Annotated in this window: 47 protein-coding genes and 3 tRNA genes; 21 read left to right on the forward strand and 29 right to left on the reverse strand. The window is 47.5% G+C overall.

Features of this window, described 5'->3' with window-relative positions:
* Window positions 1-775: 775 nt before the first annotated feature.
* Entirely contained in the window at window positions 776-3,745 is a 2,970-nt protein-coding gene (gene infB, locus DXZ20_RS31830) for a translation initiation factor IF-2 (RefSeq protein WP_163702829.1), read from the reverse strand.
* An 89-nt stretch (window positions 3,746-3,834) separates the two neighbouring features.
* Between infB and DXZ20_RS31835 the strand changes: the two genes are divergently transcribed.
* Window positions 3,835-4,038, forward strand: coding sequence for a hypothetical protein (locus DXZ20_RS31835; protein WP_163668143.1), 204 nt, complete (start codon window positions 3,835-3,837; stop codon window positions 4,036-4,038).
* A gap of 75 nt (window positions 4,039-4,113) precedes the next feature.
* Here the strand turns inward: DXZ20_RS31835 and DXZ20_RS31840 are convergent, their stop codons facing one another.
* The 5 genes from DXZ20_RS31840 to hemE form a co-directional block, all read right to left on the reverse strand.
* Complete coding sequence (locus DXZ20_RS31840) at window positions 4,114-4,380, reverse strand: YlxR family protein (protein WP_163668145.1); 267 nt, start codon at window positions 4,378-4,380, stop codon at window positions 4,114-4,116.
* A 9-nt stretch (window positions 4,381-4,389) separates the two neighbouring features.
* Window positions 4,390-5,757 (reverse strand): transcription termination factor NusA, encoded by a 1,368-nt coding sequence (gene nusA / locus DXZ20_RS31845; RefSeq protein ID WP_163668147.1) that lies wholly within the window; start codon window positions 5,755-5,757, stop codon window positions 4,390-4,392.
* A 144-nt stretch (window positions 5,758-5,901) separates the two neighbouring features.
* The gene (gene rimP / locus DXZ20_RS31850; protein WP_163702830.1) at window positions 5,902-6,372 is read right to left on the reverse strand and encodes a ribosome maturation factor RimP; all 471 of its coding nucleotides are present in this window, start codon (window positions 6,370-6,372) and stop codon (window positions 5,902-5,904) included.
* Window positions 6,373-6,519: 147 nt separating this feature from the next.
* Window positions 6,520-7,518: an NAD-dependent epimerase/dehydratase family protein gene (locus DXZ20_RS31855; RefSeq protein WP_163702831.1), complete on the reverse strand. Its 999-nt coding sequence runs from the start codon at window positions 7,516-7,518 to the stop codon at window positions 6,520-6,522.
* Between the two features lie 147 nt (window positions 7,519-7,665).
* Complete coding sequence (gene hemE, locus DXZ20_RS31860; RefSeq protein ID WP_163702832.1) at window positions 7,666-8,730, reverse strand: uroporphyrinogen decarboxylase; 1,065 nt, start codon at window positions 8,728-8,730, stop codon at window positions 7,666-7,668.
* 176 nt (window positions 8,731-8,906) lie between these two features.
* On the opposite strand from hemE, the gene DXZ20_RS31865 reads away from it, so the two are divergent.
* On the forward strand, window positions 8,907-9,440 hold the full coding sequence (locus tag DXZ20_RS31865; RefSeq protein ID WP_250565998.1) for a phycobiliprotein lyase: 534 nt from the start codon (window positions 8,907-8,909) through the stop codon (window positions 9,438-9,440).
* On the opposite strand, the gene DXZ20_RS31870 is transcribed toward DXZ20_RS31865, so the two are convergent.
* From DXZ20_RS31870 to DXZ20_RS31890, 5 genes are all read right to left on the reverse strand, one after another.
* Window positions 9,430-10,113: a hypothetical protein gene (locus DXZ20_RS31870; RefSeq protein WP_163668155.1), complete on the reverse strand. Its 684-nt coding sequence runs from the start codon at window positions 10,111-10,113 to the stop codon at window positions 9,430-9,432. The genes DXZ20_RS31865 and DXZ20_RS31870 overlap by 11 nt on opposite strands.
* 203 nt (window positions 10,114-10,316) lie before the next feature.
* On the reverse strand, window positions 10,317-12,743 hold the full coding sequence (locus tag DXZ20_RS31875; RefSeq protein WP_163702834.1) for a DUF3769 domain-containing protein: 2,427 nt from the start codon (window positions 12,741-12,743) through the stop codon (window positions 10,317-10,319).
* A gap of 174 nt (window positions 12,744-12,917) precedes the next feature.
* The gene (locus tag DXZ20_RS31880; RefSeq protein ID WP_006516789.1) at window positions 12,918-13,034 is read right to left on the reverse strand and encodes a photosystem II reaction center protein I; all 117 of its coding nucleotides are present in this window, start codon (window positions 13,032-13,034) and stop codon (window positions 12,918-12,920) included.
* A gap of 107 nt (window positions 13,035-13,141) precedes the next feature.
* A complete protein-coding gene (locus tag DXZ20_RS31885; RefSeq protein WP_163702835.1) occupies window positions 13,142-14,023 on the reverse strand; it encodes an EamA family transporter in 882 nt (293 codons plus the stop codon).
* Between the two features lie 3 nt (window positions 14,024-14,026).
* Window positions 14,027-14,356, reverse strand: a complete 330-nt coding sequence (locus DXZ20_RS31890) for a DUF8822 family protein (protein ID WP_163668161.1) — start codon at window positions 14,354-14,356, stop codon at window positions 14,027-14,029.
* A gap of 124 nt (window positions 14,357-14,480) precedes the next feature.
* Between DXZ20_RS31890 and aat the strand changes: the two genes are divergently transcribed.
* Complete coding sequence (gene aat, locus DXZ20_RS31895) at window positions 14,481-15,125, forward strand: leucyl/phenylalanyl-tRNA--protein transferase (RefSeq protein WP_163668163.1); 645 nt, start codon at window positions 14,481-14,483, stop codon at window positions 15,123-15,125.
* A gap of 89 nt (window positions 15,126-15,214) precedes the next feature.
* Here aat and DXZ20_RS31900 read toward each other — a convergent pair whose 3' ends face one another.
* Entirely contained in the window at window positions 15,215-15,367 is a 153-nt protein-coding gene (locus DXZ20_RS31900; protein WP_163668165.1) for a hypothetical protein, read from the reverse strand.
* Window positions 15,368-15,570: 203 nt separating this feature from the next.
* Between DXZ20_RS31900 and DXZ20_RS31905 the strand changes: the two genes are divergently transcribed.
* The 5 genes from DXZ20_RS31905 to DXZ20_RS31925 all read left to right on the forward strand — a co-directional run bounded on the left by DXZ20_RS31905 (window position 15,571) and on the right by DXZ20_RS31925 (window position 25,110).
* A complete protein-coding gene (locus DXZ20_RS31905; protein WP_163703684.1) occupies window positions 15,571-18,249 on the forward strand; it encodes an MGH1-like glycoside hydrolase domain-containing protein in 2,679 nt (892 codons plus the stop codon).
* A gap of 257 nt (window positions 18,250-18,506) precedes the next feature.
* On the forward strand, window positions 18,507-22,055 hold the full coding sequence (locus DXZ20_RS31910) for a DNA polymerase III subunit alpha (RefSeq protein ID WP_163668167.1): 3,549 nt from the start codon (window positions 18,507-18,509) through the stop codon (window positions 22,053-22,055).
* 201 nt (window positions 22,056-22,256) lie between these two features.
* Window positions 22,257-23,018 carry a lipase family protein gene (locus DXZ20_RS31915; RefSeq protein WP_163668169.1) on the forward strand — a complete coding sequence of 254 codons (762 nt, stop codon included), beginning with the start codon at window positions 22,257-22,259 and terminating at the stop codon, window positions 23,016-23,018.
* Between the two features lie 137 nt (window positions 23,019-23,155).
* Entirely contained in the window at window positions 23,156-24,001 is an 846-nt protein-coding gene (gene ypfJ, locus DXZ20_RS31920; protein WP_163702836.1) for a KPN_02809 family neutral zinc metallopeptidase, read from the forward strand.
* Between the two features lie 230 nt (window positions 24,002-24,231).
* Complete coding sequence (locus tag DXZ20_RS31925) at window positions 24,232-25,110, forward strand: hypothetical protein (RefSeq protein ID WP_163702837.1); 879 nt, start codon at window positions 24,232-24,234, stop codon at window positions 25,108-25,110.
* Between the two features lie 2 nt (window positions 25,111-25,112).
* On the opposite strand, the gene DXZ20_RS31930 is transcribed toward DXZ20_RS31925, so the two are convergent.
* From DXZ20_RS31930 to psbH, 6 genes are all read right to left on the reverse strand, one after another.
* A complete protein-coding gene (locus tag DXZ20_RS31930) occupies window positions 25,113-26,225 on the reverse strand; it encodes an S-(hydroxymethyl)glutathione dehydrogenase/class III alcohol dehydrogenase (RefSeq protein ID WP_163668177.1) in 1,113 nt (370 codons plus the stop codon).
* 117 nt (window positions 26,226-26,342) lie between these two features.
* Window positions 26,343-27,008, reverse strand: coding sequence for a hypothetical protein (locus DXZ20_RS31935; RefSeq protein ID WP_163702838.1), 666 nt, complete (start codon window positions 27,006-27,008; stop codon window positions 26,343-26,345).
* The gene (locus DXZ20_RS31940; RefSeq protein ID WP_163668181.1) at window positions 27,005-27,661 is read right to left on the reverse strand and encodes an AAA family ATPase; all 657 of its coding nucleotides are present in this window, start codon (window positions 27,659-27,661) and stop codon (window positions 27,005-27,007) included. Before DXZ20_RS31940 ends, DXZ20_RS31935 begins: the two co-directional genes overlap by 4 nt.
* 66 nt (window positions 27,662-27,727) lie before the next feature.
* Window positions 27,728-28,357, reverse strand: coding sequence for an aminoacyl-tRNA hydrolase (gene pth / locus DXZ20_RS31945; RefSeq protein ID WP_163702839.1), 630 nt, complete (start codon window positions 28,355-28,357; stop codon window positions 27,728-27,730).
* 115 nt (window positions 28,358-28,472) lie between these two features.
* Entirely contained in the window at window positions 28,473-28,790 is a 318-nt protein-coding gene (locus DXZ20_RS31950) for a TatA/E family twin arginine-targeting protein translocase (RefSeq protein WP_163668185.1), read from the reverse strand.
* A gap of 215 nt (window positions 28,791-29,005) precedes the next feature.
* On the reverse strand, window positions 29,006-29,209 hold the full coding sequence (gene psbH, locus DXZ20_RS31955) for a photosystem II reaction center phosphoprotein PsbH (RefSeq protein ID WP_006516771.1): 204 nt from the start codon (window positions 29,207-29,209) through the stop codon (window positions 29,006-29,008).
* 76 nt (window positions 29,210-29,285) lie between these two features.
* Here psbH and psbN point away from each other — a divergent pair, with 76 nt between their 5' ends.
* The 7 genes from psbN (at window position 29,286) to DXZ20_RS31990 (ending at window position 39,555) form a co-directional block, all read left to right on the forward strand.
* On the forward strand, window positions 29,286-29,417 hold the full coding sequence (psbN, locus tag DXZ20_RS31960) for a photosystem II reaction center protein PsbN (RefSeq protein WP_006516770.1): 132 nt from the start codon (window positions 29,286-29,288) through the stop codon (window positions 29,415-29,417).
* Window positions 29,418-29,732: 315 nt separating this feature from the next.
* A complete protein-coding gene (gene rpsP, locus DXZ20_RS31965) occupies window positions 29,733-29,981 on the forward strand; it encodes a 30S ribosomal protein S16 (RefSeq protein ID WP_006516769.1) in 249 nt (82 codons plus the stop codon).
* Between the two features lie 125 nt (window positions 29,982-30,106).
* Window positions 30,107-30,496, forward strand: a complete 390-nt coding sequence (locus DXZ20_RS31970; protein WP_348918743.1) for a KH domain-containing protein — start codon at window positions 30,107-30,109, stop codon at window positions 30,494-30,496.
* 125 nt (window positions 30,497-30,621) lie between these two features.
* On the forward strand, window positions 30,622-31,575 hold the full coding sequence (locus DXZ20_RS31975) for a PhoH family protein (RefSeq protein WP_163668201.1): 954 nt from the start codon (window positions 30,622-30,624) through the stop codon (window positions 31,573-31,575).
* 82 nt (window positions 31,576-31,657) lie between these two features.
* Entirely contained in the window at window positions 31,658-34,858 is a 3,201-nt protein-coding gene (locus DXZ20_RS31980) for a DEAD/DEAH box helicase (protein WP_163668203.1), read from the forward strand.
* 536 nt (window positions 34,859-35,394) lie between these two features.
* Window positions 35,395-36,666: an RNA polymerase sigma factor SigC gene (sigC, locus tag DXZ20_RS31985; protein ID WP_163671771.1), complete on the forward strand. Its 1,272-nt coding sequence runs from the start codon at window positions 35,395-35,397 to the stop codon at window positions 36,664-36,666.
* Between the two features lie 264 nt (window positions 36,667-36,930).
* Window positions 36,931-39,555 (forward strand): choice-of-anchor Q domain-containing protein, encoded by a 2,625-nt coding sequence (locus DXZ20_RS31990; protein WP_163668205.1) that lies wholly within the window; start codon window positions 36,931-36,933, stop codon window positions 39,553-39,555.
* Between the two features lie 103 nt (window positions 39,556-39,658).
* On the opposite strand, the gene DXZ20_RS31995 is transcribed toward DXZ20_RS31990, so the two are convergent.
* Window positions 39,659-39,823, reverse strand: a complete 165-nt coding sequence (locus DXZ20_RS31995) for a hypothetical protein (protein WP_006516763.1) — start codon at window positions 39,821-39,823, stop codon at window positions 39,659-39,661.
* A gap of 134 nt (window positions 39,824-39,957) precedes the next feature.
* On the reverse strand, window positions 39,958-40,590 hold the full coding sequence (locus DXZ20_RS32000) for a phosphoribosylanthranilate isomerase (protein ID WP_163668207.1): 633 nt from the start codon (window positions 40,588-40,590) through the stop codon (window positions 39,958-39,960).
* Between the two features lie 162 nt (window positions 40,591-40,752).
* On the opposite strand from DXZ20_RS32000, the gene DXZ20_RS32005 reads away from it, so the two are divergent.
* Together DXZ20_RS32005 and DXZ20_RS32010 are read left to right on the forward strand one after the other, a co-directional pair.
* Window positions 40,753-41,952 carry a site-2 protease family protein gene (locus DXZ20_RS32005; protein ID WP_163668209.1) on the forward strand — a complete coding sequence of 400 codons (1,200 nt, stop codon included), beginning with the start codon at window positions 40,753-40,755 and terminating at the stop codon, window positions 41,950-41,952.
* A gap of 300 nt (window positions 41,953-42,252) precedes the next feature.
* Window positions 42,253-43,374, forward strand: coding sequence for a CHASE2 domain-containing protein (locus DXZ20_RS32010; RefSeq protein ID WP_163668212.1), 1,122 nt, complete (start codon window positions 42,253-42,255; stop codon window positions 43,372-43,374).
* A 51-nt stretch (window positions 43,375-43,425) separates the two neighbouring features.
* On the opposite strand, the gene DXZ20_RS32015 is transcribed toward DXZ20_RS32010, so the two are convergent.
* From DXZ20_RS32015 to DXZ20_RS32055, 9 genes are all read right to left on the reverse strand, one after another.
* Window positions 43,426-44,163, reverse strand: coding sequence for a lipoyl protein ligase domain-containing protein (locus DXZ20_RS32015; protein WP_163668214.1), 738 nt, complete (start codon window positions 44,161-44,163; stop codon window positions 43,426-43,428).
* A gap of 4 nt (window positions 44,164-44,167) precedes the next feature.
* On the reverse strand, window positions 44,168-44,641 hold the full coding sequence (locus tag DXZ20_RS32020) for a YbjN domain-containing protein (protein ID WP_163668217.1): 474 nt from the start codon (window positions 44,639-44,641) through the stop codon (window positions 44,168-44,170).
* Window positions 44,642-44,824: 183 nt separating this feature from the next.
* On the reverse strand, window positions 44,825-45,538 hold the full coding sequence (gene folE, locus DXZ20_RS32025) for a GTP cyclohydrolase I FolE (protein ID WP_163668219.1): 714 nt from the start codon (window positions 45,536-45,538) through the stop codon (window positions 44,825-44,827).
* A 104-nt stretch (window positions 45,539-45,642) separates the two neighbouring features.
* The gene (locus DXZ20_RS32030; protein WP_163668222.1) at window positions 45,643-46,371 is read right to left on the reverse strand and encodes an SDR family oxidoreductase; all 729 of its coding nucleotides are present in this window, start codon (window positions 46,369-46,371) and stop codon (window positions 45,643-45,645) included.
* 319 nt (window positions 46,372-46,690) lie between these two features.
* Window positions 46,691-47,671, reverse strand: a complete 981-nt coding sequence (locus tag DXZ20_RS32035; RefSeq protein WP_006516754.1) for an acetyl-CoA carboxylase carboxyltransferase subunit alpha — start codon at window positions 47,669-47,671, stop codon at window positions 46,691-46,693.
* Between the two features lie 107 nt (window positions 47,672-47,778).
* Window positions 47,779-48,801, reverse strand: a complete 1,023-nt coding sequence (locus tag DXZ20_RS32040; RefSeq protein ID WP_163668224.1) for a long-chain acyl-[acyl-carrier-protein] reductase — start codon at window positions 48,799-48,801, stop codon at window positions 47,779-47,781.
* Between the two features lie 165 nt (window positions 48,802-48,966).
* The gene (locus tag DXZ20_RS32045) at window positions 48,967-49,662 is read right to left on the reverse strand and encodes an aldehyde oxygenase (deformylating) (protein ID WP_163668226.1); all 696 of its coding nucleotides are present in this window, start codon (window positions 49,660-49,662) and stop codon (window positions 48,967-48,969) included.
* Window positions 49,663-50,003: 341 nt separating this feature from the next.
* On the reverse strand, window positions 50,004-51,053 hold the full coding sequence (locus DXZ20_RS32050) for a hypothetical protein (protein WP_250565097.1): 1,050 nt from the start codon (window positions 51,051-51,053) through the stop codon (window positions 50,004-50,006).
* 43 nt (window positions 51,054-51,096) lie between these two features.
* The gene (locus tag DXZ20_RS32055; RefSeq protein WP_163702841.1) at window positions 51,097-51,588 is read right to left on the reverse strand and encodes a DUF4112 domain-containing protein; all 492 of its coding nucleotides are present in this window, start codon (window positions 51,586-51,588) and stop codon (window positions 51,097-51,099) included.
* A gap of 220 nt (window positions 51,589-51,808) precedes the next feature.
* Between DXZ20_RS32055 and DXZ20_RS32060 the strand changes: the two genes are divergently transcribed.
* The 4 genes from DXZ20_RS32060 to DXZ20_RS32075 all read left to right on the forward strand — a co-directional run bounded on the left by DXZ20_RS32060 (window position 51,809) and on the right by DXZ20_RS32075 (window position 52,713).
* The gene (locus tag DXZ20_RS32060) at window positions 51,809-52,261 is read left to right on the forward strand and encodes a PPC domain-containing protein (RefSeq protein WP_006516749.1); all 453 of its coding nucleotides are present in this window, start codon (window positions 51,809-51,811) and stop codon (window positions 52,259-52,261) included.
* Window positions 52,262-52,439: 178 nt separating this feature from the next.
* A tRNA-Phe gene (locus tag DXZ20_RS32065) sits at window positions 52,440-52,512 on the forward strand.
* Window positions 52,513-52,544: 32 nt separating this feature from the next.
* A tRNA-Tyr gene (locus DXZ20_RS32070) sits at window positions 52,545-52,629 on the forward strand.
* Between the two features lie 12 nt (window positions 52,630-52,641).
* A tRNA-Thr gene (locus DXZ20_RS32075) sits at window positions 52,642-52,713 on the forward strand.
* The last annotated feature ends 1 nt before the right edge of the window (window position 52,714 follow it).

The raw sequence follows: 52,714 nt of genomic DNA on the forward strand, positions 1-52,714 counted from the left end.
GTTTTGTAACCTAGTCTAGTCAAAAGGGCCTCTATCTTCGGATGGGGGCCTTTGATTTTTTAAGGGGATAGATACGCAATTCTTGTTTTGTTTGAGACTGACAACTTGGCAAGCCTATTTCATTAGGCTATAAGTGATTGCTGAAACGTTAGCTGGAAACAGACAGCTATGGTCAAAGCAAAGTGCTGTTGGCGTCGCTTCTCATTTGGAGATATGCATTCATCGATGTTCGATAAGTAGATATGCTTGTTACTAAAAAAGGGAGGTTACTAAACCTCCCTTTATGGCTAATGTTTAATCAGTGCTGGTCAAAGCGTTTAGATTGAAAATACATCAAGAGACGCTCTGTAAATTCACTAAGCTTTTGTCTTTAGCTTAATAAGCAAGAGTTTCTAAGGTCTCTCGCAGATATCGTCTTACCAATTGCTCTAGTGGAGTTTTATCCAAGGTGTCAGCTGGTAGTTCGGACTTCCATCTCTGGAACCCGGTACTACTACATATAGCTCGCTGCAAGCTTAACCATACATTCGTATCTTCAGAGCTAAATAGAGTGGAGGATATACTAGCCATAGGTTTCCTGTGTAAGCTGATTTGATAGGATATTTCAGCATCTTCTACTCATACGATAACGCAGGACCAATGGACGTGTTGTGCCTATAATCACGGTTTGTATCGACTTGTTGCTAGTCGATACAAGAAATGGAGGCAATCTGGTAATATCACCGGTTTTTCTTGTATCGACTAGCTTTATACAGCGGATTGCTGACGATAAGTCCTATTGAGAACGCCCGGCTAGGGTCCGTCGCTTCGTGACCATCTTGAAGGCCTCAATGCGATCTCCTTCTTGCCAGTTACTGAACTTATCAACACCGATACCACACTCAAAGCCAGAGGCAACTTCTTTCACGTCATCCCGCATACGCTTGAGTGAATCTAGATTACCTTCATATACCTGAGTGCCATTACGCATGACTCGAATCTTACAATTTCGAGTTACCTTACCGGATAGAACATAGCAGCCTGCAACAGCCCCTTTACGTACTGGGAAGACAGCACGGACTTCGACTTCACCCAGATCTTCTGCCACCAGTTCAGGCTCAAGCAGACCTTCCATAGCGCCTTCAATATCTTCTAGGAGCTTATAGATAATGTCGTAGTCTCGAATATCAACACCTAGACGGTCAGAAGCTTGCTGTGCTCCCGGCGCTAGAGTGGTGTTGAAGCCAATGATGACTGCGCCACTGGCAGCAGCTAGGTCAACATCAGTTTCACTAATCTCCCCTGGAGCAGCCATCAGCACACGAATTTGAACTTCGTCCTGGGGCAGCTGTTGTAGAGATGCCAGAATTGCTTCAACAGAACCTTGAACGTCTGCTTTCAGCAAGATGTTGAGTTCCTTCAGTTCGCCTTCCTGAGCTTGGGCAGACAGGGTATTGAGGGTTACCCGTCGAGATGCCATCGCTTGCTGCAACCTAGACTGACGCTGATCGATTGCTCGGCTATCAGCTATAGCACGAGCTTCTTTTTCAGACTTGAAGACTTCAAACTCATCACCTGCTTGAGGTACGTCATTGAGACCTAGAACCTCAACGGCAAAGGATGGTGAAGCTGCCTCAACACGGTTTAAGCGATCGTCTAACATTGCCCTCACCTTACCGAAGACAGAGCCGACGACCATTGAATCGCCAATCTTCAGAGTGCCATTTTGTACAAGTAAGGTAGCCACAGGGCCTCGTGCTTTATCCAGGTTGGCCTCAATAACGGTTCCCTTTGCTAATCTGTCAGGATTAGCGTGTAGATCCTCAACTTCAGCCTGTAGCAATAGCATTTCTAGCAACAGATCAAGGTTCTCACCAGTTATGGCACTCACAGGCACCATGATGCTATCGCCACCCCATTCCTCAGGAACCAGACCTTGCTCCATAAGTTCTTGCTTGACGCGATCAGGGTTAGCTGTTTCTTTATCAACCTTGTTTATAGCAGTAACAATGGGTACCTGAGCTGCTTTGGCGTGGCTAATTGCCTCAATCGTCTGAGGACGCACACCATCATCTGCCGCAACCACTAACACTGCAATGTCAGTAACACGAGTACCTCGAGCACGCATTGCTGTAAATGCTTCGTGGCCAGGGGTATCTAGGAAGACAACCTGGCGATTGTCGCCCTCATGTTCGACATCAACGTGGTAGGCACCAATGTGCTGGGTGATACCCCCGGCTTCCCCACTGGCAACTTTAGCTTCACGGATAGCATCCAGAAGCGAGGTTTTACCATGGTCAACGTGACCCATGATGGTGACCACTGGTGGACGCTGCTTCAGATTTTCGAGGTCGCCCTCATCAATCATTTCGGTGGTTTTCTTTGCTTCAGACTCGGCTTCAGCAGTTTCTACCTGGATATCAAAGGCTTCAGCTACCATCCTGGCCGTGGGAATGTCCAAGGTTTGATTGATATTAGTAGCGATGCCTTTAAAGAACAAGAACTTAATAACTTCAGTTTCAGGTTCTTTAATCTCTTGAGCTAATTCGTGTACGGTCAGACCGTTGGTTAGAATTATTAGTTCGGGCTTGTCTTCGACGACTTCGACTTTGCGATCGCGCCGATTATTGCGTGATGAACCACCCCGAGTTGGCATAGAACGGCTTTTCACAGCAGCTGGCTTGGCCTGACTCTGATGAGACTTAGGCTTAGGTGGCCGCATCAACGAAATACTGATTGGCGTTGCTGAAGAATCACCAGACAGACCTGCCTCTAGTTCTTCAATGTCATCATCATCATCTAAACGTTGAGCACGTCGCTTCTTCGTTGCGTTCTTGCTAGCGCGCTGCCGCATTTCCTCTTCTTCACTCTCACCACGAGGCTTCCCTCGTTTGGGTGGACGTGCTGGAGCTGAAGGTCGGCGTACGTCAGGACGTCGAGGTGCGCCAACTAAAACGGGGCCACCACTGCTGGTATCGTCTGTATCTGTATCTGTAGCACCTGTCTCATCAGCCGTTGGACTAGACGGTTTTGGTCGGCGGACCTCAATAACTGGTTTTGGTTTTAAGCTTGGTTTCGCCTTAAGTGCAGCTGGCTTATCCTGAGCCTCGACCGATCTACCGACCTCAGTCACCGGGATCTTGGCATCTGGATCATCACTTCGCCTCGCTACTTTAGGACGTGGTGCTTGGGTACGAGATGGAGGAGAGACTAGCTTAGGTTGAACAATCTGTGGTTTGGATACCGGTACAGCCTGGTCGGATGGCTCACTGGACGTAGCCCCAGAAGAACTGGCACCATTTGTATTCCCAGTAGGACGAGGTACTGGCTTCTGAGGAGGACGCACAGATGGCTTGTTTGGTCGTCCAGGGCGATTTGGTGGCTGTCGTAAGTCATCCGAGGATGGCGACTTGGCTGGAGAAGCATCTTTGGGAGCCTGAGGAGGAGATACTTTTTTCTCAGGAGAGTTAGGTTCTGATGACTGATGACGCCTAACTTCTAAAATTTGCTGTTTTCGAACGGGACGATTTGGGGCTTTAGGCTTGGTCAGGTTCGGTTTTTGCTTTGGTTTCGGAGGCGGCTTTTGTAATGAGCGCTTTGGCGCTCCTGATGCAGCTGCACGAATCCGTTCCGCATCCGATTCAGTAATAGTGCTGCTATGGCTCTTTACTGCTATGCTCAAACGTTCACAGATGGCCAGAATATCTTTATTGTCTAAATCCAACTCCCGAGATAACTCATATATCCTGACTTTGCCATTGTTCATCCAAATATTCCTCGCAAATTTTCAAAGAAAGGTGTCACATAGACTTACTGCCCTTATCGAAACGACATGACATTTTACCCTTGGGCACTATGGGCAATATCTTATTCTATCGACTCTTAGCACTAATGTGGCCATTGTGGGTACTGATGAAAATGGATGTATCCCCATCCCCGCTCAATAATATTCTGACAGTATCAGGAATTCCCGACCAAAAATTAGCACAGGTCTTAAATTCTACCTTAGCATCAGCCCTAAAAAGTATTCGCAGCCAGGCAAAAGCTCAAAAGCTTTAACTGAACTACTTAGGTCATTTGCATGTAAGCCTTTGTGGACATTTCAGAAGCTGTTAATGATCAAGCTTGAATCTGTTATCGGGGTGATGCCAGTTTTTGCTTAATGAGTTGGTGCAAGTGTTGATAAATTTCCTCTGGCACAGGTGCCTTAAGGGAACGACCAAGCCGATTTTTCTTGTGTGCTGAGTTTAAGCAATCTATCTGAGGACATAAATAGGCGGAACGTCCCATGCCATAGTTCAGCTGGATTGTGCCTGTTGGATAAGTGCGAACGACCCTCAGGAATTGATCTCGATGGGCTGCCTTACGGCAGCTCACACAGCGTCGATAATTCGGTCGCATCAAACTAACTTATTCCTCCTCATAAGCGGGTCCCTCATTTTCCCCCTCATAGGCAGGTCCCTCATTCTCAAGGACTTCAGGCTCTTCTACAGCCGCTGCTTCTGCGGCAGCTTGTTGAGCGGCCGCCGCTGCTAGATTTGCTGCTTTAATGGCTTCCATTTGTGCCGCTAAGGCCGCCGCTGCTTCTTCCTCTTGCTTACGTTTAGCTTCCAGTTGAGCCCGTACCTTCTCATCTTCGGCCTCATAGTCGTACTTAGCTGAGTCCTTGATGTCAATTTTCCATCCGGTTAAACGTGCTGCTAGCCTTACATTTTGACCTTCTTTCCCAATGGCTAAACTAAGCTGATCTTCAGGGACCAACACATGGGCTTGACGATCTTCTGGATTCATCAATCGCACCTCGTCAACCCGTGCAGGGCTGAGGGCGTTGGCAATATAGGTGGCTGGGTCTGGGGACCAGCGAATAACGTCTATCTTTTCACCTCGCAGTTCATTGACAACAACCTGAATGCGAGAACCACGAGCACCAATGCAGGCACCTACGGGATCAACATCCCGTTCTAGGGTATCAACAGCAATTTTGGTTCTAGGGCCTACTGAACGAGATGGGGGATTAGCCTCACGGGCCACGGCAACGATGCGGACTACTTCGTCCTCAATTTCAGGTACCTCATTGGAAAATAGCTCAACAACAAGGCTGGCATCTGCACGGGACACTAGTAATTGTGGCCCACGGTGAGATCCTTCTGAGACTTTTTTCAGTGCTACACGGAATGTGGCATTGGCTCGATAGTTATCATTGGGTAATTGATCCCGTTTGAGTAACTCTGCTTCTACGTCTGGTTGGCCAACGCCGCTGCTAACGGCCATAATCACGGACTGACGCTCAAATCGCAGTACGCGTGCTTGGAGGATGGTACCTTCCAAGTCCTGAAATTCTTCCTGGATTAACCGCCGCTGCTGATCACGTAGTTTTTGAGCCAGCACTTGTTTGGTCTGAATCGCGGCCATGCGGCCAAAGTCGCGTTGCTCTGGCGTAACATCAAGCACCACCTCGTCTCCTATCTGAGCCTCGGGGGCAACTTCGACTACTTCTGCTAAAGAAATTTGATGGTCAGGGTTTTCAACAGCCTCGACAATTGTTTTGCTCGATAAGACCCTAAAGCCTTCTTCCTCTGGATCTAACTCCACAGCAAAGTTGTCAAAATAGTCTTCATCAAATTGAGCGCTATCCATGCGGCGAGTACGACGATAGCGCTCATAACCTTTGAGTAAAGCTTCTCTGAGGGCCTGTTCTACAGCGGAACGAGGTAAGTTACGCTCTCGACTGATGCCTTCAATCATTTCTTGTAGGCTGGGCAGACTGACCATTGACATGGGCTTTCTCCTCCTTAAATAACTAGACTTCGATGCGAATAGATGTGAATAAAAGTAAGAATGATGCTGGTTTAGCCCTGATATCCTGGCGCGTTACGCTGAGGTGATAGGCGTTTTGTAGCGATGAAGTGGTGCAATGAGCGGCTATGCTTCAACTTGATTGCTCAGTTGTACTGCTTCTACTAACTCATTGGGTATGGCAACGCGACGACCTCGTTGACTAATAGCTAGTTTGCTTTCCGTTCGTTCTAGTAGTGTACCTATCCATACTTTTTTGCCTTTGTGAGGTGTATGGAGAGTGATTTCAATGGCAAACCCCTTGAAAACGATAAAATCGCGGTCAGTTTGCAGCTGATCAGAAACGCCAGGACTGGAAACTTCTAGAACATACGCATCAGGTAGTGTATTAGAGGTTTCTAATGCTTCACCTAAGGCGATACTCATTTTTTCACAGTCGTTTAGGCTAGTGTCGTCCTGGGTGAGGTTACGGACGTCAACCCGTAAAACCGGTGGGTTATGGTTGGTTTGAAAAACCGCGCCCACTACCTCTAATCCCAAGTCAGTGGCAATGGGGGCAGCTATTTCAAGTACCTGTGGAATAACAGGGTGAGCCATGGACACGTAGTAAATTAAACAAAATAAAAAGTGGGCCTTGAGGTCCCACTTCTTAACACAATCATTTTTGAACTGGGGCAGTAAATAACCAGTTATTAACTGATCCAAGTAGCATTACTGCTACATGACTTTACTGCGTTACACAGTTTAGCGTGTTTTTCTTTGCTTTGATGCAATACCCGTTGCTTGAAAAAGATCGGCAACAGTTGTGCAGTAGTTGTCTAGGCCAAGACTAGAAGGGGTCAGAGGATTTTGATAAGTAAAATGACGATACTTTAAACAAAAGTGGTCCCAATCTTCCAGACGCACCTTAAATAGTTTGATAAAAAAGTCGATGAGTCTCTGGGATAGAGGGATACGGAAGTAAATGGATCGACCTAAATAATGGCTGACTGCGGTTACAGCCTCATCCACGGCAAGGGCAGAGTTGCCTAATACCAACTCCCTACAGTCGTCTTGCGTAGGCGGATGGGCAATTAGATAGGTAACCATCGTGGCAACGTCTTGAGCATGGATAAAATGTAACGTACCCTCAGCACTAAAAAAGCGAATTAAATCGATCCACTTAGTGACTTCGGTTAGTCCACTGGAAATATGCGAGTAAGGTTTGTTGGTATCACCCCCAAAAACGAGTGTGGGAAATAGGGTAGTGATTTTGGGATATATGGCTAGGTCTTTTAACTTTTGATGACACTGATATTTACTGCGAATATAGTCAAAGGAGACGTTGCCGGCTTCTTTGAGGGGCTGATTTTGACGGTCTAAAATACTCGCGGTTGAAAAGTAGAGCACCTGTTTAATCCGATCAGGATCTAACAGTTCCATCAACTTCAAATTAGCTGTGACATTGATGTCGTAGATTGCAGGTGCGCCTCCCCAGGATGTGGCGATGAGGATTGCAGTGTCTATGGTGCCAAGTAGGTTGGCAAACTGATCAATTTCACGAATATCGCCCTGTAATATGTGAACCCTCGGCTGCTGAGAAATATCTAGTTGGAGCTTATCTGGATGACGCAATAGTAGAAAAAGCTCATGATGACTATGCTCAAGCAAGTTCTCAAGGACATAATGGCCTATACACCCACTGGCACCAGTGATAAAAATTCTCTGCGGTGACGATTGAAGGGATTGTGCCAGTTGACTCACGGTTTAAGCAGGCGCGATATTTAAGTATCCATAGTATTACCTTGCGTAGCAGTTATAACAGCTGGTGTGACGCCTGGTTGAGTGCATGATTGCAGCTACAGCCCATCAATCAGCTATGGGCTGTAGCTGTGGCGGTGGCTTTGCGTTTTAAGCAGGAACTGCTAGCAAATCTTCAAGCTGCTTGGCGGTTTCGAAGAAGTGAGCTGCATTTTCTTCTGGAGTGCCAGGAAGAATGCCATGGCCCAAATTCAAGATGTGCCCACCACGACCGGCTTTGCGTACGGTATCGAGGATGCGATCGCGAATGAAATCCTTCGATCCAAACAAAACGCCAGGGTCAACATTACCCTGTACCTTCATGTTAGGACCGAGACGACGACGGGCATCGGCCATATCAACTGTCCAGTCGACGCTGATGATATCTACACCAGACTCGCCCATCAGTTCCAGTACGCCAGCACTGCCGCTGATGTAAAGGATGAGAGGGGTATCAGGATGAGCTTCTTTAACCTGGCGTACGACCTGCTGTTGATAAGGCAGAGCAAAAGTACGATAGTCTTCAGGACTTAGCTGCCCGGCCCAAGAGTCGAATAGCTGGACAACCTGAGCACCGCAGTCAATTTGATAGCGTACATACTTGGCAATGCCATCTGCCAGGTGGCTCAGCAGCTGATGCAGCATCTTGGGCTCCGAGAAGGCCATGCCTTTAATCACAGAGTAGTTCTTAGAGCTCTTGCCTTCCACTGCATACGCCGCCAACGTCCAAGGAGACCCCACAAACCCAAGCACTGTTGATGCATTGCCTACTTCTTGTCTGAGGGTAGTCAAAATCTGTCGAATAAAGGGTAAATCCTCTTCAGGATTCAACGGGCGCAGGGCATCGATTTGAGCTTGAGTGCGGATTGCAGGCTCAATGATGGGGCCTTTGCTCTCTACGATATCGAAGGGGATGCCCATGCCTGGCAATGGGGTCAAAATGTCTGAAAACATGATGACGCCATCGGGGCGAAATGCCCGCCAGGGCTGTAGTGAAATCTCAATAGCAAGTTCTGGGTTCTCAGAACGCTCACGAAAAGAGGGATACTTCTCTCGTAAATCGCGATATATCTTCATGTACCGACCTGCCTGACGCATCATCCAGACCGGTGGTCGATCCAAGATTTCGCCCTTGGCGGCTCTTAAAAGGTAGGGCGTTTGATCGGGTTGGGTCATTGAAATTTCACCACAGACTAAAAGAGTTTTTAATTCGCATTTGTAAGCTTATCATCGTGAATTGCCCTCAATGACTGGAGATGTTTGGCTTGCCTAGGGTTTAGCCAGTGAACTGATGAATTTGACACGACCGTCACAGCGTAAACTTAAAGGCAGATAACGAATTGTGGCTATGTATGTCACTCCAGTCAGACCTATTCATGCAGAATGTGAACTTTTTTAAAAAGCAAGAAGGACGGTGGTTTTCGCAGCGCACTACACACTACCTGAAGGCAGGAAACTCAAAGGCGGGTAAATCAGATTTAGAAGTTACCTACATGGACGCTGGTACGGATGCTGTGATTCAGCTCTGTAATGAAGCGAGCTGTTCTGCCACGGATGCCGTAGGCGGGTTACGGATTGCCCAGAAGAGTACCGTAGATGGCCAAACGCGAACCCTGGTAACGTTGTTGGCTGCGATCGCAACCGATGACGATAACGGTAAGTTAATCAGCAAACCTGAGGGTAAAGCCCGATCTCAAGTCAGTCAGTATCGGTTTGAGAATGAAGTTCTAACGATTGTTACGGCAGCTGATGGTTTGCGAGCTGAAGAGCGTTGGTGGTTTATCACTGACAAATTACGGATGCGCACCAATGTTCTCAGTGGCGACCAGGGGCAAACGATGGCTTCATTTTGTTCAGAAATTCGTCTGGGTGATATCAAACCCTAGAAATACGCTTAAGTTGAAGTGTTGGTCGAAACGGTTGGATCGGAGCTGACCTAACCATAGGAATATAGTCTGAATAGGCCGCCTCAGTCTTATGGGGAGATGCCTTGGGCCTAGCTTCTGCTTTGGATGCCATCGTTTGATGAGGCTGATGCGATGGATCAGCTTGATAAACTTCAACCAGCGTATCCTCGGGCTGCACTGGAAATGCTTCGATGGATAACCCAGGGTAATGGCCGTAGTCCACATCAGATGATCTACTGTGGATGCCTTTGGCGGTTGAGACGGTTTCTGTAAACCCTGATGAGGACATAGTCTTGCGCTGACCCAGCTCGTTCATCGTGTGACTGGGGCATGTGATCTCAGGCTGTGGTGCTGTGGTCAAATGTAGCGGAGTCCCAAGATGGTCAGCAATGACTTGCCCAAAGCCAGACGTAAAGTGACGAATAGGCTGTCCACGCCGTTGCCATAGGCTAAGGATATGCTGAACCGAAATAACTTTGTAGCGCCCTTGATATACTGCCTCGATAATGGCATCTCGAATCCAGTTAGCACGATAGTGGTTAAGCCAATACAAGACTTGGCTTTCAGGACTATATTGAGCCAACTCCAGGCTAAAGGACTTGAGCAGAGTAATGGCCTGTTGTGCTTCTCGCTCTAGATCAGATGCCATCATGGTTAATACCTCTAGCCCAACGTATTATTTGATTCATTGTTGAAGTAACAATTTCCTAATACGCTTGGGAAATAATATTTATAGGTTTATTGAACCCATATAAGTCTTAACTTTACCCTTGGACATCAGTCCTTGATGCAGTCCTTAAACTTTGTTTGATTCCCGTATTCCTACGATGTGGTGAACGCTGATTAAGTAAAGGCCTAACGTTCTTCTACCACACCACTATCTACCTGGCGAATATTGGGCTCATCAAAGGGGCTGCCACTGCCAAGCCAGTTGAAATCACTAAGTCTGAATCCAATGGAACCTGTTTCTCTAGTTGGGCTGTAGCGAAAAACCAAACCGTAGGTGCGGCGAGTGTATTCGAAAATAAAGTCGGTGTTAACGGTTTCCCCAGTATTAATGTTTATTGATGTTTGAAAGCCTAGCAAAATAGGCCCAAAAATCTGCTGGAGCACACCAAAACTAACCACGCGTCGATCTACATTTCGATCAAACAAAAAAGGAGAGTTATCGCTTGAAAGGATGTCTTGGGAATAGCCCAGGTTGAAGCGAGTGTAGTCAAAAAAATTTTTAGACAGATGTCCAATCTGCCCGTCTAAACGTACATCTGCAGAGAGTTCCTCTTGAAAGTCGCCACTCGTATAGTAAGACGCCACTCCCAGCAAGTTAACGTTGAGGTTTAGAAAAGGGACCACTGGGGCTGGGGTGTAACGTAAGCCTTCTGTGGGGGTAGCAGGCAGGGGGGTGCCGCGCCAGAGGTTAAATCCTTTGCGCAAGCGTGCGCTGGCTTGCATCCGGCCTAATGTGATCAGATCTTCGCCACCCCGTGGCCTACCCAGAAGATCGATACGATCGGTTCTAGAGGTGACTAACTGTGCGCCAGCTTGGTAGGTCAGGATAAGGCCACGCTTATCTAAATTAATGGGTGGAGACAGCAGGACTGCACCGAGACTGGAGCGGACATTTTGAAAGCCTAGACTGCCATTAAAAAGGCGATCGCGATAGCTATATTCTGCGGACAGTAGATGATCGCCGATAAGGTAGCGATTACGAATACTGCCGCGGAGGTTATCTTCAGCTTCTCTTAAATCTAAGCTGGTCAATCTGACTCGTGCAGAAAGGTTGGAGCTTGGGCTTAGACGCGTGTCAAAGTCAGCTTCCACACCAAATACATCTGAATTAGCCAGGCCTTGATTTGTAGCGCGTTCTAAAAAGTACTGGGGAGTAATGCTAAAGGATGTGGATTCATTCTCGACAATAGGGACTTCGCTTTCTAAAAAAACGCCACCACGATCCTCAGAGTCGCTACCAATACTGATCAAAAAAGGGTTGATTTGATTCTGCTCGCGTTCTCCACGATTCAGAATATATCTGGACTTTAATAGGGGTAGGGAAAACCCTTGATCAAAAACCAAGCGAGGGTTTTCTGTCGTGAGCAAATCGGCGGTTGGTGAGAGTGTCACTAACGTCAGTCGGTCAGTGCGAAATTCGAGCTCCGGTGGAGAAAAAGGATCGTTTGTTAATCGCACCTCCTCTGCTACCCAAGCTTCAGCATCAAAGGTGACTCGTGCGGCTTCAAAGCGGATGCGTCTGATGCCGCCTTCTGCGTCTGGTAAGGATCCGGGGTTACTGCCTTGAAGCCGAGAACTCAACTCAACCCCCCCGACTCTTCGGACGGCAGTGACGTCCTCGTCTGGGTTGAGGGGGTCGAATACTGTCCGGCTAGTGACAGGTCTCTCCGTTGGGGCTGCAAAGTCGTCTTCGAGTTCTGGTAAAAAAAGTTCACCCCGTGTTTCAAAAATGGTGCCTGCTTCCTGCAGAAGGCTATATTCAGCTCGTTCACCTCGAACTTCTTGCTCGCCACGAGTCAAAATTACGTTGCCTTCTGCCAGGACATAGCGATTAACTAAGTTGATCCACATCTCATCGGCTAATAAAAAGGCATCGTTGAGCTTGAACACGACGTTGCCTCGGGCAATCACCACTTGCCTATCAGAGTCAAAGATTTGGGTGTCGGCTGTAATTTCTAATTTTGAGGGATCTAATGCTTCAGTAGGTGCTGTGGTAGAAGGAGGTTCTGCTGATTCCGATGTTTCAGTCTCGTTGCCCTCATCAGAGCCCTCATCAGAGCCCTCCGCTGCTGCTGGCTGAGGGACTAAGCTATCGTCCGCTACTCCCTCAATCTCTCGCTCCTCGAAAGCGTTGGGATTAGGATTCTCTAAATCGACTGCTTCGGCGTCTTCTAAATCGATTGCTTCGGTGTCTTCTAAATCGACTGCCTCGGCGTCCTCTAAATCGACTACTTCATTGACGGTATCCCCAGCTGCTTCGTCACTTGCAGCTGGTGCCACTTCCGTTTGAGGCGGTAGGGAAGGTAATTGGGCCAGATTGGGCTTAGAGAAATCATCCGCATTGGGCTCTGACAGTTGTCCGACAGGAATCAGGCTTCTAGGGGAAAAAGAAGGCTCTAGAAGGCCATCGGTCGATTGCCAAGGCGTGGGGTGGTGATGGGTGAGTAGGTGTTGAGCCCCGCTGTTGTGCTTAGTTTTGGGTGAAACTGTGCTGATTGAGACTGTTGATAGCTGATTTTGGGAAGGTTCAGGAGGTAAATCGATTAGGGCCATGGAAATTGTTAAAAACGGCCAATGGTTAGCGTAATACTAACCCTCATGAACACAAGCGTTGAAACAGTCCCTCAGGGTGAAAACTGACTTGCATTAAAAACTCCTTAGCTGGACTAGCCAAGGAGCCTAATCAAAATTCATTGGAACTCTTTCGAAACTAGCGCTTAGCAGGAATTATTCCATATCTTGGCGGCCAGGATTCCGAGAGGGGTCGCCATTGAGGAAGCCAAAGACGAATAGACCTACAAAAAATGCAACAGTCAGATATACAACGATCTTTAGAGTCAGCATCGGGGATCTCCAGCACAGACACTTAAATTTATAAAAGCTATTCTATCGCAACATTGAATTCATCGAGTGTTGATACTCAGAGTTTGCGTAAAGATGGAACCCATGGTTTAGTCCATTGCCATGATGGCAACGCCACTGACCATAATGGCTGCTCCTAATAGGCGCTCTTTCAGGCCTGTTTCGCCAAATAGGGCGTAGCCAAAGCCAACTGAAATTAAGGCACTCATGCGCTTGACTGCGATTACCTGTGCTACTGGGGCCAGGGTGAGGGCGATGAACTGGAGGCTAACGCCGATAGCGTTGAAGACACCTGCGAGCACAACGAATAGGGCTTGCGATCGCAATTCCCCAATCACCAAACCTGCCCCCTTTTGCCAGGCCCGCTGCACAACAAAGGGCATCATACCCATCGCAATTGTCCCAAACAGCGACATGCCCCAAAAAAGGGAGGATGAATTTAGGGTGCCAACCTTATCAAAATTGGACGTGATGCTCCATAAAAACGCCACACCCATCATCATGCGGCTACCTGGATTGGTCATGAGTGCCCGTAAGGGGGCCAACGTCAAGCCCTCACTAGGCTTCAGGTTCAGTATGTAGGAACCCACAATGAGAAACAGCACACCCATCACGTCTAAGCCAGTGGGCCATTCGCCAACGATGATGGGGGATGTGACCAGCAAAAACAATGGCGTTAAGGTGACCAATGGCACCGTCAGCGATAGGTCCGCAATTTTAATGGCGCGTGTATAGAGAGTGAAGGCCAAAATATTTAAGCTGCCCCCCACCAGAATTGCTAACCCAAAATCAGGTCCCAGAGTCGGTGGACCTTCGGTTGCCAGCATCAACATGGCCATCAATAAGGCTCCAGCGCTGGTAAAGCCTAATAAAACCGAATATTCATCTAACGATTTCAGCGCCTGTTTCCCCGTGGCATCTTTGAGGGCTTCACAAAGGGCGGTGCCGCTGGCAAGGGCTAACCAGAGCATCCCCTAAGCTCCGCAGCAACGATCGATGCCCAGGCTTTCTAGCAATAAGTCGCCGACAGCATTGGCGACAGAAAACTCGCTGTAGAAGCTTTTGGAAAAATCGAAGGACTGCAATTCAGTTAAAATGGCCATCACCAAGGGAATCAGCTCATTTTCCCCTTCCATCCGCTGGCGTACGAAGACCTGAGATGCACGTTGGGCAATGTCCTGATTGACCGCTTCTGGCAAAAACTCTGTATCTAACCAGTTTTGCAGCGATGCTCTGAGCCATTCGCCTTCTTGCTGTGGATCTTGAGGAGATGGTAACGTGACGGATTGAATTGGTTCAGTCATAGCAGATGCTGCGGCGATACCTGTATTTTTTCGGTTCTAGATTCTTTTAGGGTAAGTTTTTTTAGGCTACGGTAGGAGAAGGGTTTGAAGAATGTAACGGGATAGTCCCCCTGTCACAGCTGCTATGGCTTACTCGATTCCCCATATTTTGCAGTGTTATGCCCAGGGTTATTTTTTAATGGCAGATAGCGATTACCAAACGCTCAATTGGTATTCCAGCCGTAAACGAGCACTGATTCCATTGGATGAGCGATTTCGTTACCCAAAATCGCTACGTCGGGTACTCAATCAAAATCGGTTTGAAATTGCGTTTAATCGGGATTTTGATGGCGTGGTTGAAGGCTGTGCCAATCGTGAGACTACCTGGATCTCAGATGAATTGAAGGCAATTTATCGCATGCTGCACCGGGCAGGCCATGCCCATAGCTTTGAAGCCTGGCAGGGGGATCAGCTGGCAGGCGCTATTTTGGGCATTGTGCTAGGGGGAGCTTTTATCGGCGAGTCGATGTTTTTTACGGTTCCCGACGGTTCGAAGGTGGCGATGGTGAAGCTTGTGGAGTGGCTGCGATCGCAAAACTTTCTACTTTTCGATGCTCAAATGATGAACCCCCATCTAGCCCGTTTTGGGGCATACGTCGTGGAAAGTGAGATCTACGAAGACATCCTTTATCAGGCAATACAGCGTTCCTGTCAATTTTTGCCGCCGTCAGCGAATGTGCGAACCATCTCCATGGGATCGCAATACTTAAATCGCAGGAAGTACGAATAGGGTAAATGCTGTTGTAAGTTCTTCCGAGTTCTCAGGGGGAATGAGGCATCCCATGGTCATCCACAAGGGATACCCTTACGGTTTGATAACTATTCTTCTTGAGATTGGATGGGTACCCACTGGCAGACTAACTTGCCATTGACTCTGGTCCAATGGGCAACCAGGCTTGATCGCTTCTGAGGCCGAGAATCTTTAGGAGGAACCGCGCGATAAGTAGTCGCTAGATCCGCATAAGTAATCATATAGTGACCCTCCAGTGATTTATCTATAGCGGCAGCAATGTTGCTTTACATTTCTTGGGACGTTTGGTCAGGAACTCATTTATCTCCCTCAACAAGACGTCCCTATCCAGCAAATTCGCTACCTAATGACCTCTGGCATTGGGACATCATTATGGTAGTTGCTGATGCAACGGCTACCGCTGTCCATTGCCCCTAAACCCGCCATGACCGCCGAATACGATCGCCTGCACACCAATCCAGACACCTGGAAAATCTGGGGACCTTACCTCAGCGAACGTCAGTGGGGCACCGTTCGCGAGGACTATAGCGCAACGGGGGAAGCTTGGGATTATTTCTCCCATGACCAGTCCCATAAACGGACTTATCGGTGGGGTGAGGATGGTTTGCTGGGGATTTCTGATGCAAAACAAAGCCTTTGTTTTGCCCTGGCACTTTGGAATGGGGAGGATCCAGTTCTCAAAGAGCGATTATTTGGGCTGACGGGTAGTCAGGGCAACCATGGTGAAGATGTGAAGGAGTATTACTTCTATTTGGATAGTACGCCGACACATTCTTATATGAAGGCACTCTATAAGTATCCGCAGGCAGCCTATCCTTACGGTGAGCTGGTGAAGGAAAATCAGTGGCGCGATCGCAACTCCCTAGAATATGAACTCCTGGACACAGGCGTCTTTGATGAAAATCGCTACTTCGATGTCTTTATCGAATACGCTAAGGCAGCGCCCGAAGATATTCTCATTCAAATTACTGTTGCAAATCGAGGCCCAGAAGCCACAACATTAACAGTGTTGCCCACCCTCTGGTTTCGCAACACCTGGAGCTGGGAAGAAAACGCAGAAAAACCAAGTCTCAAACTGGCAGATACTCAATCAGGCTTCAGTACTCTGGAGGCTTTCCATAATGACTTGGGGGTTCGTTGGCTCTACTGTCAAAGCAAGGGGTTGGTGCAGAATTCTCCTATTCTTTTTACGGAAAATGAGACCAACTACCAAGCAGTTTTTGGATCTGCCAATCCAATTCCCTACGTTAAAGATGCCTTTCATCGCTATGTGGTTCAAGGTGAGACAGGGGCGGTTAATCCTGGGCTGACAGGAACGAAGGCAGCGGCTCATTACACATTAACGATTCCTCCTGGAGAGAGTCAGGTGATTTGTTTACGGTTGAGCGATCAGTCTCAACTTTCAAATCCCTTTGGAGAGTCTTTTGTAACTACCCTGACCACTCGACAACAAGATGCGGATGACTTCTATCGAAAAGTCTCTCCTTTCCCGATGAAATATGAGGAAAAAGCCGTTCAGCGTCAGGCTTTTGCTGGCCTGCTATGGAGCAAACAATATTTTGGTTTTGATGTGAACCGTTGGCTCAAGGGCGATCCGACAACACCGACACCGCCAGAAAATCGGCAGCGCAATAATCAGTGGACTCACCTGAATGCTGAGGATATTATCTCGATGCCCGACAAGTGGGAATATCCCTGGTTTGCGGCCTGGGATTTGGCGTTCCACTGTATTCCCATTGCCATGGTGGATCCGGAGTTTGCCAAGTACCAGTTAGATATCATGACGCGGGAGTGGTACATGCACCCCAATGGTCAGATTCCAGCCTATGAGTGGGCATTTGGGGATGTGAACCCGCCGGTTCATGCCTGGGCGACGTGGCGAGTTTATAAGATTGAGCAGAAGGTGACTGGAAAGTGCGATCGCACTTTCCTAGAACGCATCTTCCAAAAACTCCTACTCAACTTCACCTGGTGGGTAAACCGCAAAGACGCCAAAGGCAGCAACGTTTTTGAAGGGGGTTTCCTTGGCCTAGATAATATCGGTGTTTTTGACCGTAGCTCTGCCCTGCCCACCGGCGGACATTTAGAACAGTCCGATGGCACCAGCTGGATGGCCATGTACTGCTTGAATATGCTCACCATTGCCCTAGAGCTAGCCAAGGAAAACCCAGTCTATGAAGACATGGCCACCAAGTTTTTCGAGCATTTTCTCTACATTGCCGATGCCATGAACCACATCGGCCAGGACCGCTCTCAGTTATGGGATGCTGAAGATGGCTTTTTCTACGATGTGCTGCAGTTTCCCAACGGCGATCGTCAGCGGCTCAAGGTCCGCTCTATGGTGGGTCTAATTCCGCTTTTTGCTGTGATGACACTAGAACCTGATTTGTTAGAGCAAGTACCTGGCTTTAAAGAACGGCTAGAGTGGTTTATCGAAAATCGTACCGATCTGAAGAAGAATGTGGCCTGTATGGAAACAGAAGGTGTGGGTGCTCGCCGCATGCTGGCCCTTTGCTACGCCACCCTGGGTGAGGTGGAACCCACCGATAAGCTACGCTGCATCCTAAACAAGCTGCTAGATGAAAACGAATTTCTCAGCCCCTATGGCATCCGTGCCCTATCTCGCTATCACGCTGAGAATCCCTATTGTTTCAATGCCAATGGTGAAGAGTTTTGCGTAAATTACGAACCAGCAGAATCCAGTAGTGGGTTGTTTGGTGGTAATTCCAACTGGCGTGGCCCAATCTGGTTCCCAGTAAACTATCTGTTAATTGAGTCTCTCCAAAAATTCCACCACTACTTAGGTGATGATTTCAAAATTGAATGTCCTACGGGGTCAGGTCATTGGATGAATCTATGGGAGGTGGCAGCAGAACTTTCCCAACGATTGACATGTATCTTCCTACCAGATGAGCAAGGCAATCGCCCTGTTTACGGCAGTGACTCATCTCCGTTTCAGCAAGACCCCCACTGGCAGAACTATATTCTTTTCCATGAATATTTTCATGGCGATAATGGAGCCGGTATCGGTGCCAACCATCAAACGGGCTGGACTGGCCTAGTAGCTAAGTTGATTCAGCAGCAAAGCAAACATGGTCAATAGGCATCCTGTTGCTTATGGTTCAAGAACTTTTTCCTTAATCTATCCAAAATCTATCCAAATCCAAATTCAGTAACCTAATTCAAAATAGATAACCCTGTAGGGGCAATCATCACCTAGAAATCCTTTGTTAAATTAACTAGATGTAGCGCTATAAATCGGCTAATCTTAGAATCCAGACTCTATAGCTAGTGGCTAACCCAAACGCTTCAAGCCACAAGGTCTATATAGTATAATTGTACTAAATACAGGCGAGCGCTATGTCCTTTGTCGGTCTGCACATCCACAGTGATTACAGCTTGCTCGACGGAGCCAGCCAGCTAGAACCACTGGCGGCCAAAGCTGTCGAAATGGGGATGCCCGCCATTGCCCTCACCGATCACGGTGTCATGTACGGGGCTATCGAACTGCTAAAAACCTGTAAAAAAGCAGGTATTAAGCCCATCATCGGCAACGAGATGTACCTGATTAATGGCGACATCACTAAGCAAGAAAAGCGCCCCCGCTACCACCAGGTCATCCTTGCCAAAAACACCCAGGGCTATAAAAACCTGGTGAAACTCACCACCAAGTCCCACCTGGACGGTGTCCAAGGTCGCGGTATCTTTTCCCGTCCCTGCATCAATAAAGACCTGCTGGAGCAATATCACGAAGGTCTGATCGTCACCAGCGCCTGCCTCGGTGGTGAAGTCCCCCAGGCCATTATGCAAAATCGCCTGGATGTCGCCTACCGCGTTGCCAAGTGGTACAAGGACCTTTTTGGCGAAGACTACTATCTAGAAATCCAAGACCACGGCTCGCCCGAAGACCGCATTGTAAATGTGGAAATCATCCGTATTGCCCGCGAGCTAGATATCAAAATTATTGCCACTAACGATTCCCACTTTATTTCCTGTGTCGATGTCGAAGCCCACGACGCACTGCTCTGCATCCAAACCGGCAAGCTCGTCACCGAAGACAAACGACTGCGCTACAGCGGCACCGAGTACCTAAAATCCGCTGATGAAATGCGTCGTCTTTTCCGTGATCATCTACCCCAGGATGTCATCGACGAAGCCGTAGCCAATACGGTTGAAGTCGCCGAAAAAATCGAAGAATATGACATTCTCGGTAATCCTCAGATTCCGAACTTTCCAGTGCCCGAGGGACATACTGGCGAAACCTATATGGCCAAGGTTTCCCGCGATGGTTTGCTTGAACGGTTAAACATTACTTCCTACGACGAAGCGCCGCCAGAGTATCAAGCACGCCTGGAATACGAAATCCAGATGATGCACCAAATGGGTTTTGCTACCTATTTCTTGGTGGTGTGGGACTACATTAAGTTCGCCCGTGATACCAAGATTCCTGTGGGACCAGGGCGAGGTTCGGCGGCAGGTTCCCTGGTGGCCTATTGCATGGGCATTACCAATATTGATCCGGTTCACCATGGTCTACTGTTCGAGCGATTCTTAAACCCTGAACGTAAATCCATGCCTGATGTGGACACCGACTTCTGCATTGAAAAACGGGAGAAGGTGATTGAATACGTGACGGAAAAGTATGGCAAGGACCATGTTGCTCAGATCATCACCTTTAACCGCATGACCTCCAAGGCGGTGCTTAAAGATGTGGCCCGTGTGTTGGATATTCCCTACGGCGAGTCCGACAAAATGGCCAAGATGATCCCAGTGGCTCGGGGTAAACCCACCAAGCTCAAGGTGATGATCGACCCTGATAAAACGCCCGAGAAAGCGTTTCAGGAAAAGTACGAAAGTGGTGACTTGGTGCCGGGAACAGCCGTTACCTATCGCCGCTGGCTTGATATGGCCATTACCATTGAAGGTACTAACAAAACCTTTGGTATGCATGCGGCGGGTGTGGTGATTTCTGCTAAGCCGCTGGATGAACTGGTGCCGCTACAGCGTAATAACGATGGTGCCGTCATCACCCAGTACTACATGGAAGATGTAGAAGCAGTTGGTCTACTAAAGATGGACTTTTTGGGTCTGCGCAACCTCACCATGATCCAAAAAGCGGTGGACTATGTGGAGCAGACCCGTGGTGAAACCCTCGATATGGATAAGGTCGCTTACAACGACCCAGAAACTTACAAGCTATTGAGTCGCGGTGAGTTAGGGGGTGTATTCCAGCTTGAGTCCTCGGGCATGCGCCAGATTGTGCGCGATCTTAAACCTGACGGGTTGGATGATATCTCTTCAGTCCTCGCTCTATATCGACCGGGTCCGCTCGATGCAGGCTTAATTCCGAAGTTTATCAACCGCAAACACGGTCGTGAGCAGATCGATTATCCCCATGAGCTGATCCAGCCGATTTTAGAAGAGACCTACGGCATCATGATCTTCCAGGAGCAGATCATGAAAATTGCCCAGGATATGGCGGGCTATTCCCTTGGGGAAGCAGATCTGCTGCGCCGAGCTATGGGTAAGAAAAAGCAATCGGCAATGGATATGCACCGGGGCAAGTTCATTGAAGGGTCGGTGGCCAATGGTGTGCCTAAAAAGACGGTGGAAAACCTTTGGGACCAAATGGTGAACTTTGCCCAGTATTGCTTTAATAAAAGTCATTCCATGGCCTATGGCTATGTCACCTATCAGACGGCATACCTGAAGGCCAATTATCCGGTCGAATATATGGCAGCACTGCTGACGGCCATTAGTGGTGATCAGGATAAGGTGCAGATGCACATTGCTAATTGCGTCAGCATGGGCATTGAGGTGCTGCCGCCGGATGTGAATCGTTCTGGCGTGGATTTTACGCCGGAAAATAACTGCATTTTGTTTGGGCTGTCGGCAGTGCGAAATGTTGGCTTGGGTGCGATTGAGACGCTGATTCAGAGTCGTGAAGAGGATGGACCGTTTAGGTCATTACCGGAATTGTGCGATCGCATCGATCTCCGCGCCGTCAACCGCCGTGCCTTAGAAGCCCTGGTACACTCTGGTGCATTAGATAGCCTCAACAGCAACCGTCGTCAGCTCAATGCTGACTTAGAATTTGTCGTTGATTGGGCTCAGTCCCGCGCCAAAGATCGCGAAATTGGCCAGGGCAATATCTTTGACATGATGTTAGGTGGAGGCGAGACAGCCGCAACACCCAATGACAAGACCAATCATGCCGGTGCCTACGAAGCCGCCCCCAAAGCTCCTCCCATGGAGGATTACGATCCCCAAGAACGCCTGCGCTTAGAAAAAGAGCTGCTCGGCTTTTATATTTCCGATCATCCGCTCAAGTCAGTGCAGCGCCCAGCTCGTATTTTGGCTCCCATCAGCTTAGCCGAGCTGGGTGAACAGCCCGAAAAGCTGACCCTTAGCGCCATCGTAATGATTAGTGCCATGAAGCCCATCACCACTAAAAAAGGTGACAGTATGGCAATTCTTCAGATCGAAGATTTAAGTGGTCAAGCTGAAGCTGTCGTTTTCCCGCGGACCTATGCCCGCATTGGCATGCATATTAAGGCCGATGCGCGATTAATGATTTGGGGTAAGGTCGATCGACGTGACGATCAGGTGCAGATGATTGTTGATGATGCTGAACCCATTGAAGATGTGCGCTTAGTGACGGTTGAGCTGCCTCCATCGATTGCCGGAGACATCGTGCAGCAAAATCGCCTCCGTAATGTCATTCAAAACCAGCAAGGGGAAGATAAAAGCGCAGCTAAAATTCCCGTTGTCGCTATGATCACCCACCAAGGACATCGCCAGGTGGTGCGTCTTGGAGCTCAGTTCCGTGTCAAAGATCCAGACGAAGCCGTATTAGCCCTGAATGCGGCTGACTTCAAGGCTAAAGCAGCTCCCTTGGTAAGTGCGTAGCAGATCAATACTGTTTTAGTAAGATGACCTGGAATCTAGCCCCCTTTTCTTGAAGTCAGTTCCAACTGGAGGGGAGACGTTAACCCCTTAGCCTTCACTATTTATCGTGAAGGCTTAATTTTTATCAATGACGCGTATAGATAATTGGACTATACGGCACACTGACCCAAGAGGGTTTTGCTATGGGGTAGGACTTTATTTATGGAACTAGATTACAAAGTCGCATTACGATGCGCCCATCTATCGAATGAAGTCTACAGAGATTTCAACGAACGGCTCCGATTTAGTATGCGCCCTAATCTGATGCCAACGTTGTTTGATATCGAGCGTACTGATACACAGGTTGCCTTACTAGAAGATCCCGAGACCCAATGCGGATACGTTATTTTCCGTGGTAGCGATGCTGATCGCGACTGGCTTACCAATTTGGATTTTGCCCGCTGGTCTGCCGTGACGGGGGCCGTCATAGATAACAAACAACTGGACTATCCTGCTGTCTATGGCACCTCCCAGTCTGGAGTGAAAATGCATTCAGGATTTACTAAGGCCTATCTTGCCGCCAGGTCTGAAATCCAGTCCGTTGTACATCAAAGTGAGATGACTCGCTGGTTGGTAACTGGCCATAGTTTGGGAGGCGCTTTAGCTAAGTTGTGTGCTGTAGATTTGCAATACAACTTTTCCCCTGATATATCGGTAGAAGTCTATACCTTTGGGGCTCCGCGTGTGGGTAATAAAGCATTTGCTGAATCCTATAATCGCCGGGTTCCCAATACCTGGCGTTTTGTCAATGGTAATGATGTTGTCAGTGGGTTACCCCGCCGCTGGCAGCGCTATCGCCATGTCGATGAACGGATCAGATTCAACGTTATGTTCAGCTGGCGCATTATCTCAGGCAGTTTGCAAGATCACCGTATCGACCGTTATATAGCTGCACTTGAAAAACGAGCAGATCAAGAAAAATAGCTACTTTAGCTGAATGCTAAGAGATCCCTTGGTTTGATTGGTCGGTGCAAATAGCGATGCTATATTCCGTGTAAGTACCAACTGTGTGCTTTAAGTTCTGAATATCAAATCTTTGACAACTTATCTAAGGGGCAGCCATGAAAAAGACGGGGCGGCGCAGTAGCAATATCGATGATCGTCGTGGTGCTACAAGTTCTCTGGTTGTCGGTGGTGGTGGTTTAGGGGCTCTGGTGTTGGCTGCCGTCGTGACCCTTGTGACTGGCGATCCAGGCCCTGTTTTAGATCAAGTTGCTCAAACCCAAGCTCCAACGCAACAATCTTCAACCTCTCTCGCTGAAGATCAGTTAGCGGATTTCACATCCGTGGTCCTAGCTGATACTGAAGATACGTGGAATCAAATTTTCCAAGAACAGATTGGTCAAGATTATCCGGAGCCTACGTTGGTTCTCTATTCTGGATCTACTCAGTCTGCCTGTGGTTTAGGTCAAGCAGCTATGGGGCCATTTTACTGTCCGGCTGATCAGCAGGTCTACATCGATCTAAGCTTTTACAACGATTTGAAGAGCCGTCACCAGGCCCCTGGTGATTTTGCCCAGGCTTATGTGATAGCCCATGAAGTTGGGCATCATGTGCAGAATGTTCTGGGCATTTCTAGTCAGGTACGACAACTGCAAAGCCGTGCCAATAAAGCTGAAGCTAACCAACTATCAGTCCGTTTAGAGCTTCAGGCCGATTGCTTCGCGGGGGTATGGGCCAACCGTGCTGATCGAGCCCGCGATATTTTAGAGAGCGGTGATATTGAAGAAGCGCTGAATGCGGCTAGTCAAATTGGAGACGATCGTTTGCAGCAGCAGTCCCAAGGCTTTGTAGTGCCTGAGTCCTTTACCCACGGTAGTTCTGCACAACGTGTACGCTGGTTTAAGCAAGGTTTGGCAACGGGGGATATCGAGCAGTGCAACACGTTTGTGACCAATCAAATTTGATAACGCTCTCCCGCTAAACTTACCAAAATCAACCTGGACTTAACATAGGTTCCGTATATATACGGAACCTATGTTTGCTATTTTTGGTTTTTTGCTTGAATGGGGCTACGTATAAACCCGTAGGTGTTATCTAAATTTAAAGCTCTAAAAAAGATCTCAGCATTACTGAGGTGACTCAAATCTCCGTGAAGTTATTAATGTGAACGTAGTATTTGATACCTTTATCTGTAATGGCTAATGTCAAATCTTTAGCTGCGATCGCAACCACTGTTGTGCTATCCATTGCTTCTACAATTTTGCCTGCTCAGGCAGAGGTACGAGTCCTCGACTTTGAGGCCGATGCGTCCGGTAATGCCCTAAGTGGCGGTACTCAAGTTCATAATCAATGGGCCGACTGGGGGCTAAGCATCATTGGCAAAAACTATAAAACCGGCCATAACAACGCCCCTCTGTTGCTCTATGACACAAGTCAATCAGGTGCCGATAACGATCTACGCACTGGCGCGACCTGGGGTACTTCAAATCAAGGCAATGCCCTGATCATTCAGGAATACAACAACGGTAGTTATAACTTACATACACCTGATGATGAAGCTAAAGGTGGCCACATCTGGTTTGATTTTGACCAAACAGTTGGATTTAAACAGTTTTCACTCCTTGATATCGACGATAACTTTGGGACGAAGTCCGGAACTCAGGTTCGTGTGATTGGTAAAGATGCTGACAATAATACGATTCTCAATATTAATGTTGACAATCTAATTAAGCGGTTTGCCAATACCTATAGCGATCCAGACCACTCCAAAAGTCAAGGCAAATCCCTCACCCATGCCTACAAAAATGGTTTAGATGAGTATGTTGACGTCACCATCACTCAGGTGGGCAATAAGCGTGACGACAACTCTATGTTCCAGTTTGATTTCGAAGAAACTGAATTGCAGCGAGTCCAGTTTCGCTACAGCGACGTGAGTGGTGCGATCTCAGGGCTACAGTGGGACGATCTCTCATCTGAGGAACCACCCCAGCTCCCTGAACCCTCAGTCACCATTGGTTTAACGATGATGGGCTTTATAGGGGCTCGAAAGCTCCTTCAAGGACGCTTGCAATAATGCTAGTCAAACGTCACAACACTACGAATTGATGTGCCTTCATGCATCACATCAAAGGCGTCATTGATCTTCTCTAATGGAAAAGTGTGGGTGATCAGATCATCAATATTGATCTTGCCATTCATATACCAGTCCACAATTTTAGGCACATCGGTGCGACCTTTTGCCCCCCCAAAAGCTGTACCTTTCCAAACTCGACCTGTAACCAGTTGAAATGGACGCGTCGAAATTTCTTGCCCTGATGCAGCGACACCGATGATGATGCTTTCACCCCAGCCTTTATGGCAGCACTCCAATGCCTGACGCATCACATTAACATTGCCAATACACTCAAAGGTGTAGTCGGCCCCACCTTTGGTCAAGTCCACTAAGTAGGGCACCAGATCCCCCTCAACTTCCTTGGGGTTCACAAAGTGGGTCATGCCAAACTTTTCTGCTAGAGCTTTTTTCCCAGGGTTAAGATCTACACCTATAATCATGTCTGCCCCAACCAAGCGACAGCCTTGGATTACATTTAATCCAATCCCTCCTAATCCAAAGACAATCACATTTGATCCAGGCTCCACCTTAGCTGTATTAATCACAGCGCCGATGCCTGTAGTCACCCCACAACCGACATAACACACCTTATCGAAGGGTGCATCTTCTCGAATTTTAGCCAGGGCAATTTCAGGGACAACCGTGTAGTTAGCAAAGGTTGAGGTACCCATGTAGTGATAAATAGGCTCCTTGCTCAAATGAAAGCGACTAGTGCCATCGGGCATTAATCCACGACCTTGAGTGCTACGGATGGCCTGACAAAGGTTGGTTTTGCCGCTTAAACAGTACTCACAGGTACGACACTCGGGGACATATAAAGGGATGACATGATCGCCAGGTTTCAGGCTTTTTACACCCTCTCCCACTTCCACAACCACGCCAGCACCTTCATGCCCCAAAATAGCTGGGAATAAACCTTCAGGATCTTTGCCTGAAAGAGTATAAGCATCGGTATGACAAACACCAGTAGCCTTAATCTCAACCAGCACCTCACCTGACCTAGGGCCATCTAAGGTTAGTGTTTCTATCGTTAGGGGTTGTCCAGCCTGATGAGCAACAGCTGCTCTCACGTCCATAAACCATACCTCTGCACAATTCCTCCTCAGAGTAGGGGACGTGGTTGACGATTTATCAACCTGTTATTCAACTGTAAAGAAACGCCACGAGAATTTATTCAGTGGATTTTAATAGCCCTAATCAACCCAACCAATGTCATCGTCGGAGAGCATACTATTATGTTCGCCACGCTGGATGGCATATTCTGGAATTGCTTTGTAACTACTGGGGCGATTTCTCAAACTCAAAGTATGACGGTTGACCGCTAAATCGGCACCGTGAATGATTTTCGTCGGAGTATCCTCTTGTTGAGCCGCTTCCTCTTGTTGAGCCGTAATTTTTCGGATTGTTTCTTTGGCCGTTTCCAGCTCTTCAGTAACTTTTGTTAGTTCTTCCGATTTATCTGCTGCAACTTTTTGTGAGGTTTCTAACTCATCCTTAAGTTCGAATATACGAGTTTGGTGAGTCTTGATATCGTCTTGTAGCCCAGAGATTTGTTCCTGAGCTTGTTTGAGAGAAGTTTTTAAGTCGGCGATTTGCTTTTTCAGATCAGCTGTGTTGGTGGCTTCGGTCGTGGTCTGTTTGGTCGTGGCCTTTTTCGCAGTCGTCTGTTTTGAAGCTGTTGATGTTTTATTGGTCCGTTTTCTAGTCCGACTTGTACCAGAGGCCGTTTCGGCAGTTCCTCCGTTACCTGCTTTAGAGGACTGACTATCCTGAGTGGGAGTGGGTGCTGGAGTTTGTTCAGCATCGTTGGATTTCTCGACTTCTTCTTTTAGTAAGTCGGCAATGCGTTTTTTAGTCATAATCTTTTCCAGTCTCTTAGGACTTCAGCAGCAACTCGGTAATAGTCGGCCTGAGCTTCTTGAGCATTAGGCCCCTTCCATTGACTAATAGCGCAACCTTCCATGGCAGCCCGCTCATGGGCTTTGTACGTCCGTATGTATGTTTGAAAAGCCGAAATATCCAACTTCTCCAGCATGGCTTGAGCCTCTTGCGCTTCTTTTAAACTACGGGAATCAACCTTTGTCAGCAATACCCGATGAAAGACCCCAGATGGTTGAACAATAGTTTTGACAGTTGTAATTAAGGCTGTCACATCCATCGGTGCCGGTGGTGTAGGCAGTAGTAAATAGTCTGCCACCGTTAACACAGCACCTAAGGATTTAGAGTGTAGCGCTGGAGGAGTATCAACTACAATCAGTTCATATTCATCAAGGGACTTCAGCTTTTCCAGCATCTTGACATCAGGTGCGTGGGAGAAGTCAAATACTTGGTGTACTCGCTCTAGCCACCAGGTAGCAGAACGCTGGAGGTCACTATCGATCAGCAAAACTCGCCGATCTTCTGCAAAAATCGCAGCTAGATTAACAGCAGTAGTTGTTTTACCTACTCCACCCTTACCATTTAAAACAGCTAATACCTTTGGGGTTACTTGCTTATTTTTTACCTTGGTCACGGCTACTACAGCTACAGGACCTTAATACCTAATGTTCATGATCAGACAGATGTGTGTTTAATCGTGCTACACGGCAGCTTCTCGCCCATTGTAAAGACTCATGGCACGCTCAATCCCTTTGCGTAAACTAAACTCTACTGCGTCATTAGCAAGCGTAATAGCTGCATCGATAACCTTACGTTCATCCGGAGCAAATTTACCTAGTACATGACTAACGACGGCTCTATTAGCTTGTTTGTCTGAAGTGTTGGTCCGACTAATACCCAATCGAAGTCTAGGAAAATCCTGAGTGCCTAGGTGGGAAATAATTGATTTCATGCCATTATGACCGCCTGCCGAGCCCGAAAGGCGTAAGCGTAATCTGCCAATGGGCAAATCCATATCGTCGTAAATCACCAGCACTTCACTTGGCAGTAGTTTGTACCAATCAAAAACAGCCCGTACCGATTGTCCAGAACGGTTCATGTATGTGGTGGGTTTGAGTAAAATCAATCGTTCGCCAGAGCTGGAACGAGTTTCTCCAAAGTGTCCCTGGAAGCGTTTGTTTTCGGTAAGCTTTATGGACCAACTCTTAGCCAGGTTATCTATCACTTCAAAGCCAATATTATGGCGAGTGCGGTCATATTTTTGCCCTGGGTTACCTAGCCCCACTAATAGTTTCGGTGTTGGTGGAGCTGCGGCGTTTGTCGTTACCATCCTATTACTTAAAACTTTCGGTTACTTACGCTTCGCGTTAGTAGGCTGAAGGCAAGACGTGGACTAGGTGAAATAATTATTTTTGACTATTACCCTGCACCCAGAACAAATACAACTAAGCTGGCCCATCGGTGGTGATGTTGCTCGCAGTAGCATCATTGACCTGATTTTCGTCGGAAGATTCAGGCTCTGGCTTTAATGCCTTAGGTTCTGATTTTTCTAAAGTTGCTTTCATCGGTTCAGCTACTGTTTTTTCTATGCGGGCAGCTTCTTTTTTGAACTCGTCTTCAAATTCTTTGGAAGCATCTTGAAACCCTTTAAGGGCTTTTCCGAGGCTACGACCAATCTCAGGAAGCTTTTTGGGGCCGAAAACTAATAGGGCCACCATCATAATCAGAGCCATCTCTGGCAAACCAATGCCAAAAATATTCATTGCTGATAAACCTCTCGCTGATGTTGACTGCTCCAGACTATTACATCACCTAAAATCACCGCTAACCTGATAGTCATGGCGCTGATCGATGAACTACTGACACACTACTAGCAAAGGGGACAGGTTAAGAAACCCACCCCCCTCAAACAGTTTTTATGCGCTTTTATGCGCTTCCCCAAAATTTTTATGAGAGAAAGCGCACTGATGAAACTGATTTAGAAGCTCAAACCACGCCAATCAACATCAACTCCCTGAATTTGAATTGAACTGTTGTAAAGCTGCAGAATGATCAATAAGAAGACAAGGAAAAGCGCCATAAATACTCCCATTAAAGGAGTAGTACCCCAGCCGGGGGTAACTTTACCGTATTCAGAGTTCAAAGGTTTGAGTAGGTTTCCCAACCGAGTTTGCTGTGCCATGGGCGTAAGTACCTTAAGGTCACTTCATATTCTGTAATATCATAGATTTTACATCCTCTACGTCTTAAAAGATCCTATGGATTCTGCAACAGTTCTTATTATTTCAGTTGGCGCTATCGTCATCGCCTTTACGGGACTTGCCATATACACAGCATTTGGACCACCGTCTAAGCAGCTTGCTGATCCATTTGACGATCATGAAGATTAGTCAGCGTGTTTTTGGCTGGGGGTTGTCGTCTGTGAACTCGAAGTTTTCACACTGACACAACATAGCTCTACGAATTCAATTCTTCACAAGCAAGGTTAGCTAAGATTATTTTGAGTGTTAGCAGAGCTTGTTGACACTTTGTCAGTGCGATGCTGGCTTTGTGGTGATAGAATTAGTTGCTCTGGGTGAGTGCGCCTGTTTTTGGGCCCTTTGATAAAGCCATGAAAGACCTCGCACTCAAGCACTTTTGAATAGATGTGCTGCGCTCAGCTAGGCTTTGTGTAAATTTTCGGACAGAACAGTTTCAACAAAATTATGATCAAATTGCGACTGAAGCGTTACGGCAAAAAGCGTGAGGTGAGCTATCGGATTGTGGCTATGAATAGCCGAGATCGCCGTGATGGTCGCCCTCTAGAGGAGCTAGGTTTTTACAATCCTCGAACTGATGAGACCCGTTTAGAAGTTCCTGCTATTCTTAAACGTTTGAAAGAAGGCGCGCAGCCCACAAAAACTGTGCAACGTATTCTTGAAAAGGCTAACGTGTACGAGCAGCTTAAGGCTTAGTTTTAATGTCCGTGGTTCTAGAACTTGATGCTTAGTATGAGAGCTTATTGTTAAGCTTCCTGCTGAAATCAATTTCTTGATGTGTGTACTCCTATGCTTGCTACTGGATGTTAGAGGGTGACGATGTGCCTGATTTTGAAGCCTTAGTGCGATTTTTAGTAACTCCCTTTCTAGAGTCTCCTGATGCGTTGAGATTGGACTTTGAATCATTGTCAGGCGGTCAACGTCTTTGGATTCGAGTTGCTTTTGACAGTGAAGACAAAGGTCGAGTTTTTGGACGTGGTGGTCGTAACATTCAAGCAATTCGTAAGGTTTTGAAAGCGACCGGTGCATTGCACAATTGTTCAGTGCATTTAGATATCTACGGCGAATCATCTCAAGATTCGAGTGGTGGTCATGATCGGGCTCGTCCAAGAGGTAGTCGAGGTGGTGGTCGCCCGCGCCGTGGCGGTGGTGGTGGTCGACCAGGGGCTGGTAGACCACCCAGGCGCAGTCAAAGTCAAGACGATGCTTAGCTGAAATGTCTAGGCTTGGTCGGGGTTTGAGTTGTGTTTACGAACGTCGATAGTTAATTAATGTACAAAGTCCAGGTGCTGGGTGCTTGAGCTAGGTATCTAGGGCGGCACAGTTTGTCTGTTTTATGGAAGGTGCCTTCGAGTTTGAGTTTGATTCAGCCGAGCAAGCGATGGCTATGGCTGGATATCGGGAAGACGCTGTAAAACGACTATCTCAGCAAACAGGAGCCAAGCTAGTTATGCGTGGCACCACTTTGTTGATATCAGGGACGCCAAGTCAAGTTGAACGTTCTAAGCGTTTAGTGACATCGTTGCAATCTATTTGGTCTCAGGGACAGGAGGTCTCGGTGGCTGATGTGATGACTGCGGTGCATGCGTTGGATACTCATCGAGAGGATGATCTTGGGCAGCTGCATGGGGATGTAATTGCCCGGACTCGTCGCGGAGAAACGATTCGAGCAAAAACTTTCCGTCAACGTAAGTATGTCAGTTCCCTGCGCACCAATGACCTAATTTTTTGTACTGGGCCAGCCGGTACAGGGAAGACATTTTTGGCCGCTATGGTTGCTGTGCAGGCAATTCTTGAGCAGCAGTTCGAGCGCCTGATTTTGACTAGGCCTGCGGTTGAAGCTGGGGAGAGTTTAGGTTTTTTGCCAGGTGACTTGCAGCAGAAGGTGGATCCCTATTTGCGTCCTCTTTATGATGCGTTGCATGAGTTGATTGACCCGGAGCGCATTCCGAGTTTGATGGAGCGGGGCATTATTGAAGTTGCTCCCCTGGCTTATATGCGCGGGCGCACATTGAGTAATGCGTTTGTGATCTTAGATGAGGCTCAGAATACGACACCAGCTCAGATGAAAATGGTGCTAACGCGTTTGGGTTTTAAGTCGCGGATGGTGGTTACTGGTGATATTACCCAAACAGATTTGGTGCGTGAGCGGCAATCAGGTTTGTCTGTTGCTATGAAAGTGCTCAAGGGTGTCAGTGGTATTGCGTTTTCCGAATTAACAAAGGCCGATGTTGTGCGCCATCCAATGGTGCAGAGGATTGTGGCGGCCTATGAAAAATATGAGATGTAGCTGGATATGATTCTATCCTCGAACTATATACTCTGAATCCTTTTTATCTGGATGTTGGACGGTACTGAAGGCAGCATTGATTATGGCGATTCTTCATGGAAGTTGGCTCCCGACACAGCAGCGTTTTTTTGTGTGGGCGGAGACATGGCGTAGGCTAGAACCTACTGACAATGGTTGGAGTATTGCGACTCATCCTTACTGTTTAAGTGCTGATGAATTTCAAGCTTTTCTGGCGACGGTAAATCATTGGGATTTAAGCGTGTTGGCAGAGCGGTTTCAGTCGCGTTGGCGCGAGCAAGTGCTATCAGTGCCAACGGTTATGGAAGATGCTCAACTTTGTCCTCAGCTCTGTGGGCAATCTCAGGAGTCTGAGGTGTTGCTTTATCCGTGGCGTGTGTCTGGAATCATGCTGCCTACTGTGGCGGCGTTGCAACTTTTGGTTGGGTTGCCTTTGGGAGCTGAAGCGAGTCTCATTGGTGGTGATTTGCGCTATTGGTCTCACATGATTCGCTGGAGTCTTGACCTGATGGCACGGGGCAAATTTGTACCAATGGTGAGTGCGGATGGTAGTGGCGCGATCGCAACTTGGCAGCTACTACTCAACAGTGCTACTGACCAAGCTCGACTGCGTCAGTTTGCCGATCGCATGCCCCTTGTCTGTCGACTATATCAAGCACTCAATCCACAGACACGTAAAACGACTGCGGCTAAAAAAACTAAAACCACTGCTAAGAAATCCAAAGCGGCCATTGCGGACCCACCAGATATGCCGATTGCCATGGGTTCCCCCGAGTCACCCTTGCCGCTACTGCAAGACTTTCTCGGTAATGTAGTATCAGCTAAGGTGCGCGAACTGGCGCAAATGCAACCTTTACCTGCTACGGCTCCCCTCAGCAAAGATTTGCCGCTACGGGAATGGGTAGGAGCTTTAACTCAAGAAAAGAAAAAGCGCTTTGACTCTACTCCGGTTGGACTGGTGCGTCTCAATGAAGCGCTGAATACCTGGACAGCGCCTCTGCAAAATGTGGCGGCTGATGATCTAGATTCATTACATGTGGGCTTTCGTCTGATGCCTCCGCCCAGCGGTGAACTCAATTGGGCATTGCACTATGGTCTAGAAGCCTCGGATGATGAGAGCTTTTGCCTGGATGCCCAGACAATCTGGCGGCACCCCGTTGATCAGTTAGATTATCGTGGACGTGCGGTGGAATCTCCTCAAGAGAAACTATTAGCTGGTCTGGGACGAGCCGCTCGTCTATGTGAACCTATTAAGCAAACCCTGGGTGAGCCGAGCCCGAGTGTCTGTACCCTTGATCCGATTCAAGCGTTCGAATTTATTAAAGCAACGGCCAATCGCCTGCAAGACAATGGATTTGGAGTGACCTTGCCCGATAATCTGGTGGACCCGACAAAGGCGAGTGCTAGTCGTTTGGGTTTAAGTGTTAAGGCGATGGCACCTTCCCGTAAACAGCAGCGCCTAGGGCTTCAAAGTCTGCTCAACTTTGAGTGGCAACTGTCCATTGGTGGCCAGAATGTTAGCCAAAGTGAATTTGAGCAGCTAATTGCCCAGCAGACGCCTCTGGTAGAAGTTAATGGTCAATGGGTAGAACTCCGTCCTCAGGATGTTAAAGCCGCTCAATCCTTCTTCACCAGTCGCCAAACAAAAAATAAGCTTTCCGTCGAAGAAGTATTGCGGATTAGTAGTGGTGATGGTCAGCTCATCGATAAGTTGCCGGTGGTAGCCTTCGAAGCATCGGGCAAGTTGGATGAGTTGATTACGACCCTGACCACCGGCAACCAAAGTCTTGAAGAAATGCAGGAACCTGATGGATTTGAGGGTAAGCTGCGTCCTTATCAAGCAAGAGGTGTATCTTGGTTGTCATTTTTAGAGCAGTGGGGTCTGGGCGCTTGTTTGGCTGATGATATGGGTTTGGGTAAAACCGTTCAGCTCATTGCCTTTCTCCTTAGTCTCAAGCAAGAAGACGTTCTCAATAAACCGATTCTGTTGGTATGCCCGACATCAGTACTGAGTAATTGGCAGCGAGAAGTGCATCGGTTTGGTCCAGAGCTGACCACATTGGTTTACCACGGTGATAAGCGACCTAAAGGGGCCACATTTGCTAAACGAGTTCAGAAAACAAACCTGATTATTACTAGTTACACCCTGGTATATCGGGATCTCAAAGAGCTAAAGCGGGTGGAATGGCAGGGGCTAGTCCTTGATGAGGCCCAAAATATTAAAAACTCTGATGCGAAGCAGTCTAAGGCTGTACGAGAGTTGGAAAGTGATTTTCGCATTGCCCTGACCGGTACTCCGGTAGAAAATCGTCTCACGGAGCTATGGTCCATCATGGATTTCTTGAATCCGAACTATCTGGGACCCAAAAACTTTTTTCAGCGGCGTTTTGCCACACCGATTGAACGTTATGGGGATACTGATTCGCTACGGACTCTTAGGGGATTGGTGCAGCCGTTTATTCTGAGACGACTCAAGACCGACCGCAGCATTATTCAAGACCTGCCCGAAAAACAGGAAATGACCGTTTTCTGTGGCCTGTCTGCTGAACAAGCAAGGCTTTATCAAAAAGCTGTAGATGAAGCCTTGGCTGATATTGATGAAGCTGATGGAGTGAAGCGGCGGGGCATGATTCTGGGATTGCTAGTCAAACTAAAGCAAATCTGCAACCATCCAGCCCAGTATCTTAAACAAGCATCTCTGGGTAAACAGCGTCGTTCTGCTAAGCTCCAGCGTCTGAATGAAATGTTGGAAGAGGTGATTTCAGAAGGCGATCGTGCCCTCATCTTCACCCAGTTTGCTGAGTGGGGTACTTTGTTGCAGGCTCATCTAAAAGATTACTTAGGGGAAGAGGCTTTATTCCTGTACGGTGGAACTTCTCAGCCGTCTCGTGAAGCAATGGTGGATCGATTTCAGCAAGATCCCAATGGCCCCAAGTTGTTTATTCTTTCTCTAAAAGCCGGTGGTGTTGGTCTGAACCTTACTCGTGCCAATCATGTATTTCACTTTGACCGCTGGTGGAACCCAGCAGTGGAAAACCAGGCGACTGACCGGGCGTTTCGTATTGGTCAAACCCGCAATGTGCAGGTCCATAAATTTGTGTGTAGCGGCACTTTAGAGGAGCGCATCAACGACATGATTGACAATAAAAAGGCTCTGGCAGAGCAAGTCGTTGGTGCTGGTGAGCAATGGTTGACTGAGCTGGATACGGATCAATTACGTGAGTTGCTGCTGCTGGACCGTAAAGCTGTAATTGACGAAAGCTGATCCATGAATGGTCAGCTAGTCTAACTGGCTGTGCATAAAGCAAGCGTAATCAAGCGGCTCATACAAATGAAATTTTTGTGATGTTTACGGCCCTTCGCTTTGTTGCTGGCGGGCAGAGAGCGTTCTTAAATGCCCCGAAGATTAAGGCCGTAAGTCGTCCTAATGTCTGAATCTATCAGGAAATTTTCCATAAAATTGTGCCACTGAAAAACCTGGACTAATCCTGATCGAGGTGATCAGCAGTGGTTGATATTTAGTTAGATATAGCCCTCGGCGTCATCTTAAATGCTGTTTATCGGGAATAGATTGACTGAGTGATGTAGATCCTAAGGTCACCTTGATGTGAGTCACTTGGGGTTTAACTGCGTCACTCTACGCTAAATGTGGGTGCGTCAGTCTAGCTCATCAGGTATACATTTGTGCTTGGAGAAAATTCCCAATTTTGCAGATTGTTCCCCGCTTAATTGGCTCGGGCACACTACATCTACGAGGGCTAGACGGCCTTGACTGTTCTTAAAGCTACACCGCCCATGGTTATGGATGCAACGTCTTATCAAACCACTACAGATGCTGATTTAGCAGCCCCCAGCTCTGTTGCTCTCACTACTGCTGATCCTGCTAAGGAAGAGCCTAGCGATACTGATATTAAAATGCTGTTGTCAAAGGATGAGGATAGCGCTGTAGAAAATTTAGACGTTGATAAGTTAGCGGTTGCCCCTGGACGCCGTACAACTGATTTGGTTCGTCTTTACTTGCAAGAAATTGGGCGTGTCCGTCTACTTGAAAGAGATGAAGAGGTTGCTGAAGCTCAGCTAGTCCAGAGTTATATGAGCCTTTTGGAACAGCGCAATCAGGCTGCTGCTGAGCAAGAGGGCATTCTAACAACATATGTCTTACTGTTAGAAACTCGAGATCGCATGGCAGCTCAGTTAGGCCATCGCCCCTCCCTGGAGCGTTTGTCTAAAGAATGTGGCATTGAGGCTGCCGAGCTAAAGCCAACACTGCAGGCAGGCAAGCGTCAGTGGGCTGAGCTTGTGGGTATGTCTGTCCAAGAGTTGGACGAAGCCTGTAGCGAAGGTACTCGTGCTAAAGAGCACATGATCAAGGCAAACTTGCGCCTGGTTGTGTCGGTAGCGAAAAAGTATCAAAACCGAGGTCTGGAGCTGCTAGACCTGATTCAGGAAGGTACTCTTGGCCTGGAGCGTGCGGTTGAAAAGTTTGATCCTACTAAGGGATATCGCTTTAGTACCTATGCTTACTGGTGGATCCGCCAGGGTATTACCCGTGCGATCGCAACCCAAAGCCGCACAATTCGTCTGCCCGTCCACATCACTGAAAAGCTCAATAAAATCAAAAAAGCTCAGCGTAAAATCTCCCAAACCAAAGGGCGCACAGCCACTGTGGAAGATATCGCTCGCGAGCTCAAGATGACCGCACCTCAAGTGCGTGAGGTGCTCCTCAAGGTGCCCCGGTCTATTTCCCTAGAGACCAAAGTGGGTAAAGAGCGGGATACAGAACTGGGCGACCTTCTAGAGACTGATGCCTTATCTCCTGAAGAGCTGGCGGTTCGTGATGCTCTGCGTCGTGATTTACATCAGCTTCTGGCTGACTTGACCACACGTGAGCAAGAAGTCATTCGTCTAAGATTTGGTTTGGGCGATGGTGTGCCTTACTCCTTAGCTGAGATTGGTCGCACCTTGGAACTATCTCGCGAGCGTGTTCGCCAAATTGAATCTAAGGCACTGCAAAAATTGCGTCAGCCTAAGCGACGCAATCGTATTCGCGATTATCTAGAAGCCTTGAGCTAGTCTCTGTCTGCGAGAGGCGTTTCTCCATACAGCACGTTTTTGAGCCGGTGATGTTTTTACATCACCGGCTTTTTTCCGAATAGATATTTTCTTGATAGATGTTGGTACCCTAAGACGGATGTTTTGGGGGTTGGGTGCTGATTGAAAGCGTTACAAACGCGTATAACCCTTTCCAGGTAAAGACCTAAGAGTTTCATTAAGTGGAACCCTTGCCTGAAATTGCCAGTCCGATTAATTAAATCTAGTTAACTGCGATCGCAAACTATGGCTATTTTTTACGTTCAAGCGAATGCGCCTAATACCAACAATGGTGATACTTGGGGAACAGCCACTAGTTTGCAGACAGCCTTGGCAAGCGCTAATGCTGGAGACGAGATTTGGTTAGCTCAAGGGACCTACAGTCCCGGGAGTAACCCCACGGATACCTTTACCGTCAATCAAGCCGTTCAACTTTATGGTGGTTTTGATGGTACTGAAGCCACCCGTAACCAACGGGATTGGCAGGCTAATCAAACGATTATTGATGGTAATGGCGACAATAATACGGTTGTCACCGCCCAGAGCACTGCGAATGAGGCGCTAATTGACGGTGTCATTATTCAAGGAGGAGATGCCGTTGACGATGGTGGGGGTGTCTACAATCAAGGGGGTGGCAAGCTAAGACTACAGAACACAATTATTCGCGATAACCAGGCTGCAGATGATGGTGGTGGGATTCGCAATAATGGTGAGTTAGTCATTATCAATAGTAGTGTCATCAACAATACGTCCATTGGCACTACGACCACGAGCGGTGGTGGTGGCCTTTTAAATGCCTCTGGTGCATCCGTCACGATTATTAACAGCACTTTCAGTGGCAACACGGCACGTAATGGTGGTGGCGTTCGTAACGACGGCATTCTAGATTTAACGAATAGTACCCTCAGCGGTAATATTGCTTCCGAAAGCGGTGGTGGTCTTTCAAATACCGTTAATGTGGTAGCGCCAGGGATCGTGATCGGTCGTGCAACGGCTACTATTGCCAATAGCACTATTACTAATAATGAATCTCAAAATGTTAGTGCACAGCCGAATGATACGGGTGGTGGCGTCGCAAATTTTGGTGTTGTAACAGTCACTAACAGTATTATTGCGGCCAATGTTGATAATGATGACATCGTTGACATCAACTTCTTTATTGGTGCTGGTTCCACTACAACGGCTGGTAATAACCTGATTGGCAATGGCGATTCCACGCCTGGCTTGACTAACGGTAGTAATGGTGATCAGGTAGGTAGTGCTGTCACTCCCCTTGATCCACAGTTGGACACCTTACAAGCCAACGGTGGCTTTACTCAAACCCATGCTCCATTAGTGGGTAGTCCAGTCATTGATGCCGGTACTGCCGGTACTGTTCCTGCCGATGCGTTTGACCTAGATGATGATGGCAATGTTGCAGAGGTTATTTCCGTTGACCAGCGAGGTGTTCCGTTTGCTCGATCAGTCGGCACTACGGTCGATATTGGCGCTGTAGAAGGTTCAGTTGCGCCTGTCGGTATTACAATTACGCCAACCACAGGTCTTGTGACGACAGAGGCAGGCGCAACCGCCACCTTTACAGCAGTCCTGACCAGTCAACCGAGTGATGTGGTCAGCTTAACTTTCACGAGTAATGATCCTACTGAAGGGACGGTTATCCCTAACATTACGTTTTCTACAGCTAATTGGGACCAACCTCAAACAGTCACCATTACTGGCGTTGATGACACCGATGATGATGGCGATGTTGCTTATATCATCAATACCAATGTGACTAGTACAGATACTCGCTATAGTGCTTTGGTGCCAACGGCGGTAGCTGTCACAAATCAAGATAATGATACGTCTTCGGGTGGTCCTGGTAGTTCTAGTAGTTTGACTCCCCAAGATGCGCGACTGCTTGTCGGTGGCACTGGCGATGTATCTGTTGAAATTTCCATTAGTCAAAATGCATCTGAGCAGGTCAGGGAGATCATTGTGTTTGCCACAGATACCAGTGGTGCAGTCAATGGTTTGACCGCCAGTGATGCTGGCTACTTAGAGGCTGTGCTAGATGCGGCGCAAGTCGTTTTTTCTACTCTAGAAGCAGGAGATATTGCAGATTTTGAACCCCAAAAAACGCTTACCATAACGGCTGGTAGCATTCTGCAATTTGCCATTATCGATGACGGTAGCTTAGATAGTTTGCGCCGTGGCACGGGCGGCACGATTAACATCACAGGGCTCGATGGCCAGACAGATGTGGTCGAATTACAGGCCTTGAGTGATGGTTCTATTCAGGCAGGGTTTCGCCAGGGGCAAAGCGGAACCTTTGATCAAATAGTGATTAATGCCATAGCTGTGGAGGAGACTTTGCCCATTGGTGCAGGTCTGCAAGGTCTGAGTAGTGACTCTGAACTCATTGATTTGAGATCGCAAACAGGGACGTTAACAGCCACCATTGATATTTACCGGGAAGCCGCATTAGATAATGTGGTCGGTCTGTTTGTTGTGGAAAATGAACAAGGTCAAGTCCGTGATGCTCTGGGGATATTACTCAGCCCTGGCGATGAGGGCTATGGTGCAGCGGCCTTAGCTCAAAGGGTTAACTTAGAGTTAACCGGCACCAATGGCGAGGCCACACGCTATACCAGTGAAATTCTCGGTGGGCAGCTTTTATCTACCTTTTTAGTTGTGGATGGCACTGTTGCTGACTTACTAGATAGCGATGTGAATAATGATCCAGCTATCTACTTTACGCACATCGCCGGTAATAGCGATGGGGCAGATCATGTAAGGCTCTTAGGTAACAACGCCTTTGGCTTTGAAGATTTACCGGGTGGCGGTGATATGGACTTTGATGATTTGGTTATGCAAGTTCAGTTTGCCTGATATTCTGCCGTCATCCTATCTACAATAAAAAATAAAAAAGCCAGCCGCTATAGCGGCTGGCTGGACAGGAGCAATCGCTGAAACAGGAAATCACATTTTCTCGCTAGCAGAGATGATCAATAAGTACAGCGACAGTGGAAGCAAAGGCTGTAATGCCGAGCCCGACAAAGGGATTTTGACCTTGGCTCACGGCAAATGAGGTAATGATGCCTGCACCGAGAGCGGCAATCATAAATGCACCTAACCAATCTTTCTGGGCGTTGTACATAGGGCGCAGCTAGAGAAAAACTGAACGACTGAGATCAAGCTATCACCACGCTCTAGCCTGCATAAAGTGAAGCGTACATTCTGTAATCAAGATTTAGGGTCAGAGATGTTTTGTTACAAATTCTCGGGGCTGCTTTAGACAGAGACGGCTCTAACGGCTTTGACTAATTGTTCTACTTTGGCAAGATTTTTGTCTCCAGGTGAGTTCTCTACACCACTTGAGAGGTCAATGCCATCGGGTGTGAGCAGTGACAGAGCTGTGGTGACATTGTCGGGGGTTAGTCCACCAGCTAAAAACCAAGGTTTTTCAGGCTGAAAAGTGCGCAAGGTTGGCCAATCTAGGGTGTGCCCAGTGCCGCCTAGCTGTTGTGGGTGATAGGCATCTAACAAAAATGTGTCGACGTGGGGGGCATACTCTTTCACCTGTAGTAGATCCTCTGGATTACGAATTCGCAATGCTTTGATTAGCTCTACGCCAGGGAGCATCTGCCGCATTTGTTGACAATCCTGCGGGGATTCTTGACCGTGGAGCTGCACGCCGCTTAGTTGCCCTGTTTCTACAGTTTGCCGAATGACGTCTAGGGTCGCATTAGCAAAAACGCCAAAACGGTCAATGTTAGGCAGAGCTTGGACAATGGTGCGAATGGTGTCAGATGACACGTAGCGCGGGGATATTTTGACGCAAATAAAGCCCAGGACCGAGACTCCCATATTTGAGATCGCAACGGCCTGGTCCGTTTGAGTTAGGCCACAGATTTTAATGCGCATAGATAATAATGATTCAAAAAGATTCGGATATCCAGTAACGCTATTGGTAAGCCCCATTATTAAAATGAAGGCAGTTCTTGGAATTTCACCAGCGTGTAGTCTATAAAGACAATTTAATAACCCTGTTCCTAGGATCTCTAGGCATATCAAAGGTATATCACTATGCAATCCGGTTGGCGCGTTGGCGCAATTTTCGGCATCCCCCTATTCGTTGATAATTCTTGGTTTTTTATTCTCCTACTAATGACATTTGCCTACGGAGGCGATTTACTGAATGATGGTTTTTCGTTTCCGGTAGCAGCGGTAGTGGGGTTAGGGATGGCACTGCTTTTGTTCGGTTCTGTGCTCCTCCATGAGCTTGGTCATAGTTTGGTAGCACGGCGACAGGGTATTCAAGTCAATTCGATCACCCTATTTTTGTTCGGTGGTATTGCCTCGATTGATAAGGAGTCAAAAACACCGGGTCAGGCATTTCAAGTTGCGATCGCAGGTCCGTTGGTCAGTTTTTTCCTATTCTTGCTGTTGAGCCTCATGGTTTTCATCCTGCCAGAGCAGACTGTGATATCTCAATCAGTAGGGACGATTGCCCAAATTAATCTCGTCTTGACACTCTTCAACTTGATTCCAGGTTTGCCCCTTGACGGTGGTCAAGTGCTCAAGGCCCTTGTTTGGAAAATCACGGGTAGCCGCGCACAAGGAGTACGCTGGGCCGCTCGGGTCGGTCAGTTATTGGGCTGGATGGCCATCACAATTGGTATTTACGGTTCCCTGGCAACTCGACAGATAGGATTCCTCTGGTTTGCCCTTTTGGGGTGGTTTGCGGTGCGTAATGCAGGGGCCTATAACCGAGTTAGTGATTTGCAAGATGCCATTACTAGTCTTAAGGCCAGGGACGCAAGCGTGCGTGAATTTAAGGTAATTGATGCCAATCTGACTTTACGGGCGTTTGCCGATCATCAGTTGCTCAATGAAGAAAAAAAGCCGATTGTGTATTTTGCCGCGTCTAATGGGCGTTATCGAGGCATGGTATCTCTGGATGATTTGCGTCAGATTGAACGCAGTCGCTGGGAAACAATGACCTTGGCAGAGATGGCTCATCCTCTGTTAGATGTGCCCCATGTCCGGGAAGAAACGCCTCTTTCTAAGGTGATTACAGACTTGGAAGAAAACGAGCTACGACGCATTACCGTGTTGTCCCCAGCCGATGCTGTTGCCGGTACTATTGACCGAGGAGATGTCGTGCGGGCACTGGCCAAACGCCTGAATTTCCCAATTTCAGAAGCCATTATTGATCGCATTAAAGAGGAAGGTGCGTATCCATCTGGGTTACAGTTGGCTGCAATTGCTAGAAATGCTGAATAGGGAATTGTTAAAAACGTTAACGCCTAGAAATACTGAGTTAGCAGCCTCAGCATTCTTCCTTAAGCCTGAATAGAGTCGTTTTCAGCGATTTGTACCATCTCAAAACAACTATCTATTGCTGTCTCAATTGGGCCACTGTATGGAGATTAGGCATCTAGACTAATGGTGTCTGGACCTAAACAACTTCAGTGATTTGTCCATTGGTGGCTAGGTCCAATGGCAGCTAACGTATTGTCATAGTTGAAATGGTAAGGCATTGGGGTGTGGAGTGATAACAGTCATGCCCTGATCACAGGTTTTATGAAGCATTGGCTATATCGATTTGGGTGGCGACTGTTGCCTGGAGTTTTAGCGTCAGGATTAACGCTATTCGCTGCCCATGTTGGGATTTTTCAACCTTTAGAGCACAGTGTCTATCGCTTCTTATTTCAAGTGAGAGGTGAGCAACCGTGGGATGAACGGGTAGCGGTTATTGAAATTGATGAGGCAAGTTTGGCCACCATTGGTCAATTTCCTTGGCCCAGGCATTATTATGCTGACCTGTTAGAAACTCTGGCTCCTGCCGATGCTAGTGTTGTGGCTTTCGATATTTTGTTTGCTGAGTCTGCGGAAGACGATGCAGAGCTGGCCCTGGCTATGGAGCACCATGGCAATGTGGTAGTGGCTACTGCATGGGATAAGCAACGGGGAGTCATTGGTCCCAATGCCGATGTGATGGAGGGTGCGATCGCAACAGGCCATATCCATCATATTGCTGATACCGATGGCATTACCCGTACCTATTATCCAAAAGCCAACGGAACACCAGCATTGAGCGTTGCAGCTGTGCAGCATTATAGTCCAAGTCAAGCCCATGGGCTTGCAGCCTCTCATCAGAGCCTTTGGTTAAACTGGCTCGGGGGTACCCAAAATGCCCCTCGATATTCGTTTGCTGATGTCCTCAATGGGACTATTCCTGTCGATAGCTTTTCAGACAAAATTGTTTTTGTCGGATTCACAGGAGTGGGTCTGGACACCATGACGACGCCCTACAATCAAAATCCACCAGCGGCAGGCGTTTATCAGCATGTTGTTGCAGCTAATAACTTGTTGGCTCAAAATCACTTAAAGCCCTTTGTCGTACCTGTCATGGTGCTACTGGTTTTGCTTGGCCCAGGACTGGGTTACCAATTATTTTATCGGCGTTATCGAGTCCACCTTTTAGCAAATCTAATAATTGTTGTGACCTGGGGTAGTGCAGTGACTGTGGCCTTTCATCACAATTACTGGCTCCCGACCGTTGCACCTTTGGGTACCGTAGTAGCGACTAGTTTCTTTGTAAGATTGACCGAACGCTTACAAGGCAAGCTGAAATTATCACAGTTTGCAAATATTGATCGAACGCTTGTAAGGCAAGCTGAAACTATTACAGTTTGCGAGTGATGTTCGTCTTACTTCAGCTTACTTCAGCCGGAATCTATTGGATGTAGCTAATCACGGTGCATGATATTTGGCTTGAGCCCAAACGAAGGCCTGTTCTTGCTCTTGTGGTGAGAGCGGCTTTTTTTTGAACTGGATATCGAAAATGTTCTCAGCGGCGACCGTGAGTGCTCCAGCAACATCAATGCGGTGAATGTTGACTAGGTTAGGTGGCGGAGTCACAGGACTACCGAACACAGCTTGAACTAAATCTGGGTTGGGCATAAGTCTTATGGAGCCATGTTGCAAGATACAGCTATTACGATAAAGCTGAGCACTGCCAATAAGTTTATAACCATTATCCATAACCAAATCAGCTACAGTATTGCTACCAAAGCAATTGTGAGTTTTCTGATAGCCACGTTTGTTAGAGCCTAAGGATAGCGAAATTCCTAATTGTTTCCAGCCCTCAATTAGAAACTGACAGAGTTGAGCATAGATATCCCGTCGCCGCCCGCCATAGCCAGAAAGCACCAGGCTATAGGTTAGATCTCCCTGGTGTAGGACGGCTCTCCCACCGCTTGGTCGTCTTACGATGTCAAGGGCTTGGCCGTTCCACTTAAGTGTGTGCCAGTGGTCTGGATAATCACGCTGATGATAACCCAGAGAAATCGCAGCAGGCTTCCATGTGTAAAACCTTAAACAAGGCAGCCCATACGCCAAACGATGCTGCTCCAATAACCACTCATCAATAGCCATTTGAGTGATGCCAGAGGTCTCTATGGGGTCAATGAGCCGCCATGTTGCTGTCATGATTTTAACTGGCAGAAGGATATTTCTCCTTCAGAACATCATCCGTTTCGTCGGCGATTGTGGCGACAATCGTCATCAGTCGAGAGATTTCACCGGGATTAATATCGGCAAGAATCCGACTCGCTAAGACAAGGACTTCTTGGTTAGAAATTCCGAAGCAGGCCTCAAAGGTTTCACCACAGTTCTTTGCCAATAGCTCCTGCATCAGATCATTTTGGTTGGTTACAGGTAACTTCAAAAGGGGAGACCATACAGTTAGAGTATCTTCGTCTCCAGTGCCCGTAAGTTGGACATAAACAGTCACACTGCCATAGGTAAATTTCCAAAGATAGCCCTCATCATCACGACTAACCATGGCATTGCCCCCCTGGTCCAGGCTGGCAATGACAGTTTCAATCACATCCACATGGCTAGCTTGAAAGCTTTCAGTGCCAGCGCTGATGGTTTCACCAGCAGTTTCAACGTTCAGGGTACTCATGGGCTCCGCTTACTCCTAATAAATCACAATCGAGGGTGTGAGCATGACAAGCTGCTGTTAGTCAGCATATCGATAAAATAGAACATTCTCGGTAGATGTGAGTTCCTTCCGAAAAGATCCATCCCACTGTATCGTTGCTTTTCCTAGGGGAAGTCTTAGCAAGTTATTTTTTCAGATTTCTTTCTAGTAGTTAGAGAAAGCTGGCTGATGGCGAATGAGGCTTAAGAACTCTTCGCGTGTTTTCTGGTCATCTTGGAAGACACCAAGCATAGCGCTTGTCACTGTCCAGGAACCGGGCTTTTGCACCCCACGCATAGCCATACACATATGACTTGCTTCCATTACAATAGCCACACCCTGTGGTTCTAAGATTTCGCTGATGGCTTCAGCTACCTGACGTGTGAGGCGTTCCTGCACCTGTAGACGGCGAGAATACATCTCAACGATACGGGCTAATTTACTTAAACCAACTACCTTTTGATTAGGGATGTAAGCTACATGGGCCCGACCCATAAAGGGCAGCATATGGTGCTCGCACAGGCTAAAGAAGTTAATATCTCGCACCAAAACCATTTCATTGTGACCCTCGTCAAAAATGGCGTTATTGATGAGGGTTTCTAAGGATTGAGTATAGCCTTGGGTAAGAAAACGCATCGCTTCGGCTACCCGTTTGGGGGTTTTCAATAAGCCCTCACGCTCGGGATCTTCACCGAGCTCGGCCAGCATTGTATGCACGGCTTCCATTAGCTTTGTGTTGTCAGTGGAAGGCTCGTGCAGTAATGCATCGTGTCCTTTGGTTTTAGCACGATCAGGGCGGATGCTGGATTCCAATGATTGCCCGTTAATCAGACCATTCGTTGTAGAGCCTGTGGTGGAACCGTTAGTAGAAATAACCATGGTGTGGGTAACTTGAGTTCTAGATAGTGAGCAAAAGGATATTCGTGTAGGCAAGCGAAATGTGATCAAGTTAGCTTGCCTACTTTGAAATATTGGTTAGAGAATCACAGGGCTCCTCCACTTGGCATGATGGTCAGCTCTTCGACCACAGCCCCAGGAGGTAGGAGCGCAGTTTGTAGAATAGCGTTTGCAACTAACTCGGGAGTCAACATACCGGAGCGGTCGAAGTCGGCTTGCACAGTGTCGGTATCCCAAAGAGGCGTATTGACCGCTCCAGGCAAAATGGTCACTACCCGAATGCCATGATTTCTTTCTTCTACAGAAATAGCTTTAGATAGTGCTACAACGGCTGCTTTGCTAATGCCATAGGCACCCCATTCTGGGAAAGCTTGGCGTGCGGCAATTGAGGCCACATTAATAATCATGCCGCTTTTGCGATCGCGCATTCCCGGAAGTACAGCCTGAATGCATTGAAAGACGCTAGTGACATTTAGATCAAGGACGCGACACCAGTCATCTAAAGGCATTTGGTTGAGTTCTCCCGTGTAACCCATCCCGGCATTGTTAACTAGCACATCAACCGGGCCAAAGGCCTCTAATATATGCGTTACTTGTTCCTTGATTTGAGCAACTATGCTCAAATCTAAGGGAAAGCTTTGGGCCTTAACGGTTGCGGTCTCACCAATCTCGTCTTCTAAGGCCTTTAGCTTATCTGTTGAACGACTGACTAATGCTACATCAAAGTTAGCCTTAGCAAAGGCCAGCGCAGTAGCACGACCGATACCAGTACTAGCACCTGTAATCAATGCGCGACGGTTTGGGACAGTATTCATCAAGGGGCGTCAAGGATGCGTAGGCGTCAATGAAAAATCACTTAAGATTAATGTTAACAAATGTTGCGAACAATGTGGTGTTTTCAGACTATGAGATTTTATTGAAAGGAGTAAAAAATAGTCTTTATGAGGGTTGTATCCACATAACAACAACTTATCAGGCTCTCATTAATCTTTGATTTCATCAGAGGTGAGTACCTGCATAAAAGACTTGGACTATAATCTAGGGCGTATTGCCGTTAGGCTTGCCGCACCTGAGATGCCTATGGGATAGCCTTTGCTTCAAGCAACGCTAGCGCAATTACGTTGTGGGCAACGATTATGCAGCTTCAGAAAATACGCCAATCTGCCGAAACTTACGATAGCGTTCCTGTCGACGTTGCTCTGGTGAGATTTCCAGTAACGCTTCAAGATTCTCTAGCAGAGCTGTTTCTAATCCTTCAGCTGCCTTGATAGGATTAGCATGAGCACCACCAATCGGTTCAGGTAGTAGATGGTCCAAAATACCTAGGTTTTTCAAGTCCCAAGCTGTAATTTTGAGAGCTTCGGCTGCTTGTGATGCCCTAGATGCATCCTTCCACAAAATAGCGGCACAGGCTTCAGGACTAGCAACGGTGTAAACAGAATGCTCAAACATAATGAGACGGTCGCCAACACCGATGCCCAATGCCCCGCCAGAACCACCTTCTCCAATGACAGTGCAAATAATAGGACTATCTAGACGAAACATTTCGCGAAGATTGTAGGCAATGGCTTCGCCTTGACCTAGTTGCTCAGCTTCTAAACCAGCCCATGCTCCTGGCGTATCGATAAAGGTGAAAATCGGCATCTTAAAACGATTTGCATGTTCCATGAGTCGCATCGCTTTGCGGTAGCCTCCAGGAGATGCCATGCCAAAATTGCGGGCAACATTATCCTTTGTATCTCGGCCTTTTTGGTGGCCTAACATGACAACTGAGTGACCATGAAAACGAGCGATACCGCCTACTAAAGCAAGATCATCTTTTCCAGAGCGACGGTCACCATGCAGCTCAATCCATTCGTCCGAAATTGCTTGAATATAGTCTAAGGTGCTGGGTCTACGAGGATGACGTGCTACCTGAATACGCTGAGCTGGCGTCAGGCTAGTAAAAATCTCCTGGCGTAGTTGCTGGGCACGGGATTCTAGTTGTTGAATTTGTGCTGAAACGTCGACATCATTGTCTTCAGCCAAGGCCCTTATTTGTAATATGCGAGACTCTAGTTCAGCTAAAGGCTTTTCAAAGTCAAGCAAAATAGGCCTTCGTTCTGTTGTCGCCATAACAGTTTTAGGTACCTCCAGCAGTGATTCCACCCTATCGTAAACTGTCCCCTAAAATTTACTTATTGTCATAGCCAACTGGCATGAACTGTAAATAACAGGGGGATTTAAGTTGTTAGCAAGGGGCGAAACCCATGTTTGATAGAGGCTGAACCAATTTGCTCCATTTTCTCAAGCGTAATTTGATTTCTCCCCCAAGAGAAGTTAGTGTGCCACTTTTCAAATTCCAACAACATGGATTCAGCAAAGCAAGCAAACAACTGTCGAGCCGGTACATCCATGGCGACGATGTGCATAATTCGCCAATCAATGTCTAGGCTATGTTCAACAATACCGCCCTTGAGAACATGGACTTCAGGATTGCTAAAATGGCTGTCAATATTCTTTGGATAACCGCCATCTACCATCAAACAGGGCTGCTTTAATGTGTTTGGGTCGATGTCGACGCCCTTGGGCATACTAGCCACCCAAACCACTACGTCTGCTTGGGGTAGGGCATCCTCTAGGCTCATAATTTTACCCATACCAATCTCGTCCTTAAGATTGTCTAGACGCTCTCGATTACGAGCGATGAGTAATAAATCTTTAACCCCTGTCTTTTCGCTAAGCCAGCGGCATACAGCACTGCCAATGTCTCCCGTGGCTCCACATACAGCAACGGTTGCATTTGACAAATCGATGTTGTATTTCGGAGCTGCCTGCTCCACCTGCTTACAAATGATGTAAGCGGTGTGCGTATTCCCAGTGGTAAAACGCCGAAAGTCAAGCTCTAAGTTACGAATGCGCCGGATCTGCTCTAGCTTGAAATTTTCAAAAATGATTGAAGAAAACCCACCCAAGGCAGTGATATTAATGCCTTGCTTCTGGGCGTGGGCCATCGCATTCAAGATCTTTCGAGTCGCTGCCTTAATTCGTCGCGTTGCCAGCATTTCTGGTAGAAAGCAGGACTCTACGTAGCGTCCTTCAATAACTTGACCAGTGGCACTGGTGACCTTAATGTCCTCAACTACAAATGGAGGCGCACTACACCAAAAATCCAAGCCCTGGCTGCCATATTCTGGATATCCCAAATCTCGGGCAACCGATTGGGCGTGTTCTAAGTTGGTCAGGTGTCCAATTAAGCCAAACATGTGGGACGCTTCTATTAAAAAAATAATCTTAGAAAATCAGACTACAACAAAACGTTACAGTCTTGCTGTTCGCTGCAACCTAATCACTATCCACACCAAAAAGAGGCTGATCGCATGATCAGCCTCTTTCAATATCTAATACAACATTATGCTTCTAATACAACATTATGCTGTCGCTAGACCTTGAGCAGAAAGCCGCATGACGTCACGACTACTGAAACCAATATTACCTAAGGCTTCACCATAGGTAATCATGAAGTCTTCAACTAGGGCATCTTTTTCCATGCCTAGTATAGCAGCGTCATCAGCCACTTGATTTAGCATTTGCCAAACCAAAGGCAGGTTTTGACGATTGGCCTCCTCTAACTCCTCCTTCGCGGAGTCAAAATTAGCTTTAAGCCACTCTTCACCAAAGTTGAGGTGCATGTATTCATCTTTGACTACACCTTCGGTGATCTTTCGAGCAAAGTCGTCTGCAACTGGAATATAGATGTTGTACGCTGAGATGGCAAAGGTCTCAATAATTAAAGACTGAATTAACAAACAAGTTACGATTTTGCCTTCGTCCTGGGCCTGCTTAAAGTTATCATGAAGCTTAGCAAAGAACTCTTTTGCAAACTTCATGTCAGGGGTCACATTTAAATTCTTGCCACAAGCTTGAAAGCCTTTCATGTGACGTTTTTCCATGCGAGCGAGCTTAATCAACTCATCTTTATGATCACTGAGGTGTTCAGCTAACGTCTGGTAGTTATCGTTAGCTTCCCATTCCCCTTCGATTACGATTGCGTTAATGCGACTATACGCATCTTTATACGCTTCACTTTGGAAGTCGAGCGCTAGGCTGGCCTCAAGCTGCGGCATATCTGTCCAATTCCTGCTTACAATAACCACTCGCTGTCCATATCTAAGCTATGGCATAGCACAGTGGCTGTGGTTAACTTAAATATTGACACCTGTTTTCACACTTTACACCCTATCAGGAGAGTAGATATGTTTGCCGATAGGCCCAAAGTGTCTCAACTCTTTTTGTTTGCAAGTGTTCCAGGATAATCTATTTAGAATTTTTATCTATTAGATTGATATTGCTTCAAGTGATGGACCTGTCTGGTTAGAAAGCTGACATATGATTTGGGAAATGGCTCATCAGCTAGTGTTTCAATCGTTGGACCATCGGTCATAGTACATCTGTTGGTATGTTGTGCCTACTCGATGTCTTCCAGTACCTTTAGCCGTATGGCTTTCGTTGAAGGGCTATTAGCGCTACCCAATTGGATTTCAATAATTTCATTGGTTAGGGGAGTTAGTCCACTCAGGAGGGCGCGCAAATTAGGTGTACTTTCGCCACTATCGACATAAACACGCTCCGCTAGCTTATTGATGCGTCGCCACGCGGTGTAGAGTTTGGCGGCTGCCTGTTCTAGCTGAGTGGCTTGGTTGACCAAATCTGCCGTGGAGTTTAAACAGCCTACTCGTAATGCTTCTTCCAGTGCTTGTTCTAAATTCACAACATCTGGATCAATGGTCTGTACCTGACTAGCTGCAGCAATGTACTTAGATAAATAGCGGGCTTCAGATGTAATTTGCTTGAGAGTATCTACGTCTGGATTTTGGGCAGCTTCGGTGCGTAGCGTTTCTTGATGGCTCGGGGGCAGTTTTTCCATCTCCTTGACCAAGGGGGTGAGATATCGAGTCGGGATGGTGTTGTTTGCTGCTTTTTCACGGACTGTTTCAGGAATTAAATCGGAGGTCATTGCTGTCCATTCATCGGCTAGCTGTTTGACTTCTTTGCGAGTAATTTGCTCTCCACGACGAGCGGCTTCGGTGACCATTTGTTGCACTTCTGGCGCAGCTTGGGCCGTTTCCACAAAGGCTCGCTTGCTAAATTGGTTGACAGACTGTTCATTTAGTAAGCCTTCTTTAAGTAGTTCGTCGGCACTATTACCCAGCTCAATTAGGGCATAAGCTTGGCTCTTGCTAATTTCTCGATCTTTTAGCCAATTTAAAAATCCGGTGCCACGACCATCGCCCCCCTGTTTTTCACGATCGCGAACGGCTCTAAGAATTCGACCACGCCAAATATCAGTCTGCAAATCAAAGCGATCGCAAACTTGCCAAGCGATATCGATTTGGTAACTGAAATCCTGATCAGGAATACTAGTGTCGCTAGGGTCGGGAATTTTAAAGTCGAGCGTTACATCTTGGTCTGTACCACCTTTAGTGATGTCGGCCACAAAATCGGCTGCTCCAACCATTGAATTTCTCTATCCCGCAGGCCTATTTGACAGGCTTATTATGTTACAGCTGTAGGACCCAGCGCACAAACAATAGTGACAAGGTGGCTGCTCCTAATACAAGGGTCAATAGTCCTGCAATCAATATAATTGCGAATAGCTTATCTGTTTTGCGGCTAGGAATGGGATTTCGAATATGCCGTTCTAGCAGATCGACATTGCGCGCATTGGCTTTCCAGACCACGTCAAAGAAATCTCCAATCATGGGCACTGTGCCCATGAGAACCTCCGTCAGGATGTTTAAGCCCATGCGACCTAGGGTCGCTGCAGGGACCCCTAGGCGAGCGGCTTCTATGACGACATAAATAGAGATCAGCCCTGCCATTAAATCTCCACCACCGGGCAGAAGACCGATAAGAGGGTCCAGACCTACTCGATAGCCTATACCTGGGATTGCGATCGCATTATCTAAAACATGACTCAGGCCACGTAGCCGTTGCAGTGTCTGATGAGAATTACGGTCTACTAGCGGTGGGGAGCCGTCAGAAAGGGGCATAGGAGTAACCTTACTTGCAAGCCATAAAGATGACTATATTCATTAGCGCGAAGGGCAGCATAACTCAATAAAAAACTGAGATTTTGTGTGGAAAATTGACGGAGCGTTAGCTTCAGTAATCAAGCTGGCTAATGAACGTTACAAGCTGGCTTGGCAACACAATGAAATCATCACTTGGGGCATAATGTCACCAATTCAATAATCCGTCTCTTTTGCAATCATGAAGCAATCTAGGAAAATTTTACGCCGTGCTTTGCTTATTCCTACCACATTGGTCACGTTTGGGATGATGAATGCTGCTGGCGCTGTGGCTCAAATTTATAACCCCATCGAAATAGCGGGAGGACGTGAAATTAGCGATACGCTTTCTGAAAACGATATCCCTACTGGAGTAGGTGGGTTTGCTAGGGATTACAGCGTTGAGCTGTTTGAAGGTGACCAGATCACTATCGATGTTATTTCGGAAGAGTTCGATACACTGGTTAGCCTTATAGGAGATGACGGTACCACTGTCAGTGAAAACGACGACGGTCCAGATGGTTCGACTAACTCATTGCTGTTTGCACGCATTTCTAAATCTGGTCAGTACACTGTAAGGGTCAGGTCCTATGCTGGCCAGGGTGCAGGAGCATTTTCCTTAAAACTTGCCCGTCTACGTGAGATTGAAGAATAATCCATTAAACCAGAGGGTTTCAGAGCCCTTTAACCCTTTGGCTTTAGGCTCTTCAGAGCATCTGATGAGGTGACATAGCAGCTAGAACAAAAAATATCCTAAGTTTTAGCTTGCTAAGGGTTCCACTCTTTTGCTAACTTGTTTAGGCGCGCAAGCAAAGGCAGAAATGCCTCATGTTGCCGGGATAGCTCAGTTGGTAGAGCAGTGGACTGAAAATCCTCGTGTCGGCGGTTCAAGTCCGCCTCCTGGCATTGCCGGTCTAATTGCCGGTGTATGTGGTAGTGGGTCGTTGCCCGAGTGGTTAATGGGGGCGGACTGTAAATCCGCTGGCTACGCCTACGTTGGTTCGAATCCAACACGGCCCACCACATAGTCTTTTTGCCTTCATAGCTCAGCGGTAGAGCACTCCCTTGGTAAGGGAGAGGTCACGAGTTCAATTCTCGTTGAAGGCTT

Source organism: Adonisia turfae CCMR0081, assembly GCF_011009555.1.
Lineage (GTDB): Bacteria > Cyanobacteriota > Cyanobacteriia > Phormidesmidales > Phormidesmidaceae > Leptothoe > Leptothoe turfae.

Bases quoted from the DNA above. Each gene is read 5' to 3' on its own strand.
- infB (WP_163702829.1), bottom strand. From the start codon at position 3,745: ATGAACAATGGCAAAGTCAGGATATATGAGTTATCTCGGGAGTTGGAT.
- DXZ20_RS31835 (WP_163668143.1), top strand. From the start codon at position 3,835: ATGGGCAATATCTTATTCTATCGACTCTTAGCACTAATGTGGCCATTG.
- DXZ20_RS31840 (WP_163668145.1), bottom strand. From the start codon at position 4,380: ATGCGACCGAATTATCGACGCTGTGTGAGCTGCCGTAAGGCAGCCCAT.
- nusA (WP_163668147.1), bottom strand. From the start codon at position 5,757: ATGTCAATGGTCAGTCTGCCCAGCCTACAAGAAATGATTGAAGGCATC.
- rimP (WP_163702830.1), bottom strand. From the start codon at position 6,372: ATGGCTCACCCTGTTATTCCACAGGTACTTGAAATAGCTGCCCCCATT.
- hemE (WP_163702832.1), bottom strand. From the start codon at position 8,730: ATGACCCAACCCGATCAAACGCCCTACCTTTTAAGAGCCGCCAAGGGC.
- DXZ20_RS31865 (WP_250565998.1), top strand. From the start codon at position 8,907: ATGTCACTCCAGTCAGACCTATTCATGCAGAATGTGAACTTTTTTAAA.
- DXZ20_RS31870 (WP_163668155.1), bottom strand. From the start codon at position 10,113: ATGATGGCATCTGATCTAGAGCGAGAAGCACAACAGGCCATTACTCTG.
- DXZ20_RS31875 (WP_163702834.1), bottom strand. From the start codon at position 12,743: ATGGCCCTAATCGATTTACCTCCTGAACCTTCCCAAAATCAGCTATCA.
- DXZ20_RS31880 (WP_006516789.1), bottom strand. From the start codon at position 13,034: ATGCTGACTCTAAAGATCGTTGTATATCTGACTGTTGCATTTTTTGTA.
- DXZ20_RS31885 (WP_163702835.1), bottom strand. From the start codon at position 14,023: ATGCTCTGGTTAGCCCTTGCCAGCGGCACCGCCCTTTGTGAAGCCCTC.
- DXZ20_RS31890 (WP_163668161.1), bottom strand. From the start codon at position 14,356: ATGACTGAACCAATTCAATCCGTCACGTTACCATCTCCTCAAGATCCA.
- aat (WP_163668163.1), top strand. From the start codon at position 14,481: ATGGCTTACTCGATTCCCCATATTTTGCAGTGTTATGCCCAGGGTTAT.
- DXZ20_RS31900 (WP_163668165.1), bottom strand. From the start codon at position 15,367: ATGATTACTTATGCGGATCTAGCGACTACTTATCGCGCGGTTCCTCCT.
- DXZ20_RS31905 (WP_163703684.1), top strand. From the start codon at position 15,571: ATGACCGCCGAATACGATCGCCTGCACACCAATCCAGACACCTGGAAA.
- DXZ20_RS31910 (WP_163668167.1), top strand. From the start codon at position 18,507: ATGTCCTTTGTCGGTCTGCACATCCACAGTGATTACAGCTTGCTCGAC.
- DXZ20_RS31915 (WP_163668169.1), top strand. From the start codon at position 22,257: ATGGAACTAGATTACAAAGTCGCATTACGATGCGCCCATCTATCGAAT.
- ypfJ (WP_163702836.1), top strand. From the start codon at position 23,156: ATGAAAAAGACGGGGCGGCGCAGTAGCAATATCGATGATCGTCGTGGT.
- DXZ20_RS31925 (WP_163702837.1), top strand. From the start codon at position 24,232: ATGGCTAATGTCAAATCTTTAGCTGCGATCGCAACCACTGTTGTGCTA.
- DXZ20_RS31930 (WP_163668177.1), bottom strand. From the start codon at position 26,225: ATGGACGTGAGAGCAGCTGTTGCTCATCAGGCTGGACAACCCCTAACG.
- DXZ20_RS31935 (WP_163702838.1), bottom strand. From the start codon at position 27,008: ATGACTAAAAAACGCATTGCCGACTTACTAAAAGAAGAAGTCGAGAAA.
- pth (WP_163702839.1), bottom strand. From the start codon at position 28,357: ATGGTAACGACAAACGCCGCAGCTCCACCAACACCGAAACTATTAGTG.
- DXZ20_RS31950 (WP_163668185.1), bottom strand. From the start codon at position 28,790: ATGAATATTTTTGGCATTGGTTTGCCAGAGATGGCTCTGATTATGATG.
- psbH (WP_006516771.1), bottom strand. From the start codon at position 29,209: ATGGCACAGCAAACTCGGTTGGGAAACCTACTCAAACCTTTGAACTCT.
- psbN (WP_006516770.1), top strand. From the start codon at position 29,286: ATGGATTCTGCAACAGTTCTTATTATTTCAGTTGGCGCTATCGTCATC.
- rpsP (WP_006516769.1), top strand. From the start codon at position 29,733: ATGATCAAATTGCGACTGAAGCGTTACGGCAAAAAGCGTGAGGTGAGC.
- DXZ20_RS31975 (WP_163668201.1), top strand. From the start codon at position 30,622: ATGGAAGGTGCCTTCGAGTTTGAGTTTGATTCAGCCGAGCAAGCGATG.
- DXZ20_RS31980 (WP_163668203.1), top strand. From the start codon at position 31,658: ATGGCGATTCTTCATGGAAGTTGGCTCCCGACACAGCAGCGTTTTTTT.
- sigC (WP_163671771.1), top strand. From the start codon at position 35,395: ATGGATGCAACGTCTTATCAAACCACTACAGATGCTGATTTAGCAGCC.
- DXZ20_RS31990 (WP_163668205.1), top strand. From the start codon at position 36,931: ATGGCTATTTTTTACGTTCAAGCGAATGCGCCTAATACCAACAATGGT.
- DXZ20_RS31995 (WP_006516763.1), bottom strand. From the start codon at position 39,823: ATGTACAACGCCCAGAAAGATTGGTTAGGTGCATTTATGATTGCCGCT.
- DXZ20_RS32000 (WP_163668207.1), bottom strand. From the start codon at position 40,590: ATGCGCATTAAAATCTGTGGCCTAACTCAAACGGACCAGGCCGTTGCG.
- DXZ20_RS32005 (WP_163668209.1), top strand. From the start codon at position 40,753: ATGCAATCCGGTTGGCGCGTTGGCGCAATTTTCGGCATCCCCCTATTC.
- DXZ20_RS32010 (WP_163668212.1), top strand. From the start codon at position 42,253: ATGAAGCATTGGCTATATCGATTTGGGTGGCGACTGTTGCCTGGAGTT.
- DXZ20_RS32015 (WP_163668214.1), bottom strand. From the start codon at position 44,163: ATGACAGCAACATGGCGGCTCATTGACCCCATAGAGACCTCTGGCATC.
- DXZ20_RS32020 (WP_163668217.1), bottom strand. From the start codon at position 44,641: ATGAGTACCCTGAACGTTGAAACTGCTGGTGAAACCATCAGCGCTGGC.
- folE (WP_163668219.1), bottom strand. From the start codon at position 45,538: ATGGTTATTTCTACTAACGGTTCCACCACAGGCTCTACAACGAATGGT.
- DXZ20_RS32030 (WP_163668222.1), bottom strand. From the start codon at position 46,371: ATGAATACTGTCCCAAACCGTCGCGCATTGATTACAGGTGCTAGTACT.
- DXZ20_RS32035 (WP_006516754.1), bottom strand. From the start codon at position 47,671: ATGGCGACAACAGAACGAAGGCCTATTTTGCTTGACTTTGAAAAGCCT.
- DXZ20_RS32040 (WP_163668224.1), bottom strand. From the start codon at position 48,801: ATGTTTGGCTTAATTGGACACCTGACCAACTTAGAACACGCCCAATCG.
- DXZ20_RS32045 (WP_163668226.1), bottom strand. From the start codon at position 49,662: ATGCCGCAGCTTGAGGCCAGCCTAGCGCTCGACTTCCAAAGTGAAGCG.
- DXZ20_RS32050 (WP_250565097.1), bottom strand. From the start codon at position 51,053: ATGGTTGGAGCAGCCGATTTTGTGGCCGACATCACTAAAGGTGGTACA.
- DXZ20_RS32055 (WP_163702841.1), bottom strand. From the start codon at position 51,588: ATGCCCCTTTCTGACGGCTCCCCACCGCTAGTAGACCGTAATTCTCAT.
- DXZ20_RS32060 (WP_006516749.1), top strand. From the start codon at position 51,809: ATGAAGCAATCTAGGAAAATTTTACGCCGTGCTTTGCTTATTCCTACC.